Annotated in this window: 45 protein-coding genes, 1 tRNA gene and 2 rRNA genes (1 of these 48 running past the window's edge); 37 read left to right on the top strand and 11 right to left on the bottom strand. The window is 63.3% G+C overall.

Annotated elements, in window-relative coordinates; genetic code table 11:
* Together RTH46_RS05450 and rrf are read left to right on the top strand one after the other, a co-directional pair.
* A 23S ribosomal RNA gene (locus RTH46_RS05450) occupies nt 1-131 on the top strand; the annotation flags it as partial.
* Nucleotides 132-278: 147 nt separating this feature from the next.
* Nucleotides 279-394: ribosomal RNA gene (gene rrf / locus RTH46_RS05445) — 5S ribosomal RNA — on the top strand.
* 344 nt (nt 395-738) lie between these two features.
* On the opposite strand, the gene RTH46_RS05440 is transcribed toward rrf, so the two are convergent.
* Together RTH46_RS05440 and RTH46_RS05435 are read right to left on the bottom strand one after the other, a co-directional pair.
* Nucleotides 739-972: a hypothetical protein gene (locus RTH46_RS05440; RefSeq protein ID WP_316905170.1), complete on the bottom strand. Its 234-nt coding sequence runs from the start codon at nt 970-972 to the stop codon at nt 739-741.
* A 507-nt stretch (nt 973-1,479) separates the two neighbouring features.
* A tRNA-Leu gene (locus RTH46_RS05435) sits at nt 1,480-1,564 on the bottom strand.
* A 108-nt stretch (nt 1,565-1,672) separates the two neighbouring features.
* Between RTH46_RS05435 and queA the strand changes: the two genes are divergently transcribed.
* The 6 genes from queA to RTH46_RS05405 all read left to right on the top strand — a co-directional run bounded on the left by queA (nt 1,673) and on the right by RTH46_RS05405 (nt 7,746).
* The gene (gene queA, locus RTH46_RS05430) at nt 1,673-2,722 is read left to right on the top strand and encodes a tRNA preQ1(34) S-adenosylmethionine ribosyltransferase-isomerase QueA (protein WP_316905178.1); all 1,050 of its coding nucleotides are present in this window, start codon (nt 1,673-1,675) and stop codon (nt 2,720-2,722) included.
* A gap of 14 nt (nt 2,723-2,736) precedes the next feature.
* On the top strand, nt 2,737-3,852 hold the full coding sequence (gene tgt / locus RTH46_RS05425; RefSeq protein WP_167409821.1) for a tRNA guanosine(34) transglycosylase Tgt: 1,116 nt from the start codon (nt 2,737-2,739) through the stop codon (nt 3,850-3,852).
* Between the two features lie 43 nt (nt 3,853-3,895).
* On the top strand, nt 3,896-4,231 hold the full coding sequence (gene yajC / locus RTH46_RS05420; protein WP_008092587.1) for a preprotein translocase subunit YajC: 336 nt from the start codon (nt 3,896-3,898) through the stop codon (nt 4,229-4,231).
* Between the two features lie 64 nt (nt 4,232-4,295).
* Nucleotides 4,296-6,158, top strand: coding sequence for a protein translocase subunit SecD (gene secD / locus RTH46_RS05415; protein WP_153787462.1), 1,863 nt, complete (start codon nt 4,296-4,298; stop codon nt 6,156-6,158).
* 10 nt (nt 6,159-6,168) lie between these two features.
* A complete protein-coding gene (gene secF, locus RTH46_RS05410) occupies nt 6,169-7,077 on the top strand; it encodes a protein translocase subunit SecF (protein ID WP_153787461.1) in 909 nt (302 codons plus the stop codon).
* A 120-nt stretch (nt 7,078-7,197) separates the two neighbouring features.
* Nucleotides 7,198-7,746, top strand: coding sequence for a glycine zipper 2TM domain-containing protein (locus tag RTH46_RS05405; protein WP_125465407.1), 549 nt, complete (start codon nt 7,198-7,200; stop codon nt 7,744-7,746).
* A 195-nt stretch (nt 7,747-7,941) separates the two neighbouring features.
* Here RTH46_RS05405 and suhB read toward each other — a convergent pair whose 3' ends face one another.
* On the bottom strand, nt 7,942-8,760 hold the full coding sequence (gene suhB / locus RTH46_RS05400; RefSeq protein WP_110993505.1) for an inositol-phosphate phosphatase: 819 nt from the start codon (nt 8,758-8,760) through the stop codon (nt 7,942-7,944).
* A 151-nt stretch (nt 8,761-8,911) separates the two neighbouring features.
* Between suhB and trmJ the strand changes: the two genes are divergently transcribed.
* The 21 genes from trmJ to RTH46_RS05295 all read left to right on the top strand — a co-directional run bounded on the left by trmJ (nt 8,912) and on the right by RTH46_RS05295 (nt 27,641).
* Nucleotides 8,912-9,667 carry a tRNA (cytosine(32)/uridine(32)-2'-O)-methyltransferase TrmJ gene (trmJ, locus tag RTH46_RS05395; protein ID WP_316905169.1) on the top strand — a complete coding sequence of 252 codons (756 nt, stop codon included), beginning with the start codon at nt 8,912-8,914 and terminating at the stop codon, nt 9,665-9,667.
* A gap of 3 nt (nt 9,668-9,670) precedes the next feature.
* Nucleotides 9,671-10,459 (top strand): serine O-acetyltransferase, encoded by a 789-nt coding sequence (gene cysE / locus RTH46_RS05390; RefSeq protein WP_153787459.1) that lies wholly within the window; start codon nt 9,671-9,673, stop codon nt 10,457-10,459.
* 168 nt (nt 10,460-10,627) lie between these two features.
* Nucleotides 10,628-11,119, top strand: a complete 492-nt coding sequence (iscR, locus tag RTH46_RS05385; protein WP_110993503.1) for a Fe-S cluster assembly transcriptional regulator IscR — start codon at nt 10,628-10,630, stop codon at nt 11,117-11,119.
* Between the two features lie 43 nt (nt 11,120-11,162).
* Complete coding sequence (locus RTH46_RS05380; RefSeq protein ID WP_316905168.1) at nt 11,163-12,377, top strand: IscS subfamily cysteine desulfurase; 1,215 nt, start codon at nt 11,163-11,165, stop codon at nt 12,375-12,377.
* A gap of 46 nt (nt 12,378-12,423) precedes the next feature.
* Nucleotides 12,424-12,810, top strand: coding sequence for a Fe-S cluster assembly scaffold IscU (gene iscU, locus RTH46_RS05375; RefSeq protein WP_010452756.1), 387 nt, complete (start codon nt 12,424-12,426; stop codon nt 12,808-12,810).
* Nucleotides 12,811-12,838: 28 nt separating this feature from the next.
* On the top strand, nt 12,839-13,162 hold the full coding sequence (gene iscA / locus RTH46_RS05370; protein ID WP_011532338.1) for an iron-sulfur cluster assembly protein IscA: 324 nt from the start codon (nt 12,839-12,841) through the stop codon (nt 13,160-13,162).
* 8 nt (nt 13,163-13,170) lie between these two features.
* Nucleotides 13,171-13,692 (top strand): co-chaperone HscB, encoded by a 522-nt coding sequence (gene hscB / locus RTH46_RS05365; RefSeq protein ID WP_125465404.1) that lies wholly within the window; start codon nt 13,171-13,173, stop codon nt 13,690-13,692.
* A 43-nt stretch (nt 13,693-13,735) separates the two neighbouring features.
* Complete coding sequence (hscA, locus tag RTH46_RS05360; RefSeq protein ID WP_316905167.1) at nt 13,736-15,598, top strand: Fe-S protein assembly chaperone HscA; 1,863 nt, start codon at nt 13,736-13,738, stop codon at nt 15,596-15,598.
* A 3-nt stretch (nt 15,599-15,601) separates the two neighbouring features.
* On the top strand, nt 15,602-15,943 hold the full coding sequence (gene fdx / locus RTH46_RS05355; protein ID WP_153787457.1) for an ISC system 2Fe-2S type ferredoxin: 342 nt from the start codon (nt 15,602-15,604) through the stop codon (nt 15,941-15,943).
* Nucleotides 15,944-15,953: 10 nt separating this feature from the next.
* On the top strand, nt 15,954-16,154 hold the full coding sequence (gene iscX, locus RTH46_RS05350) for a Fe-S cluster assembly protein IscX (RefSeq protein WP_102682076.1): 201 nt from the start codon (nt 15,954-15,956) through the stop codon (nt 16,152-16,154).
* A gap of 89 nt (nt 16,155-16,243) precedes the next feature.
* A complete protein-coding gene (gene ndk, locus RTH46_RS05345; RefSeq protein ID WP_110735781.1) occupies nt 16,244-16,669 on the top strand; it encodes a nucleoside-diphosphate kinase in 426 nt (141 codons plus the stop codon).
* A 28-nt stretch (nt 16,670-16,697) separates the two neighbouring features.
* Nucleotides 16,698-17,840 (top strand): 23S rRNA (adenine(2503)-C(2))-methyltransferase RlmN, encoded by a 1,143-nt coding sequence (rlmN, locus tag RTH46_RS05340; RefSeq protein WP_110735779.1) that lies wholly within the window; start codon nt 16,698-16,700, stop codon nt 17,838-17,840.
* A 14-nt stretch (nt 17,841-17,854) separates the two neighbouring features.
* Nucleotides 17,855-18,616 carry a type IV pilus biogenesis/stability protein PilW gene (gene pilW / locus RTH46_RS05335; RefSeq protein WP_153787455.1) on the top strand — a complete coding sequence of 254 codons (762 nt, stop codon included), beginning with the start codon at nt 17,855-17,857 and terminating at the stop codon, nt 18,614-18,616.
* Nucleotides 18,613-19,641, top strand: a complete 1,029-nt coding sequence (locus RTH46_RS05330; protein WP_316905166.1) for a RodZ domain-containing protein — start codon at nt 18,613-18,615, stop codon at nt 19,639-19,641. Before pilW ends, RTH46_RS05330 begins: the two co-directional genes overlap by 4 nt.
* A gap of 3 nt (nt 19,642-19,644) precedes the next feature.
* A complete protein-coding gene (gene ispG, locus RTH46_RS05325; RefSeq protein WP_110993496.1) occupies nt 19,645-20,754 on the top strand; it encodes a flavodoxin-dependent (E)-4-hydroxy-3-methylbut-2-enyl-diphosphate synthase in 1,110 nt (369 codons plus the stop codon).
* 25 nt (nt 20,755-20,779) lie between these two features.
* Complete coding sequence (gene hisS, locus RTH46_RS05320; RefSeq protein ID WP_110993495.1) at nt 20,780-22,069, top strand: histidine--tRNA ligase; 1,290 nt, start codon at nt 20,780-20,782, stop codon at nt 22,067-22,069.
* Nucleotides 22,070-22,107: 38 nt separating this feature from the next.
* Nucleotides 22,108-22,749: a tetratricopeptide repeat protein gene (locus RTH46_RS05315; RefSeq protein ID WP_153787453.1), complete on the top strand. Its 642-nt coding sequence runs from the start codon at nt 22,108-22,110 to the stop codon at nt 22,747-22,749.
* Nucleotides 22,724-23,893, top strand: coding sequence for an outer membrane protein assembly factor BamB (gene bamB, locus RTH46_RS05310; RefSeq protein WP_153787452.1), 1,170 nt, complete (start codon nt 22,724-22,726; stop codon nt 23,891-23,893). The genes RTH46_RS05315 and bamB overlap by 26 nt, the downstream gene beginning before the upstream one ends.
* Before the next feature lie 116 nt (nt 23,894-24,009).
* The gene (gene der / locus RTH46_RS05305; RefSeq protein WP_153787451.1) at nt 24,010-25,473 is read left to right on the top strand and encodes a ribosome biogenesis GTPase Der; all 1,464 of its coding nucleotides are present in this window, start codon (nt 24,010-24,012) and stop codon (nt 25,471-25,473) included.
* Nucleotides 25,474-25,713: 240 nt separating this feature from the next.
* Nucleotides 25,714-26,862 carry a pyridoxal phosphate-dependent aminotransferase gene (locus RTH46_RS05300; RefSeq protein ID WP_153787450.1) on the top strand — a complete coding sequence of 383 codons (1,149 nt, stop codon included), beginning with the start codon at nt 25,714-25,716 and terminating at the stop codon, nt 26,860-26,862.
* Nucleotides 26,850-27,641 carry an amidohydrolase gene (locus tag RTH46_RS05295; protein ID WP_153787449.1) on the top strand — a complete coding sequence of 264 codons (792 nt, stop codon included), beginning with the start codon at nt 26,850-26,852 and terminating at the stop codon, nt 27,639-27,641. Before RTH46_RS05300 ends, RTH46_RS05295 begins: the two co-directional genes overlap by 13 nt.
* Before the next feature lie 73 nt (nt 27,642-27,714).
* On the opposite strand, the gene RTH46_RS05290 is transcribed toward RTH46_RS05295, so the two are convergent.
* Together RTH46_RS05290 and RTH46_RS05285 are read right to left on the bottom strand one after the other, a co-directional pair.
* The gene (locus tag RTH46_RS05290) at nt 27,715-30,270 is read right to left on the bottom strand and encodes a sulfite reductase flavoprotein subunit alpha (RefSeq protein WP_316905165.1); all 2,556 of its coding nucleotides are present in this window, start codon (nt 30,268-30,270) and stop codon (nt 27,715-27,717) included.
* 99 nt (nt 30,271-30,369) lie between these two features.
* Nucleotides 30,370-32,673 (bottom strand): TonB-dependent receptor, encoded by a 2,304-nt coding sequence (locus tag RTH46_RS05285; protein ID WP_153787447.1) that lies wholly within the window; start codon nt 32,671-32,673, stop codon nt 30,370-30,372.
* Nucleotides 32,674-32,895: 222 nt separating this feature from the next.
* Between RTH46_RS05285 and RTH46_RS05280 the strand changes: the two genes are divergently transcribed.
* Together RTH46_RS05280 and RTH46_RS05275 are read left to right on the top strand one after the other, a co-directional pair.
* Nucleotides 32,896-33,576 (top strand): Fe2+-dependent dioxygenase, encoded by a 681-nt coding sequence (locus tag RTH46_RS05280; RefSeq protein ID WP_316905164.1) that lies wholly within the window; start codon nt 32,896-32,898, stop codon nt 33,574-33,576.
* Between the two features lie 3 nt (nt 33,577-33,579).
* Complete coding sequence (locus tag RTH46_RS05275) at nt 33,580-34,329, top strand: tetratricopeptide repeat protein (protein WP_316905163.1); 750 nt, start codon at nt 33,580-33,582, stop codon at nt 34,327-34,329.
* A gap of 144 nt (nt 34,330-34,473) precedes the next feature.
* On the opposite strand, the gene RTH46_RS05270 is transcribed toward RTH46_RS05275, so the two are convergent.
* Entirely contained in the window at nt 34,474-35,637 is a 1,164-nt protein-coding gene (locus RTH46_RS05270; protein ID WP_110993485.1) for a type III PLP-dependent enzyme, read from the bottom strand.
* 585 nt (nt 35,638-36,222) lie between these two features.
* Here RTH46_RS05270 and RTH46_RS05265 point away from each other — a divergent pair.
* The 3 genes from RTH46_RS05265 to RTH46_RS05255 all read left to right on the top strand — a co-directional run bounded on the left by RTH46_RS05265 (nt 36,223) and on the right by RTH46_RS05255 (nt 40,217).
* On the top strand, nt 36,223-36,711 hold the full coding sequence (locus tag RTH46_RS05265; protein ID WP_153787445.1) for an RNA polymerase sigma factor: 489 nt from the start codon (nt 36,223-36,225) through the stop codon (nt 36,709-36,711).
* Nucleotides 36,712-36,728: 17 nt separating this feature from the next.
* Nucleotides 36,729-37,691 (top strand): FecR family protein, encoded by a 963-nt coding sequence (locus RTH46_RS05260; RefSeq protein ID WP_153787444.1) that lies wholly within the window; start codon nt 36,729-36,731, stop codon nt 37,689-37,691.
* 108 nt (nt 37,692-37,799) lie between these two features.
* Nucleotides 37,800-40,217: a TonB-dependent siderophore receptor gene (locus RTH46_RS05255; RefSeq protein ID WP_316905162.1), complete on the top strand. Its 2,418-nt coding sequence runs from the start codon at nt 37,800-37,802 to the stop codon at nt 40,215-40,217.
* A gap of 92 nt (nt 40,218-40,309) precedes the next feature.
* Here the strand turns inward: RTH46_RS05255 and RTH46_RS05250 are convergent, their stop codons facing one another.
* Genes RTH46_RS05250 through RTH46_RS05235 form a run of 4 tightly spaced genes read right to left on the bottom strand, consistent with a single transcriptional unit; the run spans nt 40,310 to nt 43,752 of the window.
* Nucleotides 40,310-41,467, bottom strand: a complete 1,158-nt coding sequence (locus tag RTH46_RS05250) for a betaine/proline/choline family ABC transporter ATP-binding protein (RefSeq protein WP_153787442.1) — start codon at nt 41,465-41,467, stop codon at nt 40,310-40,312.
* Nucleotides 41,464-42,117: an ABC transporter permease gene (locus tag RTH46_RS05245; protein WP_153787441.1), complete on the bottom strand. Its 654-nt coding sequence runs from the start codon at nt 42,115-42,117 to the stop codon at nt 41,464-41,466. Before RTH46_RS05245 ends, RTH46_RS05250 begins: the two co-directional genes overlap by 4 nt.
* The gene (locus RTH46_RS05240) at nt 42,114-43,025 is read right to left on the bottom strand and encodes a glycine betaine ABC transporter substrate-binding protein (protein WP_153787440.1); all 912 of its coding nucleotides are present in this window, start codon (nt 43,023-43,025) and stop codon (nt 42,114-42,116) included. The genes RTH46_RS05245 and RTH46_RS05240 overlap by 4 nt, the downstream gene beginning before the upstream one ends.
* 13 nt (nt 43,026-43,038) lie before the next feature.
* The gene (locus tag RTH46_RS05235) at nt 43,039-43,752 is read right to left on the bottom strand and encodes an ABC transporter permease (RefSeq protein WP_153787439.1); all 714 of its coding nucleotides are present in this window, start codon (nt 43,750-43,752) and stop codon (nt 43,039-43,041) included.
* Nucleotides 43,753-44,160: 408 nt separating this feature from the next.
* Here RTH46_RS05235 and RTH46_RS05230 point away from each other — a divergent pair, with 408 nt between their 5' ends.
* The 3 genes from RTH46_RS05230 to RTH46_RS05220 all read left to right on the top strand — a co-directional run bounded on the left by RTH46_RS05230 (nt 44,161) and on the right by RTH46_RS05220 (nt 46,518).
* The gene (locus RTH46_RS05230) at nt 44,161-44,421 is read left to right on the top strand and encodes a type II toxin-antitoxin system RelE/ParE family toxin (protein ID WP_316905161.1); all 261 of its coding nucleotides are present in this window, start codon (nt 44,161-44,163) and stop codon (nt 44,419-44,421) included.
* Nucleotides 44,422-44,493: 72 nt separating this feature from the next.
* Complete coding sequence (locus RTH46_RS05225) at nt 44,494-44,823, top strand: XRE family transcriptional regulator (protein ID WP_316905160.1); 330 nt, start codon at nt 44,494-44,496, stop codon at nt 44,821-44,823.
* A 111-nt stretch (nt 44,824-44,934) separates the two neighbouring features.
* Nucleotides 44,935-46,518, top strand: a complete 1,584-nt coding sequence (locus RTH46_RS05220) for a peptide chain release factor 3 (RefSeq protein ID WP_153787436.1) — start codon at nt 44,935-44,937, stop codon at nt 46,516-46,518.
* A gap of 116 nt (nt 46,519-46,634) precedes the next feature.
* On the opposite strand, the gene RTH46_RS05215 is transcribed toward RTH46_RS05220, so the two are convergent.
* Nucleotides 46,635-47,686, bottom strand: the 3' portion of a protein-coding gene (locus RTH46_RS05215; RefSeq protein WP_153787435.1) for a polyamine ABC transporter substrate-binding protein. The gene runs 28 nt beyond the window's last position; only the last 1,052 of its 1,080 coding nucleotides appear in the window; its start codon lies off the right edge, out of view; it ends in the stop codon at nt 46,635-46,637.

The raw sequence follows: 47,686 nt of genomic DNA, 5'->3' as shown, positions 1-47,686 counted from the left end.
AAGANTGAGATCTCACTGGGATCTTGAATCCCCTGAAGGGCCGTCGAAGACTACGACGTTGATAGGTTGGGTGTGTAAGCGCTGTGAGGCGTTGAGCTAACCAATACTAATTGCCCGTGAGGCTTGACCATATAACACCCAAGCAATTTGAGCGAACGTGCCAAATTGTGGTGGTGAAGACGAAAGACCCGAAAATTCGCACCTTTCACAAAAGCACCACAAATCGCATATCCGAATTGGCCAGGAGTGTTCACAAGACATTCTCGGCAACCGAATTTCTTGACGACCATAGAGCATTGGAACCACCTGATCCCATCCCGAACTCAGTAGTGAAACGATGCATCGCCGATGGTAGTGTGGGGTTTCCCCATGTGAGAGTAGGTCATCGTCAAGATTCATTTCGCAAAACCCCTATCTGCGCATGCAGGTAGGGGTTTTGTCTTTTCCGCGGCCACAGCAGGCTGGTGTGGAACACCTGTAGGAGCGGGCTTGCCCCGCGATAGCTCTGGAAAGGCAACACTCTGGCAGTGAGGCTGGCCGGGCGGGCCTCATCGCGGGGCAAGCCCGCTCCCACGCTCTATGTATGAGGTATTAGTGCTGCATAGACAGCTGTGGCCAACAAGGTGTCCAGGAGCCTCATACAGGGCCGTTTAGAGCCTAGCCACCCTGTGTGCAGCCATGTTGCCCTGATAGTCCAATCGCGGGGCAGTCTTGTCCTCCAGCGTGGTCTCTCCCAGTTCAGTGCCTGACCTGCAGTTTGCTCAATGCCAACTCCGCCAATTGACGGGCGGCTTCGATCTTGTGGGTGGACGTCAGGGACAGGCCTCGGCCTATGTTCGTGAAGTGGGCGGGGGTGTTCAGGTGGATGATGGAGAGCGCGCAGAACAGCCGCTCCGAGATCTGGACCAGGAGGTCTTCCAGGGAGTGGGATATTTCGGTGGAAAGCGGTGGGTCGGGGACAATCTTCAACATGGTGTAATCCTTACTGAAGAGCTATCCACCATTGCTGTCAAACAAGTGGGTGGCAGCGTACGTGGGTTGACAGACCGGTCAGTAAGGAAACCCGGCGCACTCGAAAGTGCCCCACGTACAGCCGCCATGAAAGGCGAAGCCATGCGAGTTTATTACTGAGTCAGCCTGTCAAAGCTGATCGTTGATTCTGCAACGACCGGCCGAGACTAAAACCCGACCCAGACCACCGCAATGGCTTGAAAGGGCTTTGGAGTATGTTTGGGAAATGGACTACAGGGAATGGGGAAAGTCTTAAAGACTTGGGGGCAAGATTGAATCAGTGAGGCGGGCGCCACTGTCGTGGCGCATCGCTGGCAAGCCAGCTCCCACAGTGGGCGGCGCAGGGGCCAGGCACGGCGCATACCTGTGGGAGCCGGCTTGCCGGCGATGAAGCCAGTACGGTCGCCCAGGTTTCCCCGATTTCCAGGCACAAAAAAACCGACCATAGGGTCGGTTTTTTCTGGATTTTGGTGCCCCGAGGGAGACTCGAACTCCCACTCCTTTCGAAAACGGATTTTGAATCCGCCGCGTCTACCAATTCCGCCATCAGGGCTTGTCGCGGCGCAGTATAGAGAGGCGCATGAGGTCGGTCAATCGTCTTTCATGGTCAATTTTCATGCATTGGGCTAAACTTCCCGGCCCTGTCGAACCGAACATCATCATGCGCGTCGCCGATTTTTCTTTCGAACTCCCAGACTCCCTCATCGCCCGCCACCCGTTGGCCGAGCGTCACGGCAGCCGCCTGCTCGTGCTCGACGGTCAAAGCGGCGCGCTGGCCCACCAGCAGTTCACCGACCTGCTCGACCACCTGCGCCCCGGCGACCTGATGGTGTTCAACAACACCCGGGTGATTCCGGCACGCCTGTTCGGCCAGAAAGCTTCCGGCGGCAAGCTGGAAGTGCTGGTCGAGCGGGTGCTGGACAGCCACCGCGTGCTGGCCCATGTGCGCGCCAGCAAGGCGCCGAAAGAAGGCGCGGTGATCCTCATCGATGGCGGTGGCGAGGCCGAAATGGTCGCGCGCCACGAGACGCTGTTCGAGCTGCGTTTCACCGAAGAGGTGCTGCCCCTGCTCGAACGTGTCGGTCATATGCCGCTGCCGCCCTACATCGACCGCCCGGACGAGGGCGCCGACCGTGAGCGCTATCAGACGGTCTATGCCGAGCGCGCAGGCGCCGTGGCTGCGCCTACCGCAGGGCTGCACTTCGACGAGGCGCTGCTGGAAAAGATCGCCGCCAAGGGCGTCGAGCGCGCCTTCGTCACCCTGCACGTGGGCGCCGGCACCTTCCAGCCGGTGCGGGTCGACAAGATCGAAGACCACCACATGCACAAGGAATGGCTCGAAGTGAGCCAGGATGTGGTCGACGCCGTCGAGGCCTGCCGTGCCCGTGGTGGCCGGGTGATCGCCGTGGGCACCACCAGCGTGCGTTCGCTGGAAAGCGCGGCGCGCGATGGCGTGCTCAAGGCGTTCAGCGGCGACACCGACATCTTCATTTTCCCAGGCCGGCCGTTCCATGTGGTCGACTGCCTGGTGACCAACTTCCACCTGCCGGAGTCCACGCTGCTGATGCTGGTCTCGGCCTTTGCCGGTTACCCCGAGACCATGGCTGCCTATGCGGCGGCCGTGGCCAACGGATACCGCTTCTTCAGTTACGGTGATGCCATGTTCATCACCCGCAATCCGGCGCCACGCGGCCCAGAGGATCAAGCATGAGTCGCACCTGTCGAATGTCGTTCGAACTGCTGGCCACCGACGGCAAGGCCCGTCGCGGTCGGCTGACCTTCCCCCGTGGCACCGTGGAAACCCCGGCGTTCATGCCGGTGGGTACCTATGGCACGGTCAAGGGCATGCTGCCGCGTGACATCGAGGCCATCGGCGCCGAGATCATCCTTGGCAACACCTTCCACCTGTGGCTGCGCCCAGGCACCGAGGTGATCAAGAAGCACAACGGCCTGCACGATTTCATGCAATGGAAAGGCCCCATCCTCACCGACTCCGGTGGTTTCCAGGTGTTCAGCCTGGGCGCCATGCGCAAGATCAAAGAGGAGGGCGTCACGTTCGCCTCGCCCGTGGATGGCTCGAAAGTGTTCATGGGCCCGGAAGAGTCCATGCAGGTGCAACGCGACCTGGGCTCGGACATCGTGATGATCTTCGACGAGTGCACGCCGTACCCGGCCGAGCACGACGTGGCGCGCACCTCGATGGAGCTGTCGCTGCGTTGGGCCCAGCGCTCGAAGAACGCCCACGCCGACAACACCGCGGCGCTGTTCGGCATCGTCCAGGGCGGCATGTATCAGGACCTGCGCATGCGTTCGCTGGAAGGCCTGGACAACATCGGCTTCGACGGCCTGGCCATCGGTGGTCTGTCGGTGGGTGAGCCCAAGCACGAGATGATCAAGGTGCTGGACTACCTGCCAGGCCAGATGCCGGCTGACAAACCTCGTTACCTTATGGGGGTAGGCAAGCCGGAGGATCTTGTAGAGGGTGTGCGCCGCGGCGTCGACATGTTCGACTGCGTGATGCCCACGCGCAATGCGCGCAACGGCCATCTGTTCATCGACACTGGGGTGATCAAGATCCGCAATGCGTTCCATCGTCATGATGAATCGCCGCTGGATCCGACCTGCGATTGCTACACCTGCACCAACTTCTCGCGCGCCTACCTGCACCACCTGGACAAGTGCGGCGAAATGTTGAGCAGCATGCTGAATACCATCCACAACTTGCGCCACTACCAGCGCTTGATGGCCGGTTTACGCGAGGCTATTCAACAGGGTAAATTGGCCGCCTTTGTCGACGCCTTCTACGCCAAACGCGGGCTCCCTGTGCCGCCTTTGGACTGACTGTTTGCATCCATTATTAGAAAATTTGCATTAGGAGTGCACAATGAGCTTCTTGATTCCCGCCGCCTACGCGGACGCTGCAGCCCCTGCCGCCGGTCCAGCCGGTACCGGCTTCGAGTGGATCTTTCTGGTCGGCTTCCTGGTCATCTTCTACCTGATGATCTGGCGTCCACAGGCCAAGCGCGCCAAAGAGCAGAAGAACCTGCTGAGCAACTTGCAGAAAGGTGACGAAGTTGTCACCAACGGCGGCATCGCCGGCAAGATCGTCAAGGTTTCCGATGATTTCGTGGTTCTGGAAGTGTCCGACACCGTCGAGCTGAAGTTCCAGAAGGGCGCGATTGCCGCGACCCTGCCAAAAGGTACGCTCAAGGCTATCTGAGTTACCGGTTTCATTTTTCCAGTCGGGGCGCGCAAAGCGCCCCGCGTCTTGAACGGGCGGCGTGATGCTGAACAAATACCCTCTGTGGAAATACCTGCTGATCGTGGTGGTACTGGCGATCGGTTTTATTTATTCCGCACCCAACCTCTACCCGGATGATCCGGCGGTGCAGATCAGCGGCGCCAGTTCCGCGCTGCATGTCAGCCAGGCTGACCTCGATCGCGTCACCAAGGCGCTGACCGATGCCGGCATCGCGGTAAAAGGCGGCAACCTGGGCGAGAAGGGCAGTGCGCTGGTGCGCCTGACCAACCAGGAAGACCAGCTGCCAGCCAAGGATGTGGCGCGCAAGGCCCTCGGCGATGACTATGTCGTGGCCCTGAACCTGGCCCAGACCACCCCGCAGTGGCTGCGCAACCTGGGTGCCAGCCCGATGAAGCTGGGCCTGGACCTGTCCGGTGGTGTGCACTTCCTGCTGGAAGTGGACATGGACAAGGCCATGACTGCCCGCATGAAAGTCTACGAAGGCGAGGTCAAGACCTTGCTGCGCAAAGAGCGCGTCCGCTACCGCAGCCTGCCTCAGCAGGATGGCGGCATCATGCTGGGCTTCGCCGACGACGCTACCCGCGAACAGGCTCGCAGCCTGATCCGCAAGAATTTCAATGATTTCGAACTGACCACCACCGAGCGCAACGAGCTCGCCGTGCTGCGCCTGGCGCTGACCCAGGCCAAGGTCGCCGAAATCCGCGAATACTCCATCAAGCAGAACCTGACCACCGTTCGCAACCGTGTGAACGAGCTGGGCGTGGCCGAGCCGCTGGTACAGCGCCAGGGCGCCAACCGCATCGTGGTCGAGCTGCCGGGTGTGCAGGACACCGCCGAAGCCAAGCGTATCCTCGGCAAGACCGCCAACCTGGAGTTCCGCTTCGGCGCCGAGCCGGGTGCGTCCAAAGCCACCACCGAGGTGTTCGAGTTCCGCGAAGGCGGCCGCTCCGCCCCGGTCGAGCGCGGCCTGATCATCACTGGTGACCAGGTCACCGACGCCCAGGCCAGCTTCGACGAGCACGGTCGCCCGCAAGTGAACATCCGCCTCGACGGCCACGGCGGCGAGCTGATGAGCCGCGCCACCCGCTCCAACGTCGGGCGCAGCATGGCGGTGATCTTCATCGAGCAGAAGCCGGTCACCCACTACGAGAAGCAAACGGTCAACGGCGTCGAGAAAGACGTTGCGGTCCAGAGCTTCAAGGAAGAGAAGAAGATCATCAGCCTGGCGACCATCCAGTCGCCGCTGGGCAGCCAGTTCCGCATCACCGGCCTGAACGGCCAGGGTGAGTCGTCCGAGCTGGCCCTGCTGCTGCGTGCCGGTGGTCTGGCTGCGCCGATGTACTTCGCCGAAGAACGTACCATTGGCCCGAGCCTGGGTGCCGACAACATCACCAAGGGTATCGATGCATCCCTGTGGGGCATGCTGTTCGTCTCGCTGTTCATCATCGCCATCTACCGCGGTTTCGGTGTGCTGGCCACTATCGCGTTGGCGGGCAACATGGTCCTGCTGCTGGCGTTGATGTCGCTGCTGGGCGCCACGCTGACCTTGCCGGGTATTGCCGGTATCGTCTTGACCATGGGTATGGCGGTCGACGCCAACGTGCTCATCTTCTCGCGTATCCGCGAAGAGATCGCCGCCGGCATGTCGGTGCAGCGCGCCATCCATGAAGGCTTCAACCGCGCCTACTCGGCAATCGTCGACGCCAACCTGACCACCTTGCTGGTCGGCGGCATCCTGTTCGCCATGGGTACCGGCCCGGTCAAAGGCTTCGCGGTCACCATGTCCCTCGGGATTTTCACCTCGATGTTCACCGCTGTAATGGTGACTCGTGCGCTGGTCAACCTGACTTGCGGCGGGCGTGACATCAAGAAGCTGTGGGTTTGAGGGAGCTGCGATGAAAACCATCAACTTCATGGGCGTGCGCAATGTCGCGTTCGCCATTACCGTGCTCCTCACCGTGTTGGCCCTGTTCAGCTGGTGGCACAAGGGGCTGAACTTTGGCCTGGACTTCACCGGCGGTACGCTGATCGAGCTCACTTACGAGCGCCCGGCGGACCTTGAGAAGGTGCGTACCGAGCTGGTCAGCTCCGGCTTCCACGAGGCCGTGGTGCAGAGCTTCGGCGCCACCACCGACCTGCTGGTGCGGATGCCGGGTGACGACCCGCAACTGGGCAATCGCGTAGCCGAAGCCTTGCAGAAGGTCGGTGGCGACAACCCGGCCACGGTCAAGCGCGTCGAGTTCGTCGGCCCGCAGGTGGGTGAAGAGCTGCGCGACCAGGGGGGCATGGGTATGCTCCTGGCCCTGGGCGGCATCCTCATCTACCTGGCGTTCCGCTTCCAGTGGAAGTTCGCCGTGGGCGCCATCGTTTCGCTGATCCACGACGTGGTGGTGACTCTGGGTATCCTGTCGTTCTTCCAGATCACCTTCGACCTGACGGTGCTGGCGGCGGTACTGGCGATCATCGGTTACTCGCTCAACGACACCATCGTCGTGTTCGACCGGGTGCGTGAGAACTTCCGTGTGCTGCGCAAGGCGTCGCTGATCGACAACATCAACATCTCGACCACCCAGACCCTGCTGCGTACCGTGGCGACCTCGGTTTCCACTTTGCTGGCCATCGCCGCGCTGCTGTTCTTCGGTGGCGACAACCTGTTCGGCTTCTCCCTGGCGCTGTTCATCGGCGTCATGGCGGGTACCTACTCGTCGATCTACATCGCCAACGTGGTGCTGATCTGGCTGAACCTGAGCAGCGAAGACCTGATCCCGCCGGCCAAGAACGAGGGCGTGGACGAGCGTCCGTAAGCCATCGTTCAGCGCCGTTCGGCGTAATGTAAGGCGCGAGTGTTGAACTCGCGCCTTTTTTTTTGCTCCAAGGCAGGGAGAAGGCGGGCTGGAACCCGCAAGGAAGATCAGGAGGTTCAGGTGAATAAATCAATGCTGGTGGGTGCGGTACTGGGTGCTGTCGGTGTGACTGCCGGAGGTGCTGTGGCGACCTACAGCTTGGTGAACAAAGGGCCTGAATACGCCCAGGTCACCGACGTGCAGCCAATCAAGCAGCAGGTGAAGACACCGCGTGAAGTGTGCAAGGAGGTCGCTGTGACCCGCCAGGCACCGGTCAAGGATCAGCATCAGATTGCCGGTACCGTGGTCGGAGCCATTGCCGGTGGTCTGCTGGGTAACCAGATCGGCGGCGGTACCGGCAAGAAGATCGCCACGGTCGCCGGCGCGGTAGGTGGTGGTTACGCGGGCAACAAGACCCAGGAATACATGCAGGAGCGTGACACCACCACGACCATGCAAACCCGATGCAGTACGGTCAACGACATCAGCGAGAAGGTGGTGGGGTACAACGTCACCTATTCCCTCGGTGACCAGGTGGGCAAGGTGAAGATGAATCACGAGCCGGGCTCGACCATCCCTGTGGACAAGAATGGCAAGTTGATCCTCAGCGAGAACCAGGCGGGGCAATGAGCCGTTTGCGTGGAATCAATCGGAGCTTGCTGATTTAACGGGAGCAGCGTGGAAGCGGGCTTGCCCCGCGATCACCGGCGAAGCCGGTGCCATGCATCGCATCGGGGGGCAAGCCCGCTCCCACGCGATTTTCTATAAAAGCCGAGCACAAAAAAACGCCCCGAAGGGCGTTTTTTTGTGCTCGGCAATCGGCGCTTAGCGCTTCATGCTCTCCGGCAGGTGCGGCTGGATGGCAGTCAGCACGGCCTTGAAGCACTTGATGTTGCCGGCAACGATATGGCCCTTCTCGAGGAAGTCATGGCCACCGTTGAAGTCGCTCACCAGACCACCTGCTTCCTGGATCAGCAGCACGCCTGCAGCCATGTCCCACTCGGACAGGCCCGACTCCCAGAAGGCGTCGAAGCGGCCGGCGGCCACATAGGCCAGATCCAGGCTGGCGGAGCCGGCGCGGCGGATGCCGGCGGTCTGGCCAGTCAGGGCGCGGAACATGCCCAGGTAGTTGTCCAGGTCGGCCAGCTGGTTGTCACGGAACGGGAAGCCGGTGCCCAGCAGGGCGCCTTCCAGGCTGGTGCGCGAGCTGACGCGCAGGCGGCGGCCATTGATCTGGGCGCCACGGCCACGGCTGGCAGTGAATTCTTCCTGGCGAACCGGGTCGAGGACCACGGCGTGCTCCAGGCGGCCGCGGTATTTGCAGGCGATGCTGACGGCGAAGTGCGGAATGCCGCGCAGGAAGTTGGTGGTGCCGTCCAGTGGATCGATGATCCACAGGTAGTCCTTGCCCTCTTCGCCGGTGCCGGCGTGCAGGCCGGTCTCTTCGCCCTGGATCGAGTGGTTCGGGTAGGCTTTGCGCAGGGCTTCGACGATGACCTTCTCGGCGGCACGGTCAACCTCGGACACATAGTCCTTGGCCTGTTTTTCGTCGACTTTGATGCTGTCCAGGCGTTCGATGGAGCGGAAAATCAGTTCACTGGCGCTGCGAGCGGCGCGCAGGGCGATATTCAGCATAGGCTGCATGGGAAGGTCACCTGGAGATGTTAAAGAAGAAAGCCGCACATTCTAGCAGAAATCTTTGACGGAAGAAGTGTCACATTTGCTTTCATAGCGTTACGCTGGTCGGTTCTGTAAGATCGAAACCCTCTTCATCCGCGTCTGTGAGCACAACACCTTGCTGCAAAATATTCGTGTTGTTCTGGTCAATACCAGCCACCCCGGCAACATCGGCGGCGCTGCGCGTGCCATGAAAAACATGGGCCTGGCGCGTCTGGTGCTGGTGCAGCCAAAAGAATTCCCCGCCGCCGAAGCCTCGGCGCGTGCCTCGGGTGCCGACGATGTGCTCGACAACGCCCTGGTGGTCGACAGCCTCGAGCAGGCACTGGTCGGTTGCAGCCTGGTGATGGGCACCAGCGCCCGCGAGCGCAGCATCCCCTGGCCGTTGATCGGCCCACGGGAGTGCGGCACCAAGGCGGTGGAGCATGCCCTGGCCGGCGAGGAGATCGCCCTGGTGTTCGGTCGCGAGCACGCCGGGCTGACCAACGAAGAACTGCAGCGATGTCACTTCCACGTGCACATTCCCTCCAATCCCGACTTCAGCTCGCTGAATCTGGCCGCCGCCGTCCAGGTGCTCTCCTACGAGGTGCGCATGGCCTCGTTGGTGGTGCAGGGCGTGGCGCCCAAGGTCGAGAAAACCGACGCCAACGAGCTGGCGACCATGGACGAAATGGAGCTGTTCTATGACCACCTGGAAAAAACCCTGGTGGACATCGGCTTCCTCGACCCCGCCAAGCCCAAGCACCTGATGCCGCGCCTGCGCCGGCTGTATGGGCGCAGCTCGGTCGAGCGTACGGAAATGAGCATTTTGCGCGGCATCCTCACCGAGACCCAGAAAGTCGTCCGGGGCGAGCCGCATAAACGGAAGGACTGAACGATGTTCGAGCGTCTGCGTGAAGATATTCAAAGTGTTTTCCATCGTGACCCGGCGGCGCGCAACGCCTTCGAGGTCCTGACCTGCTACCCGGGCATGCATGCCATCTGGCTGCACCGTCTGGGCAATGCCCTGTGGAAGCGCGATTTCAAATGGCTGGCACGCCTGGTGTCGAACTTCGGGCGCTGGATGACCGGTATCGAGATCCACCCGGGTGCGACCATCGGCCGGCGTTTCTTCATCGACCACGGCATGGGCATCGTCATTGGCGAGACCGCCGAGATCGGCGACGACGTGACGCTGTACCAGGGCGTGACCCTGGGCGGCACCAGCTGGAACAAAGGCAAGCGCCACCCGACCCTGGAAAACGGCGTGGTGGTGGGGGCGGGCGCCAAGGTTCTGGGGCCGTTCACGGTCGGTGCCGGGGCCAAGATCGGCTCCAACGCCGTGGTCACCAAGGCGGTGCCGGCCGGCGCCACGGCGGTGGGCATCCCGGGGCGCATCATCGTCAAGAGCGAGGACGATGCCGTCGAAGCCAAGCGCAAGGCCATGGCCGAGAAGATCGGTTTCGACGCCTATGGTGTCAGCGGCGACATGCCAGACCCGGTGGCCAGGGCCATCGGCCAGATGCTCGACCACCTGCAGGCAGTCGACGAGCGCCTGGAGGGGATGTGTGGCGCCCTGACCAGGATGGGCAGTGATTATTGTGCCAAGGAGCTGCCGGCGTTGCCCGACGATGACTTCGCCGCTGCGTGCGCGGAGCTGAAGCAGGGCGACACTCAGCCGCATTGATTCCGCCAGCCCGACACAAGGGGCGTGTGCTCGCGCCCCTCGTCTGCTACACTCGCGCCCGCCTCCCGCATGCATACCCGACTAAAGCACTAGGTCTAATAGTTGACTTAAATGCTCGGGAATCGCATACTCGCACACATTCTGTAACTCCCGTGGTAACCATACGCCATGCGACTGACTACCAAAGGCCGATACGCCGTGACCGCCATGCTTGACCTGGCGTTGCACGCGCAGCATGGGCCGGTGTCACTGGCCGATATTTCCGAGCGCCAGGGCATTTCCCTTTCTTATCTGGAGCAGCTGTTCGCCAAGCTGCGCCGCAGCAGCCTGGTATCCAGCGTTCGCGGCCCGGGCGGCGGCTACCAGCTGTCGCGCGGCATGGAAACCATCCAGGTGGCCCAGGTCATCGACGCGGTCAATGAATCGGTCGATGCCACCCGCTGCCAGGGCCTGGGCGACTGCCATGCCGGTGATACCTGCCTGACTCACCACCTGTGGTGCGACCTGAGCCAGCAGATCCATGAATTCCTCAGTGGCATCAGCCTGGCCGACCTCGTCAAGCGCCGTGAGGTGCAAGAAGTCGCCCAGCGCCAGGACCTGCGCCGTGTTGCAGGCCGTACCGCCATGCTGGACAAGATTGAGACGTCCGCCGTCGACTGAAATTCAGCGCCGAGCGACGCCAACGCCTGATAGGAGATACTCAATGAAGTTGCCGATCTACCTCGATTACTCCGCGACCACGCCGGTCGATCCACGTGTGGCCCAGAAAATGGCCGAATGCCTGCTGGTCGACGGGAACTTCGGTAACCCGGCCTCGCGCTCCCACGTGTTTGGCTGGAAAGCCGAAGAAGCGGTCGAGAATGGCCGTCGCCAGGTGGCCGAGCTGATCAACGCCGACCCGCGCGAGATCGTCTGGACCAGCGGTGCCACCGAGTCCGACAACCTCGCCCTCAAAGGCGTGGCGCACTTCTATCAGACCAAGGGCAAGCACATCATCACCTCCAAGATCGAGCACAAGGCGGTCCTGGACACCGCTCGCCAGCTCGAGCGTGAAGGTTTCGAAGTCACCTACCTCGAGCCAGGTGAAGACGGCATCGTCACCCCGACCATGGTCGAGGCTGCCCTGCGTGACGACACCATCCTGGTTTCGCTGATGCACGTGAACAACGAAGTCGGCTCGATCAACGACATCGCCGCCATCGGTGAACTGACCCGCTCGCGCGGCGTGCTGTTCCATGTCGATGCCGCGCAGTCGGCCGGCAAGGTCGAGATCGACGTGCAGAAGCTGAAAGTCGACCTGATGTCGTTCTCGGCGCACAAGGTCTACGGCCCCAAAGGCATCGGCGCGCTGTACGTCAGCCGCAAGCCGCGTGTCCGCCTGGAAGCCATCATCCACGGTGGTGGCCATGAACGTGGCATGCGTTCGGGTACCTTGCCGACCCACCAGATCGTCGGCATGGGCGAAGCCTTCGCCATTGCCAAGCAGGAAATGGCCAGCGAGAACGCGCGCATCAAGGCCCTGAGCGACCGCTTCTTCAAGCAGGTCTCGGACCTCGAAGAGCTGTACGTCAACGGCAGCCAGACCGCCCGCGTACCGCACAACCTGAACCTGAGCTTCAACTACGTCGAAGGCGAGTCGCTGCTGATGTCGCTCAAGGACATCGCTGTTTCGTCCGGTTCGGCCTGCACCTCCGCTTCGCTCGAGCCGTCCTACGTCCTGCGCGCCCTGGGCCGCAACGACGAACTGGCGCACAGCTCGATCCGCTTCTCTTTCGGCCGCTTCACCAGCGAAGAAGAAGTCGACTACGCCGCGCAGAAAGTCTGCGAGGCCGTCAACAAACTGCGTGAGCTGTCGCCCCTTTGGGACATGTACAAAGACGGCGTCGACATCTCCAAGATCGAGTGGGCCGCCCACTAAGCAGTCGCCGGCAAGAGCGGCTCCCTGATGAGGAAGGAATTGCACCATGGCATACAGTGAAAAGGTCATCGACCACTACGAAAACCCACGCAACGTCGGCAAGATGAATGCCGAGGATCCGGATGTCGGTACCGGCATGGTCGGCGCTCCAGCGTGCGGCGACGTGATGCGTCTGCAGATCAAGGTCAACGAGCAAGGCATCATCGAAGACGCCAAGTTCAAGACCTATGGCTGCGGTTCGGCCATCGCCTCCAGCTCCCTCGCCACCGAGTGGATGAAGGGCAAGACCCTGGACGAAGCCGAAACCATCAAGAACACCCAGCTGGCTGAAGAGCTGGCACTGCCACCGGTCAAGATCCACTGCTCCGTGCTCGCCGAAGATGCCATCAAGGCAGCCGTTCGCGATTACAAGCAGAAGAAAGGCCTGGTCTAAGTCGCCTGTTGCAAGCTAAGGAGTTCCGATGGCCATCAGCATGACAGAAGCCGCCGCCAACCACATTCGCCGCTCCCTCGACGGGCGCGGCAAAGGTGAAGGCATTCGCCTGGGCGTGCGCACCACCGGTTGCTCGGGCCTGGCCTACGTGCTGGAGTTCGTTGACGAACTGGCCGAAGAAGACCAGGTGTTCGAGAACCACGGCGTGAAGGTCATCATCGACCCGAAAAGCCTGGTGTACCTCGACGGCACCGAGCTGGACTTCGTCAAGGAAGGGTTGAACGAAGGCTTCAAGTTCAACAACCCCAACGTGCGCGGTGAATGTGGCTGCGGCGAAAGCTTCAACGTTTGAGGCTGGCCGTGGGTACTCCTTGTCATTACGCACTGTTTGACCTGCAACCGAGCTTTCGCCTGGACCTCGACAAGCTGGCCACTCGCTACCGCGAGCTGGCCCGCGAGGTCCATCCGGACCGCTTCGCCGATGCCTCCGAGCGCGAACAGCGCGTTGCCCTGGAAAAGTCGGCGGCCCTGAACGACGCCTACCAGACCTTGCGCAGCGCACCGCGCCGTGCCCGTTACCTGCTGGCCATCGGTGGCCATGAAGTGCCCCAGGAAGTCACCGTGCACGACCCGGCCTTCCTGTTGCAGCAGATGCAGTGGCGCGAAGAGCTCGAAGAGCTGCAGGACGAAGCCGACCTCGATGGCGTGGCCGTGTTCAAGAAGCGGCTCAAGGCCGCCCAGGACACGCTGAACGAGGATTTCGCCGCCTGCTGGGATGTTGCTGCCGAGCGTGACCAGGCCGAACGCCTGATGCGCCGCATGCAGTTCCTCGACAAGCTCGCCCAAGAAGTGCGCCAACTCGAAGAGCGCCTCGACGATTAACCCCGGCGTTACCCGTGATGACGCCTAAGGTACTCAGATAAGCATGGCCCTACTGCAGATCGCCGAACCCGGTCAGAGCCCTCAGCCGCACCAGCGCCGCCTGGCGGTGGGCATCGACCTGGGCACCACCAATTCTCTCGTCGCCGCCGTGCGCAGCGGGCGCAGCGAGCCGCTGCCCGATGCCCAGGGCCGGGTCATCCTGCCCTCCGCGGTGCGCTACCTGGATAACGGCGTCGACGTTGGCCTGAGCGCGCGCGAGGCGGCGCCCAGCGACCCGCTCAACACCATCGTCTCGGTCAAGCGCCTGATGGGGCGCGGCCTGGCCGACGTCAAGCAGCTCGGCGAGCAACTGCCGTACCGTTTTGTCGGTGGTGAGTCGCACATGCCGTTCATCGACACCGTCCAGGGGCCGAAGAGCCCGGTGGAAGTGTCGGCCGACATCCTCAAGGTGCTGCGTGCGCGTGCCGAAGAGACGCTCGGCGGTGAGCTGGTAGGTGCGGTGATCACCGTCCCTGCGTATTTCGACGACGCCCAGCGCCAGGCCACCAAGGACGCCGCCAAGCTGGCCGGCCTCAACGTGCTGCGCCTGCTCAATGAACCGACCGCAGCCGCCGTGGCCTATGGCCTGGACCAGAATGCCGAAGGCGTGGTGGCGATCTACGACCTGGGCGGCGGTACCTTCGATATTTCCATCCTGCGCCTGACCGCTGGCGTCTTTGAAGTGCTGGCCACCGGCGGCGACACCGCCCTGGGCGGCGATGACTTCGACCACGCCATTGCCGGCTGGATCATCGAGCAGGCCGGCCTGTCCGCTGATCTCGACCCGGCTACCCAGCGCCTGCTGCTGCAGACCGCCTGCGCGGCCAAGGAAGCCTTGACCGATGCCGACGTGGTCAGCGTGCAGCACGCTGCCTGGCAGGGCGAACTGACCCGCGCTGCCTTCGACGCCATGATCGAGCCGATGATTGCCCGCAGCCTCAAGGCCTGCCGCCGCGCTGTGCGCGACAGCGGTATCGAGCTGGAGGAGGTGGGTGCGGTGGTGATGGTTGGCGGCTCTACCCGCGTGCCGCGTGTGCGCGACGCCGTGGGTACGCTGTTTGGCCGTACCCCGCTGACCTCCATCGACCCTGACCAGGTGGTCGCCATTGGCGCCGCCATCCAGGCCGACACCCTGGCCGGTAACCGTCGCGAAGGCGGCGAACTGCTGCTGCTCGACGTCATCCCGCTGTCGCTGGGCCTTGAGACCATGGGCGGGCTGATGGAAAAGGTGATTCCGCGCAACACCACCATTCCGGTGGCCCGTGCCCAAGAGTTCACCACTTATAAAGACGGCCAGTCGGCCATGATGATCCACGTGCTGCAGGGCGAGCGCGAGCTGATCAGCGACTGCCGCTCGCTGGCGCGCTTCGAGCTGCGCGGCATCCCGGCCATGGTTGCCGGTGCCGCGAAGATCCGCGTCACTTTCCAGGTCGACGCCGATGGCCTGCTCAGTGTCGCCGCGCGCGAGCTGGGTTCGGGCGTGGAGTCGAGCATCCAGGTCAAGCCATCCTACGGCCTGACCGACGGCGAAATCGCCCGCATGCTCAAGGACTCGTTCGAGCACGCCGGCTCCGACAAGCAGGCGCGCCAGCTGCGCGAGCACCAGGTCGACGGCGAGCGTCTGCTCGAAGCGGTACAGGGCGCCCTGGACGCCGATGGCGAGCGCCTGCTCAGCAGCGACGAGCGCGATGCCATTGAATTCCAGATGCAGGAACTACGTGATTTGCTGAGCGGCACCGATGGCGCCGCCATCGAGCAACAGACCAAGCGTCTGTCGCAGGTGACCGATGCATTTGCCGCCCGTCGCCTTGATTCGACGGTCAAAGCCGCACTGGCCGGGCGCAACCTGAATGAGATCGAGGAGTAATCGATGCCGCTGGTGACATTCCTGCCGCATGAAAAATTCTGCCCCGAGGGGCTGACCGTGGAAGTGCCCGTCGGGACAAATATCCTGGAGCTGGCCCACGATCATCACATCGAGATGGAAAGCGCCTGCGGCGGCGTCAAGGCCTGCACCACTTGCCACTGCATCGTGCGCAAGGGTTTCGACTCGCTTGAAGAAGCCGACGAGCTCGAAGAAGACATGCTGGACAAGGCGTGGGGCCTGGAAGCGCAATCGCGCCTGGGTTGCCAGGTGGTAGTGGCCGATGAAGACCTCACCATCGAAATCCCCAAATACTCGCTCAACCACGCCGCTGAAGCGCCGCACTGAGGATCTGTACATGAGTCTGAAATGGGTTGATGTACTTGAGATCGCTATCCAGCTTGCGGAAAGCAAGCCCGAGGTCGATCCTCATTACGTGAATTTCGTCGATCTGCGCGCTTGGGTCATGGCTTTGCCGGAATTCGATGACGATCCGTCGCGTTGCGGCGAGAAGGTTCTCGAGGCCATCCAGGCGGCCTGGATTGAAGAAGCCGACTGAGCGCACGCTGCAGGTTAGGCAATCCCCTGGAACCCGCGTATAATTCGCGGGTTTAATTTTTCGCAACACTCATATTTCTGGAGTTCTCCATGGCTGTTCAACGTACTTTCTCGATCATCAAGCCTGACGCCGTCGCCAAAAACGTCATCGGCAAGATCACCACTCGCTTCGAAGAAGCCGGCCTGAAAATCGTTGCCTCGAAAATCAAGCAACTGTCCAAAGCCGAAGCCGAAGGCTTCTACGCCGAGCACAGCGCTCGTGGCTTCTTCGGTGACCTGGTTGCCTTCATGACTTCCGGCCCAGTCGTTGTTCAGGTTCTGGAAGGCGAAAACGCCATCGCTCGCAACCGTGAGCTGATGGGCGCTACCAACCCTAAAGAAGCTGCTCCAGGCACCATCCGTGCTGACTTCGCCGAGTCGATCGACGCCAACGCCGTTCACGGTTCGGACTCCGAAGCTGCTGCTGCTCGCGAAATCGCTTACTTCTTCGCTGCTACCGAGGTAACCACTCGCTAAGCGAAAGCTTAAGGGTGAAGGTGAATCCATGACGACATCTACCGGCAAAATCAACCTGTTGGGGCTGACCCTGCAGGAAATGGAACAGTTCTTCGACTCGATCGGGGAGAAGCGCTTTCGCGCTGGCCAGGTGATGAAGTGGATTCACCATTTTGGCGTCGACGATTTCGCCGCCATGACCAATGTCGGCAAGGTCCTGCGCGAAAAGCTCGAGGCCGTTGCCGAGATTCGGGGCCCGGAAGTGGTCAGTGAAGACATTTCCGCCGACGGTACCCGCAAGTGGGTGGTCCGCGTTGCCTCTGGCAGCTGCGTCGAGACCGTCTACATCCCTACCGACGATCGCGGTACGCTCTGCGTGTCGTCGCAAGCCGGCTGTGCCCTGGACTGCAGCTTCTGCTCCACCGGCAAGCAAGGCTTCAACAGCAACCTCACCGCCGCCGAAGTGATCGGCCAGGTGTGGCTTGCGAACAAATCCTTTGGGACCGTTCCTGCCAAGATCGACCGCGCGATTACCAACGTGGTGATGATGGGCATGGGCGAACCCCTGCTGAATTTCGACAATGTCATCGCCGCCATGAAGATCATGATGGAAGATCTGGGCTATGGCATTTCCAAGCGTCGCGTCACCCTGTCCACCTCGGGCGTGGTGCCGATGATCGACGAACTGGCCAAGCACATCGACGTGTCGCTGGCCCTGTCGCTGCACGCACCGAATGACGAGCTGCGCAACCAGCTGGTACCGATCAACAAGAAGTACCCGCTGAAGATGCTGCTGGAATCCTGCATGGGCTACATGTCCACGCTCGGTGGCAAGCGCGTGCTGACCATCGAGTACACCCTGCTCAAGGACGTCAACGACCAGCCTGAGCACGCGGCACAGATGATCGAGCTGCTGCGCGACGTGCCGTGCAAGATCAACCTGATCCCGTTCAACCCGTTCCCGCACTCGGGCTACGAGCGGCCGAGCAACAATGCCATTCGCCGCTTCCAGGACCTGTTGCACCACGGTGGTTTCAACGTCACCACCCGCACCACCCGCGGTGACGACATCGATGCCGCTTGCGGGCAGCTGGTCGGCCAGGTCAACGACCGCACCCGCCGCAGCGAGCGCTACATCGCCGTGCGCCAGCTGGCTGCCGACGAGCCGCAAGACAGCGCCGCGCGCCCCTGACGAGCACCCGCCCCATGACCTTGCGCGCCGCGCTGTCGATCCTCACGCTTGCGCTGCTGGCTGGCTGCGTTTCCAGCGGTGGGGGCGACCCGCTGGCCAGCCGCCAGGGGCGTGACGAGGCTGTGCGGGCTTATGTGCAGTTGGGGCTGGGGTATTTGCAACAAGGTTTGACCGGGCAGGCCAAGGCTCCGTTGGCCAAGGCACTGGCCTTGGACAGTACCGATGCCGACGCCAATGCGGCACTGGCGCTGGTGTTCCAGGCCGAGGCTGAGCCGCAATTGGCAGGCCAGCACTTCCGTAAAGCACTGGCTGCACGCCCGGATGACACGCGAATCCGCAACAACTACGGCAGTTTCCTATATGCTCAGGGCCGCTTTTCTGATGCTGAAGCGACGTTTCGCCAGGCGGCCGCCGATACCTTGTACCCTGAGCGTTCGCGGGTGTACGAGAACCTCGGCCTGACCGCGCGCAAGCTGGGGCAGGACGAGCAGGCCCGCGAATACCTGGAAAAGGCCCTGCGCCTCGATCAGCGGCAACCGAAAGCGTTGCTTGAAATGGCTGAGTTGTCCTACGAAAACAGGCATTATGTGCCGGCCCGGGACTACTACGATCGTTTCAGCCAGCTGAGCGAACAGAACGCCCGCAGCCTGTTGCTGGGCAGCCGCCTGGCCCGCGCCCTTGAGCAACAGGGTGATGAGGCCCGGCTGGGCCAGCAATTACAACGACTTTATCCCGGTACGCCGGAATATCAGCAATACCTGTCGGAGCAACGATGAAAGCCGCGCAAACAGAAGTAGCAGCGACTCGCCAGAACCCCGGTGACGTCTTGCGCCAGGCCCGTGAACAGCGGGAATGGAGCCAGGCCGAAGTCGCGCAAAAGCTCAACCTCACGGTATCTTCGCTGAACAACCTGGAAACCGGCGCCTTCGACAAGCTGCCCGGGCACACCTTCGCCCGTGGTTACATCCGCGCCTACGCCAAACTGTTGGGCATGGACCAGGCGCCGCTGGTGCAGGCGTTCGACAACATCACCGGCACCCACGCCCAAGGCAGCGACGTGCATGCACTCGGTCGCATCGAGGAGCCGGTCCGCCTGTCGCACAACATCATGCGCGTGGTCAGCCTGCTGTTGCTGGTGGCCGTGGTGGGTGGTGGCTTCTTCTGGTGGCAGGACCAGGGCAGCCTGCGCGGCAAGGACCTGGCCAAGATCGCCCTGGAGCACGTCGAGGTCGAGAGCGCCGACGGCACCACCCAGATTCACCCGCTGGACGAGCCGGAAGACCAGGCTGTCAGCGAAGCCCAGCAACCAGCCAGCGAAGCGCTGCCATTGGAACCTGTGGCCAGCGAACAAGCTCCGGCAGTGGCCGTTGAACCCCCGGCACCGGTAGTGGCTGTGGCACCTTCCAATAGCGTGCCGGCGCCAGCGCCAAGCACTGCTCCTGCTCCTGCACCGGCTGCGCCAGCTACCGTCGCCCCGGTCGTCCAGCCTGCGCCAGCCAGCCCCGTGGCCGTCGCTCCTGTCGCCCCGGCTGCCACGGCTGCGGCGCCAGTACCGGCCGGCAGCGGTAGCGTACACATCCAGTTCACCGCCGATTGCTGGACCCAGGTCTCCGACGGCAACGGCAAGGTGCTGTTCAGCGCCATCAAGCGCAAGGGCGACAGCCTGGAACTGACCGGCAAGCCACCGTTCGCGGTACGCCTCGGGTTCGCCCGCGGCGCCCAGGTGAGCTACAACGGCCAGGCGGTCGATGTCGCCCCGTTCACCAGTGGCGAAACCGCTCGCCTGAAGTTGGGACAGTAAGTCATGCACGGCGAATCTCCGATCAAACGTCGCGAATCCCGCAAAATCTGGGTCGGCAATGTACCGGTGGGCGGCGATGCGCCCATCGCGGTGCAGAGCATGACCAATACCGACACCAATGACGTCGCCGCCACCGTGGGGCAGATCCAGCGCCTGGTCGATGCCGGCGTCGATATCGTGCGTGTCTCGGTACCGGACATGGACGCCGCCGAGGCGTTCGGCAAGATCAAGAAGCTGGTCAGCGTGCCGCTGGTCGCCGACATCCACTTCGACTACAAGATCGCCCTGCGCGTGGCCGAACTGGGCGTCGACTGCCTGCGCATCAACCCGGGCAACATCGGCCGTGAAGACCGTGTGCGCGCGGTGGTCGATGCCGCCCGTGACCGCGGCATCCCGATCCGCATCGGCGTTAACGCCGGCTCCCTCGAGAAAGACCTGCAGAAGAAGTACGGCGAACCGACCCCGGCCGCATTGGTCGAGTCGGCGCTGCGCCATGTCGAGCACCTCGACCGCCTGGATTTCCAGGACTTCAAGGTCAGCGTCAAGGCCTCCGACGTGTTCATGGCCGTCGAAGCCTACCGCCTGCTGGCCAAGCAGATCATCCAGCCGCTGCACTTGGGCATCACCGAAGCCGGTGGCCTGCGTTCGGGGACAGTGAAATCCGCCGTCGGCCTCGGTATGCTGCTGGCCGAAGGTATCGGCGACACCATCCGCATTTCCCTGGCCGCAGACCCGGTCGAAGAAGTGAAGGTCGGCTACGACATCCTCAAGTCGCTGCACCTGCGTTCCCGTGGCATCAACTTCATCGCCTGCCCGAGCTGCTCGCGGCAGAACTTCGATGTGGTCAAGACCATGAACGAGCTGGAAGGGCGCCTGGAAGACCTGCTGGTACCGCTGGACGTGGCAGTGATCGGGTGCGTGGTCAACGGCCCGGGTGAAGCCAAGGAGGCGCATGTCGGCCTCACCGGCGGCACACCGAACCTGATCTACATCGATGGCAAGCCATCGCAGAAGCTGAACAACGACAACCTGGTCGATGAGCTGGAAAAACTCATCCGCCAGAAAGCGGCCGAGAAGGCCGAGGCCGACGCGGCGCTGATCGCCCGTGGCTGATACACAGAATTCGTAAGGACTACTCGTGAGCAAATCGCTGCAAGCCATCCGTGGCATGAACGACATCCTGCCCGACCAGTCGCCGCTGTGGCGCTACTTCGAGGGCACCGTGGCTGGCCTGCTGGACAGCTACGGCTACAGCCAGATCCGCACGCCGATCGTCGAGTTCACCGAGCTGTTCAAGCGCTCGATCGGTGAAGTCACCGATATCGTCGAAAAAGAGATGTACACCTTCGACGACCGCAACGGCGATTCGCTCACCCTGCGCCCTGAAGGCACCGCCGCCTGCGTGCGTGCGGTACTCGAGCACGGCATCACCGGCAACGGCCAGGTGCAGAAGCTCTGGTACATCGGCCAGATGTTCCGCCACGAGCGCCCACAGAAGGGCCGCTATCGCCAGTTCCACCAGATCGGCGTGGAGGTGTTCAACCTCGACGGTCCGGACGTCGATGCCGAGCTGATCATGCTGACCTGGCGCCTGTGGGGCCTGCTGGGCATCCAGGATGCCGTGGAGCTGCAGCTCAACAGCCTGGGCACCAGCGAAGCCCGCGCGCGCTACCGCGATGCGCTGGTCGAGTTCCTGTCCGCGCGCCTCGAGCAGCTGGACGAAGACAGCCAGCGTCGCCTCAAGAGCAACCCGCTGCGCATCCTCGACAGCAAGGACGCCAACACCCAGGCGGTGCTGGTCGGCGCGCCGAAGCTGGAAGACTACCTGGACGAAGAATCCCGCGTGCACTTCGAGGGCCTCAAGGCTCGCCTCGACGCTGCCGGCATTCCGTTCGTGATCAACACCAAGCTGGTGCGTGGCCTCGATTACTACAGCAAGACCGTGTTCGAGTGGGTCACCGACAAGCTCGGCGCCCAGGGCACCGTGTGCGCCGGTGGCCGCTATGACGGCCTGGTCGAGCAGATGGGCGGCAAGCCGACCCCGGGCGTTGGTTTCGCCATGGGCATCGAACGCCTGATCCTGCTGCTGGAGACCCTGGGCAAGGTGCCCGAGTCGATCAGCCGCACCATTGACGTCTACCTGTGCGCCTTCGGTGAGCAGGCGGAGCTGGCCGGCCTGCGCCTGAGCGAAAGCCTGCGCGACCGTCTGCCGGGCCTGCGCCTGGCGGTCAACGCCGGTGCCGGCAGCTTCAAGAGCCAGTTCAAGAAGGCCGACAAGAGCGGCGCGCTGTTCGCCCTGATCCTCGGCGACGACGAGCTGGCCAAGCAAGAGATCGGTCTGAAGCCCCTGCGTGGCCAGGGCGAACAACAGAACATTGCCTGGGATGCTCTTGCCGAGCACCTGGAAACCGCGATCGCCCAGGCGTAACGCGGTTCAACAACGAATAGGCGAAAAGGAGTATTGGGGTGTCGAGTACCGATGATGACGATCTGGCTGGGATCAAGGACTGGTGGAACCGCAACGGCAAGCCGCTGCTGACCGGCGCGCTGCTGGCCGGTGTGGTGGTGATGGGCTGGCAGACCTGGCACAAGTACCAGGCCAACCAGTCGCAAGGCGCCTCGGCGCTGTACCAGGCCCTGCTGGAAACCTCGCTGACGCCGTCTGGCCAGCCTGATGCCAGCAAGGTCGCCGAGCTGTCCGGCAAGCTCAAGAGCGAGTTTGGCGGTAGCGCCTACGCCCAGTACGGCAGCCTGTTCGTGGCCAAGGTTGCGGTCGACAGCGGCAAGCTGGACGACGCCGCCGCCGAGCTCAAGGCCGTGCTGGACAAGCCGGCCGACGCCACCCTGGGTGAAATCGCCCGTCAGCGCCTGGCCCGCGTGCTCGCGGCACAGGACAAGGCCGATGAGGCCCTGAAGCTGCTCGACGGCGATGCCGACAAAGCCTTCCTGGCCAGCCGTGAGGAGCTCAAGGGCGACCTGCTGCTGCAGCTGGGCCGTGCCGACGACGCGCACGGCGCCTACGAAAAAGCCAAGGCCGCGCTGTCCGACGACGCCGCGATCGGTGGCCTGCAACTGAAGCTGGATGACCTGGCCAAAGGGGACGCCTGAAGTGAAGGGTTGGAAACAAGCAGCAGTGCTCACCCTCGCCGTACTGGCAGCGGGTTGCAGCAGCAACAGCAAGAAGGAACTGCCCCCGGCCGAGCTGACCAAGTTCACCGAGGAAGTGGTGCTGAAGAAGCAGTGGAGCCGTTCGATCGGTGACGGCCAGGGCGAGACGTACAACACCCTGGTACCGGCCATCGAGAACGACCGCATTTACGCTGCCGACGTCACCGGTGAAGTCTTCGCACTCGACCGCCTCAACGGCGATGTAGTGTGGAAAAAAGACCTCGAGCTGCCGGTTTCCGGCGCGGTTGGCGTGGGCTACGGCCTGGTCATGCTGGGCACGCTCAAGGGCGAGGTGATTGCCCTGGATTCGAGCACCGGCGAAGAGCGCTGGCGTTCGCGCGTCACCAGCGAAGTACTGGCACCGCCCGCCAACAACGGCGACGTTGTGGTGGTGCAGACCCAGGATGACCGCCTGATCGGCCTCGACGCCGCCACTGGCGACCGTCGCTGGATCTACGAAAACACCCCGGCGGTGCTCACCCTGCGTGGTACCGGCGCGCCGATCGTCACCAACCGCCTGGCTGTCGCCGGCCTGTCCACCGGCAAGGTGGTGGCGGTGGACATCAGCAACGGCGTACCGGTGTGGGAAAGCCGCGTGGCCATCCCGCAAGGCCGCTCCGAGCTGGACCGTGTGGTGGACATCGACGGCGGCCTGCTGCTGTCCGGTGGCACCCTGTACGTCAGCACCTACCAGGGCCGCGTCGCCGGCCTGGACCTGGAAAGCGGCCGTGTGCTGTGGCAGCGTGATGCCTCCAGCTACGTGGGTGTCGCCCAGGGCTTCGGCAACGTCTACGTGAGCCTGGCTTCGGGCACCGTCGAAGGTGTCGACGAGCGTTCCTCCAGCGCCTTGTGGAGCAACGACAGCATGGCCCGTCGCCAGCTGTCGGCGCCGGAAGTGTTCTCCAGCTACGTGGCGGTGGGTGACTTCGAAGGTTACCTGCACCTGCTGAGCCAGGTCGATGGCCGCTTCGTCGGCCGTGAGCGTATCGACAGCGATGGCCTGCGTGCCCGCCCACTCGTGGTCGGCGACACCATCTACGTCTTCGGCAACAGCGGCAAGCTCGAGGCACTGACCATCCGCTGAAGCTATGCTTGAGCCCGTTCGCGGGCTCAGGTAGCGGCGCAGGAGCGCCGCCCGAACTCCGGCCGCTGCCTTGCAGCGGCCTTTGCATTTTCAAGAATTCAAGAGTGGAGAGCCGCATGGTTCCCGTAATCGCCCTGGTGGGCCGCCCGAACGTCGGCAAATCCACCATGTTCAACCGCCTGACCAAGACCCGCGATGCCATCGTCGGTGACCTGTCGGGCCTGACCCGTGACCGCCAGTACGGCGATGCCACCTGGCAGGGTCGTTCCTTCATCCTGATCGACACCGGCGGTATCACCGGTGACGAAGTGGGCATGGACGAGAAGATGGCCGAGCAGTCGCTGATGGCCATCGAAGAAGCCGACTACGTGCTGTTCCTGGTGGATGCCCGCGCCGGCATGACCGCCGCCGACCAGATGATCGCCGACCACCTGCGCAAGCGGAACAAGTCGGCCATCCTGGTGGCCAACAAGATCGACAACATAGACCCGGACATCGCCCGCGCCGAGTTCTCGCCGCTGGGCATGGGCAACGCCATCCCGGTGGCTGGCTCCCAGGGCCGTGGTATCAACGCCCTGATGGAATCGCTGCTCGGCCACATCCCGCGTGATGCCGAGGAAGAAGCCCTCGACCTGAACGTCGCCGAAGGCGAAGAGGCCGTGCGCATTCCAGGCCCGAGCGAGAAAGACGGCATCAAGATCGCCATCATCGGCCGCCCGAACGTGGGCAAGTCGACCCTGGTCAACCGCATGCTCGGCGAAGAGCGCGTGGTGGTGTACGACCAGCCGGGTACCACCCGCGACAGTATCTACATCCCGTTCGAGCGTGATGGCGAGAAGTACACCTTCATCGACACTGCCGGCGTGCGCAAGCGCGGCAAGATCCACGAGGAAGTCGAAAAGTTCTCGGTGGTGAAGACCCTGCAGGCGATCAAGGACGCCAACGTGGTGGTCTTCGTCATGGACGCCCGCGAAGGCGTGGTCGACCACGACCTCAACCTGCTCGGCTTCGCCCTTGAAGCCGGCCGGGCCATCGTCATCGCGCTGAACAAGTGGGATGGCATGGAAGCGGGCGAGCGCGACTACGTGAAGACCGAGCTGGAGCGCCGGCTGTTCTTCGTCGACTTCTGCGACATCCACTTCATCTCCGCCCTGCACGGCACTGGCGTTGGCCACCTGTACAAGTCGGTGCAGGCCGCGTTCAAGTCGGCGGTCACCCGCTGGCCGACCAGCCGCCTGACGCAGATCCTCGAAGACGCCATCAGCGTGCACCAGCCGCCACTGGTCAACGGCCGTCGCATCAAACTGCGCTACGCCCACCTCGGTGGCGCCAACCCGCCGCTGATCGTGATCCACGGCAACCAGACCGAGAAGGTGCCCAACTCCTACTCGCGTTACCTGGAGAACACCTACCGCCGCGTGCTCAAGCTGGTCGGTACGCCGATCCGCATCGAGTACAAGGGCGGTGAGAACCCGTACGAGGGCAACAAGAACACCCTCACCGATCGCCAGGTCAACAAGAAGCGCCGCTTGATGTCGCACCACAAGAAGGCCGAGAAGAAGCGCCGCGACAAGCGCTAGTCACTGGGCTGCGTTACGCTTCGTGGGAGCGGGCTTGCCCCGCGATGGTTTCAGGCAGAGAGGTTTTGCTGCCTGGTCAATTGCCATCGCGGGGCAAGTCGCATCGGCGCACCGCCGCTCCCACGGTTGGTGACTTGATCCACCGCAATCCCCCTATTGTTTCAACCTTTTTCCTGACTGCTTGATCCGCTATGCTCGGACACCACCCCGTGCCGGACAAACCCCAGGAAAGAGGGCTCCATGATCCGCAGCAAACTGCCGAATGTCGGCACGACCATCTTCACCACCATGTCGCAGCTCGCCATGCAGACCGGTGCGCTCAACCTGTCCCAGGGCTTCCCTGACTTCAACGGCCCCCAGGCCCTGCTCGATGCCGTTGGCCGCCATGTGGCCGCCGGGCACAACCAGTATTCGCCGATGACCGGCCTGCCAGCCCTGCGCCAGCAAGTGGCGGCCAAGATCGCCCGGCTGTATGGCGTGGCGGTGGACGCGGACCAGGAAGTGACCATCACCCCCGGCGCCACCGAAGCGATCTTCTGTGCCATCCAGGCGGTAATCCACCCCGGCGATGAAGTGATCGTCTTCGACCCGTGCTACGACAGCTACGAACCCTCGGTGGAGCTGGCCGGTGGCCGCTGCGTGCACGTGCCGCTCGCGGACGGCAGCTTCAGCATCGACTGGCAGAAGTTCAGCGATGCCCTCAGCCCGCGCACGCGCATGGTCATCCTCAACTCGCCGCACAACCCCAGCGGTGCGCTGATCAGCCGCGACGACCTGGACCAGCTGGCCGCGCTGATCGCCAACCGCGACATCTACCTGGTCAGCGACGAAGTCTACGAGCACTTGATCTACGACGGTGTGCGCCACGCCAGCGTGCTGGCCCACGAGCAGCTGTACAGCAGAGCCTTCGTCATCAGCTCGTTCGGCAAGACCTACCACGTCACTGGCTGGAAGACCGGTTACGTGGTCGCGCCACCGGCGCTCAGCGCCGAACTGCGCAAGGTTCACCAGTACGTCAACTTCTGCGGTGTCACACCCTTGCAGTGTGCCTTGGCCGACTTCATGGCCGAACACCCGGAGCACATCGACGAACTGCCGGCCTTCTACCAGGCCAAGCGTGACCTGTTCTGCGACCTGTTGCAGGCCTCGCGGTTCAGCTTTACCCGTACCCCGGGCACCTATTTCCAACTGGTGGACTATTCGCAGATCCGCCCCGACCTGAACGACGTCGACATGGCCCTGTGGCTGACCCGCGAACACGGCGTGGCCAGCATCCCGGTGTCGGTGTTCTACCAGCAACCCATCCCCGAGCAACGCCTGGTGCGCCTGTGCTTTGCCAAACGCGAGGAGACGCTGCGACAGGCGGCGGAGAGACTATGCGCGATCTGAGTGAACTGCCGAACCTGAAAATCGCCCTGGTGCAGACCACCCTGGCCTGGCACGACCGCGAAGCCAACTATGCCCATTTCGAGGAGCTGATCGGCCAGGCCGGTGAAGTCGACCTGGTGATCCTGCCAGAGATGTTCACCACCGGTTTCTCGATGGAATCGGAAAGCCTGGCGGAGCCGGAGAACGGCCCGACTTACAAATGGCTCAAGGCCCAGGCGAAGAAGCGCAATGCGGTGATCACCGGCAGCGTGATCATCCAGGCCGCCGATGGCAGCCACCGCAACCGCCTGCTGTGGGCGCGGCCCGATGGCGAGATCCTGCACTACGACAAGCGCCACCTGTTCCGCATGGCCGGCGAACACAAGCACTACACCCCCGGTGAGCGCCAGGTGCAGTTCGAACTCAAGGGCTGGCGCATTCGCCCGCTGATCTGCTACGACCTGCGCTTCCCGGTATGGAGCCGCGACGCCCAGGACACCGACCTGCTGCTGTACACCGCCAACTGGCCGGCAGCGCGGCGCACCCATTGGAACCGGCTGCTGCCGGCGCGGGGCATCGAGAACCTGTGCTTCGTGGCGGCGGTGAACCGGGTGGGCACCGATGGCAAGGGCTTTGCCTATTCCGGCGACAGCCAGGTGCTGGATTTCCAGGGCGAGAGCCTGTTGAGCGCGGGGGAGGCCGACGGGGTGTTCACCGTGGTGCTGCGTGCCGCGGAACTGGCGGCGTACCGGGCGCGCTTCCCGGCCAATCTGGATGCCGATACCTTCGAGCTGCATTGAGGGCCAATCGCGGGGCAAGCCCGCTCCCACGCGATCACGTGGGAGCGGGCTTGCCCCGCGATGGTTTCAGGCTTCAGTACACATCCCGCCGATAGCGCCCATCCTCGATCAGCTGCTGCACCTGCGCTTCACCGAGCATCCCCCGCAGCGCCGCATCCACCCCCGCAGCCATCCCGTGCAAACTGCCGCACACATACACACAGGCGCCGTCGTCGATCCAGCGCTTGAACTCGACGGCCTGCTGCAGCAGCACATCCTGCACATAGACCTTCTCGGCCTGGTCGCGTGAAAACGCCAGGTCCAGCCGTTGCAGATCGCCCTTGGCCAACCAGCCCTGCAGCTCCTCGCCACACAGTAGGTCGTGGGCACGGTTGCGCTCGCCGAACAGCAGCCAGTTGCGCTGCTCACCTGCGCCAATGCGTGCCTTCAAGAGGCTGCGCAAGCCAGCCAGGCCGGTGCCATTGCCGATCAGTACCATCGGCGCCGCCGCGTCGGGCAAGTGGAAGCCGCTGTTACGGCGCAGACGCGCGCTGAGCGTGCCGTCCAGCGCCAGGTACTCGGTCAGCCAGCCGGAACCCAGGCCCAGGTTGCCATCGGGGTGGCGTTCCTGGCGCACGATCAACTCCAGCTCGCCATCGCTGGCAATGGAGGCGATCGAGTATTCACGGGCACTCAGCGGGATCAGCGCATCGACCAGCGCCTGGGCATGCAGCCCCACCAGGTGCTCACGGCTCTGCGGCAGTTGGCGGCCGCCCAGGGCCTGGGCGAGGGTTTCCTGCAGGCCGTCCACTTGCACCGGGCTGTGTGGGTCCATGCCCAGGCCGGCCAGCAATGCATCGATGCGCTGTTGGCCATTGCGTGGCACTACTTCAATCAGGTCGCCGGCCTCCCAGTTCGCCGCTACCTCGGGTTGCAGGCCCAGCAGGAACACCGGGGCGCCCTGGCTGCCCGGGTTGAGCAGTTCACGGCGGGCCAGGCGCCAATTGCCGAAGCTGGCGGGCTGCCACGCGGCTACCGGCTGCGCGCCGGTCAGTCGTGCCAGCTCTTGTTGCCACAGTTGCAGCGCGGCGGGGTCGGCGTTGTCCACTTCGACTGCGCTGAATGCGCTGCTGGCGCCACGCTCGCTGAGCCAGGCCTGCAGCCGTCGGGCAAAACCGCAGAAGTGCGGATACTGGCGGTCGCCCAGGGCCAGCACGGCATAGTCCAGGTGTTCCAGTGCCCAAGGCTTGCCGATGACTTTGCGTTCGAAGGCCCGAGCGCTGTCCGGCGCTTCACCGTCGCCGAAGGTGCTCACCACGAACAGCGCGCGGTTGGCCTGGCGCAGTTCGGCCTCGCCCAACTGCGCCAGCGGGCGCACCTGCACCGGCAAGCCGGCGGCCTGCAGCTGCCCGGCGCTCTGCCAGGCCAGTTGCTCGGCGAAGCCGCTCTGGCTGGCGAAACCGATCAGCCAGCTGTCGCCGTTGCCGGCACTGGCCGACACCGCGCCGCGGGCGGCACGCACCTGGCGCTTCTTGCGCCGGCGGTCTAGGTACAGCAGCCAGCCGGTGACGAAGAACAGCGGCATGGTCAGGCTGGCCAGGGTAACGATGATTCGCCCCGGCAAGCCAAAGTAGCTGCCCACGTGCAGGGCGTAGACGCTCTGCAGCAGCTGGGCCTTGAACGAGCTGTCGCTGTAGCGCTGGTGGCGCTTGATCTGGCCGGTGGCCGGGTCGAGGGTGAGGGTGTTGAAGGCGCGCTCGTGGTCGGCGTCCTGCAACAGGTAGAACAGCGTAGCCGGCTGACCGCCGGCTGGCGGCAGGCGCAGGTTGTAGGTGGACAGGCCAGGGCCCGCCGCGTCCTTGAGATTGGCCCAGATGGCGTCGTAGTCGACCACCAGTGGCGGGGCGTTCTTGTCGACCTTTGGCGGGCCATGGCGGCCACCGCGGCCTTCACCGCGCTTCTGCTCGCCGGCCGCCGGTGGGTCGGCCAGCAGCTTGTTCAGGCCCGCGCGGTACCACTCGTACGACCAGAACAGCCCGGTCAGGGCGAACAGCAGGTAGAACAGCAGGCACCAGGTGCCGAACACCGCATGCAGGTCCCAGTTGAACGCGCGGCCTTTCTTGGCCCAGTCCAGGGTCAGCCAGGTCCGCCAGTTCAGGGCCTTGCGCGGCCAGCGCAGGTACAGGCCGGACAGGCAGAAGAAGATCAGCATCAGGGTGCAGGCACCGGTGATCTGCCGGCCGGTGTCGCCCACGGCGAGGAAGCGGTGCAGCTGCAACACGAAGTTGAAGAAGCCCAGCCCGCTCACTTCGCCCTTGAGCTCGCCGGTGTAGGGGTCGGCATAGCGCAACTCGCCGCGGCGCTCACCGGGCGCGGGGGTGAAGAAAATCCGCGCGGCATTACCCTCGCGGGTGTCTACCCACAGCATCGAGACCTTGTCGCCTTGCGCGGTTTCGACCCGGCGCACGAGCTCGGCCGGCGGCAACACGCCCTCCTGGCGAACCTCGACCCTGAGCACCTCGGCGTTGAACGCGCGCAGCAGCTCCTCCTGGAACGACCAGATCGCCCCGGTGATGCCCATCAGCGCCAGCACCAGGCCAGCGGTGATGCCAAACAACCAGTGCAGCTGGAACAGCGTCTTCTTCAACACATCGATCACCTTGTCTGGCCGCCTACCGCGCGGCGTGCATTATGCCTTGATACGCAAAAGCCCCGTTCAAGCAAATGAACGGGGCTTGGGCTGCATCCTTTAGAAGTGGACGCTGGTGGTCAGCAATGCGGTCCGGCCCGCCGCCTGGTTGGCGAAGTGGGTAGAGAACGCCTTGTCGTAGTAGACCTCGTTGGTGAGGTTCTGCACGTTCAGCTGCAGGTCGACGTTCTTGGTCAGCTTGTAGGCGGCCATGGCGTCGTAACGTACGTAGCTGTCGACCATGGTGGTGTTGGCCACGTTGCCGAACACGTCATCGACGTAGAAGGCGCCGCCGCCGACGGTGAACTTAGGCGTGACCTGGTAGGTGGTCCACAGGCTGGCGCTGTTGTTCGGGGTGTTCGGCAGCTGGTTGCCGTCGTTGGCCTTGCCCAGCGGGCCGCCGTCGATCTGGCGGGCCTGCATGTAGGTGTAGCCGGCGAATACCTGCCACTTGTTGGTCAGCTTGCCGCTGGCCGACAGCTCGATGCCCTGCACGCGGGTTTCGCCGACGTTCTCGTAGCTGGTGGTACCCACCTGCACACGGGCATTTTCTTTCTCGGTGCGGAACAGCGCGGCGGTGAGGGACAGACGCTCTTCGAGCAGGTCCCACTTGGTGCCGATCTCGTAGTTGGTGGTTTCTTCCGGTTCCATGTCGCTGGCGAGCAGGTTGCCGGAGCGGTCGGTGGTGTTGCCCAGCGGGTTGCCTTCCATGCCTTCGCCCAGCTGCGCGCCCGGCGGGGTGGCGGAGGTGGCGTAGGACACATAGATGCTGCCATTGTCGGCCGGTTTCCACACCAGGCCCAGCTGGCCAGTGATGAACTCGCTGGTGTCCTCGCCCTTGGCGGCGATGCCCTTGGCGTTGACCGTGGTGCTGCCGTTGGCGTTATGGGTACGGTACTGGGTGTCGAAGTGGTCGTAGCGCAGGCCCATGTTCAGCAGCCAGGCCGGGGTCAGCTCAAGGGTGTCGAACACATACAGCGCTCGGGTGTTGCTCTTGGTGTTGGTGCCGGCGTAGTTGCGCGAGATGGCGCCGTTCCACGGATCGTCCGGGTTCGGGTTGCTCAGCGAGGTGCAGTTGTAGGACGGCGCGCCGATGCCGTTGCATTGGCGCAGGTTGTTGACCACGGTGGTGCCGGCGGTGGTAGCGACATCGTAGGAGGTCCGGTCGGACTCCTCGCGGCTCAGCTCGATACCGGTGGAGAAGCTGTTCTTCAGGCCGCCCAGGTAGAACTCACCGAACAGGTCGGTCTGGTTGGTGGTGGTGGAGGTATTGCTGACACGGGTGTTGGCCCGGCGCCAGACGCTGCCACGGTTGACGTTGCCCTGGCTGTCGTCCGGCTGGGTCAGGATATAGTCCTGCATGCTGCTGCCGTGGCGCAGGGTGTTCTTGATGGTCAGCGCATCGGTCAGGTCGTGCTCGATGGCGAAGGTGGCGATGTCTACCCGCGACTTGCGGAAGTCACGGTCGGTCAGGCCATAGAAGTTGTCGCTGTCGCCACCGTCCTGAGGCTTGCTCGGGTGCGCCGAGGTACGCGCGGCACTGCCACGTACAGGAATGCTGTACGGGATGCCCGAATCCGGCAGGTCGTCGCTTTCCAGGTGGTAGTAATCGAGGTTGACGCGGGTCGGCGTACCCAGGCCGAAGGCCAGCGACGGGGCGATGCCCCAACGGTCGTAGTTGACCTTGTCGCGGCCGGCGACGTTGCTTTCGTGGGTCATCAGGTTCAGGCGCCCGGCAATGGTATCGCTGAACTGGTAGTTGCCGTCGAAGGTGTAGCGCTGGGTCTGGTCGCTGCCCCAGGTCCAGGCGCCGTCCAGCGAGTTGCCCAGGTGCGCGCGCTTGCTCACCAGGTTGATGGTGCCGCCCGCCGCGCCGCGGCCACCGATGGCCGAGTTCGGGCCCTTGGCCACTTCCACCGATTCGATGGCGAAGATCTCACGGGTTTGCGCGCCAGTGTCACGCACGCCGTCCAGGTAGGTATCGCCCTGGGCGTCGAAGCCACGGATGAACGGGCGGTCGCCTTGCGGGTTGCCGCCTTCGCCGGCGCCGAAGGTTATGCCGGGCACGGTGCGCAGGGCATCCTGCAGGTTCAGGGCATTGGTGTCCTTGATCACTTGCTGCGGGATCACGGTGACTGAACGCGGCGTGTCCACCAAGGGGGCGGTGTACTTCTGCGAGGAGGCTTTCTCGACCTTGTACTCGGTGTTCGCCTGTTCGGCCTTGCCGTTGACGCTGGTGGCGTCGAGGGTGATGGCGTTATTGGCGGCCGGGTCGGCAGCGTAAGCGGAAGTGGCGGTGATCGCCAGGCCGATGGCGGAGGCGAGCAGACGTGGTGAACTGACGGCGGTTGGCACGTGACGCATTGTTATTGACCTTCCCCAAGGTATCGAAGGCCGCGGATGTTAATGTAAGCGAATGTAAGGAACAATTGAGAAGCGTTACCATTCGCCAGGAATTTACATTCTTTACATTTTCACCTTACGGTTTTTATGGGTTCGTGCGTCGATTGGTCCGAAAGGGGCTTGTGAAGGGTAAAAGGGAATCAATATCATTGGCGCCCCTTACCTGTGCCAGGTGCCACCGCCATGCTGCTTCACATTCCCGGGCTGTTCGACGCCGATGAAATCTCGCGTATCCGCCAGGCCCTGGAGCAGGCCGACTGGGCCGACGGCAAGGTCACGGCGGGCTACCAGTCGGCCAAGGCCAAGCACAACCTGCAGTTGGCCGAAGGCCATCCGCTGGCCAAGGAGATCGGCAGCGCGCTGATCGAGCGGCTGTGGCGCAACCCGCTGTTCATGTCGGCGGCGCTGCCGCACAAGGTGTTCCCGCCGCTGGTCAACTGTTACCAGGAGGGGGGCAATTTCGATTTCCATATCGACAACGCCCTGCGCCAACCCAAGGGCAGCCCGGAGCGGGTGCGCACCGACCTGTCTTCGACCCTGTTCCTCAGTGACCCGGACAGTTATGACGGCGGCGAACTGGTGATCCAGGACACCTATGGCGTACAGCAGGTCAAGCTGGCGACCGGCGACATGGTGCTGTACCCCGGCACCAGCCTGCACAAGGTCAACCCGGTCACCCGCGGCGCCCGTTATGCGGCGTTCTTCTGGACCCAGAGCCTGGTGCGCGATGACGGTCAGCGCACGCTATTGTTCGAGATGGACAACGCCATCCGCCAGCTCACCGCCGACATGCCGGATCACCCATCGCTGCTGCAACTGACCGGCACCTACCACAACCTGCTGCGCCGCTGGGCCGAGGTCTGAGCCGTGTCCTATCAGTTGCGTCGTGAACAGGTGGTGGACCTGGCAGGGCTCAAGGCCATGCTCGAACATAGCCCGGGCCAGGCCGCCCAGGCCATCCTCGCGGCAGCGGGGCAGGGCGCGGTCGAGGCGCAGTTGCTGCTGGGGCAGATCCTGCTCGACGGGCGCGGCATCGAGCAGGATGCCGAGGTCGCCCGGCGCTGGTTCCAGATTGCCGCCCAAGGGGGCAATGGCATGGCGCACAACATGCTAGGGCGCTGCCTGGAGCATGGCTGGGGCGGTGCGGTGGACCTGGCCCAGGCGGCCATTCACTACGCGCGTGCGGCCGACACCGGATTGGACTGGGGCATGTACAACCTGGGTAACCTGCTGGCCACCGGGCGTGGGCTGCCTCAGAACCAGGCCCAGGCATTGGCGTGCTACGAGAAGGCTGCTCAGCTGGGCCACGCCAAGTCGATGAACTTGTACGGCCGTTATCTGGAGCAAGGTATTGCCACCGCCGCCAGCCCGGCCCGTGCCGTACGTTGGTATCGCCGTTCGGCCGAGGCGGGGGATTTTCGCGGCATGTTCAGCCTGGCGATGGTGTTGGTCGAGCGGGGGCAGGTCGGCGAAGCAGGGCCTTGGCTTGAGCGAGCCAGGGTTGAGGGCAACCTGAATTTCCTGCGCAGTGCACGGGTGACGCTGCAGGGCGGCGGGCCTTTGCTGGCAGGCTACGCGGCTGCGTATGCCGGGGAGATCGAACAACGCGGGATTTGATGGCGCATGTCCGGGCCTCTTCGCGGGTAAACCCGCTCCCACAAGTACAGCGCTCGATTCGGACCTGGCGCGATCCTGTGGGAGCGGGCTTGCCCCGCGATAGGGGCGCACATACAAAACGGGGCCTTGCGGCCCCGTTTTCAGTTACAGGTAGTAAGCCTTCAGCGGCGGGAAGCCGTTGAATTCCACCGCGCTGTAGCTGGTGGTGTAGGCACCGGTGGACAACCAGTACAGACGGTCGCCGATGGCCAGGTTCAGTGGCAGGCCGTACTTGTAGTTCTCGTACATGATGTCGGCGCTGTCGCAGGTCGGGCCGGCGATCACCACTTCTTCGGTCTCGCCTTTCTTTTCGGTCCAGATCGGGAACTTGATGGCTTCGTCCATGGTTTCGATCAGGCCGGAGAACTTGCCCACGTCGGTGTAGATCCAGCGCTCGACCGCGGTGCGCGACTTGCGTGCCACCAGCACCACTTCGCTGACCAGGATGCCGGCGTTGGCGATCAGCGAGCGGCCTGGCTCGAGGATGATTTCCGGCAGGTCGTCACCGAAATCTTCCTTGAGGAAGCGAATGATCTCTTCGGCGTAGGTCTCGAGGCTGTTGGTGCGGGTGATGTAGTTGGCCGGGAAGCCGCCACCCATGTTGATCAGCTTCAGCTCGATGCCGTCTTCTTCCTTCAGGCGCTCGAAGATCACCTTCACCTTGGCGATGGCGGCGTCCCACACGCTGATGTCGCGCTGTTGCGAACCAACGTGGAAGGAGATGCCGTACGGCACCAGGCCCAGGTCGCGGGCGAGGATCAGCAGGTCCATGGCCATGTCGGTCTGGCAGCCGAACTTGCGCGACAGCGGCCAGTCGGCAGTGGTGGAGCCTTCGGTGAGGATACGCACGTAGACTTTCGAGCCCGGCGCGGCCTTGGCGATGTTGCGCAGGTCGGCTTCGGAGTCGGTGGCGAACAGGCGCACGCCTTTATCGAAGAAGTAGCGGATGTCCTTGGACTTCTTGATGGTGTTGCCGTAGCTGATGCGGTCAGGGCTGACGCCGCGGCCAAGCACCTTGTCCAGCTCGTAGATCGAGGCGATGTCGAAGCTCGAACCTTTCTCTTTGAGCAGGTCGATGATTTCGACGGCCGGGTTGGCCTTGACCGCGTAGTAGACCTTGGCGAATTCGAACCCGGCGCGCAGGTCGTCGTAGGCCTGGCTGATCATCTGGGTGTCGATGAGTACGAACGGGGTTTCCTGCTTGTCGGCGAACGCCTTCATTTTCTGGAAGGTGTCACGCGCGAAATAGTCTTCGACCTGGATCGACATGCTCAAGGGCTCCATGGGCAAACTGAAAAAATAAGTGGCTGCAAACTGAACGTCCTCCGTATCCCCACTTTGGTTCGCCTACTTCCCAAGGCATGTCGCCGAAAGCAAAAAGGTCAACCGTGCCAGGTGTGTGGCTGCGGGTGACCTTGCTGTCTCGTCGTCAGTACTTGAGCCGGATGGATCGTTTCCAGCATGGACGTTCGGCGCGCACTTTAGGGCGTGATTCCAGCAAGATCAACAGGCAATCCCGGTGGGTTCGCCGTGGATCGACGAGCAGTTACCTGAATAACCGACTCGTGTGACCGGCAGATGTTCCCCGGGATCTTTGAAGCGTTAAATATTGTGGAATAGACCTGATTGGCCCCGTCGCGGGTTAACCCGCCCCCACAGGGATTGCGTGATTCCTGTGGGAGCGGGTTTACCCGCGAAGGGGGGGCAGGTGTTCATATTTATGGCCACGTATCTCTGGTACGTCGGTGCATGAAACTCGTCATAAATTTTTTGTTACCGACTGGCGGAATTGCTGGTTTTGATGAGAAACATTACTATTCGCACCCTTATCTGCCTGCCTGATGACCCCCTACCGTGTCCGGACACAAAGGCTTCCTCGACCACTATCACGAGCTGATCGGCACCTGGACGCGCAAATTGCGCAGTCGTCAGCAGGCCGAGGACCTCACCCATGATGCCTTCGTGCGGGTTCTGGAAAATCCGCGCGATCGGGTCGAGCAGCCACGCGCCTACCTTCACCAGACCGCACGCAACATCGCTGTCGATGGCTTTCGTCGCGAAGACCGGCGCCAGGCCCTGGTGCTGGAAGGATTCGACGACGAAGCGGCGCCGGCTGATGACCCGGAAGCCTACGTGCATGCCCTGGAACTGGCCGACAGCGTCGAGCGGGCGCTGGCCGAACTGCCACTCAACTGCCGGCAGGTGTTCGTCTGGCAGAAGCTCGAAGGCCTGAGCCAGGCCGAGATCGCCGAGCGCATGGGCTTGAGCAAGAACATGGTCGAAAAGTATATGATCCGCACGCTCCGACATCTGCGTGAGCACCTGGATGTGTCGGCCAGATGAGTCAGGAGACCCCATTGATGAAACAGCACGTTCTCGACCCCGTGCGCGAGCAGGCCGCGGCATGGTTTGCCCGCGTCCAGGATGCGCCGGGCGATGGCGAGATGCTGGCGGCCCTGGGTGCGTGGCTCGAGCAGGACGCCCGGCACCGCGAGGAATACCAGCTGCTTGTGCGGCTATGGGGCGCGGCCGACTTCATTCCCCGTCAGCGCCTTGAAGCGTTGTGCTCTGCCGAGCCGGTGCGTCAGCTGCCGCGCCGCCGTGTGCTGCGCCAGGCGTTGGCGGCAGGCGTGGCGATCGCCGCCCTGGGCCTGGGTTGGAGCGGCTGGCAGTATCAGCAGCTCAATCATCACGAAAGCTTGCAGACCAACATGGGCGAGCGACGTCAGTTCGAATTGCCGGATGGTTCGCATCTTGAGCTCAACAGCGCGACCCGGGTGGACGTGGCCTTCAGTTCAGGCCGGCGACAGGTGCGGCTGAGCCAGGGCGAGGCGATGTTCATCGTCGCCCACGACAGCAACCGACCTTTCGTGGTCGGTACGGCCCAGGGAGAGGTGACCGTAACCGGTACCCGTTTCGACGTGCGTCAGGATCCGGGCAGCACTCGGGTGGCGGTGGAGCAGGGCTCGGTGCGGGTTCAGGGCACAGGCGGTTCGCTGGCGCAGTTGGGCGCAGGCCAGGGTTCGCACATCGACACCCAGGGTAATGTCGCCGCGCCCTACACCATCGACGCCAATGCGCTCACCGCCTGGCGGCAGGGCAAGCTGGTATTCGACAACGCCCCGCTCAGTGAGGTGGTCAAGGAAGTCTCGCGCTACCGGGCTCAGCCCTTGAAGGTTGCGCCGGGGAAAGTGGCCGGCCTGCGCCTGTCCAGCACCTTCAGCATCGACGATCCGGACGCCCTGCTGCGCGCCTTGCCGAGCATCTTGCCGGTGGCGGTCAAACAGCACCCGGACGGCTCCAGCGAAATAATTTCAAAATAGATTCAGGTTTTTTTTCGCCCGTTCGTCTTCCCCGCCAGCTGCAACTGCCAAGCATTTACATTTGCATGCGGTTAGCGTTTATCCGACCTTTCAGGATTTCTCGAAGACGTGAACAACAACAAGCCCCTTCTCCAGCTGCGCCGCCTGGCGCTGGCCCTGGCGGTCAGCGCTGCCGCCGCCAACAGCTACGCCGAAAGCATCCAGATCCCTGCCCAGTCGTTGGCCGCCGCCCTCAAGCAACTGGGCCAGCAGACCAACCTGCAGCTGTTCTTCAGCCCCGAACTGGTGGCGGGCAAAGAGGCCCCGGCGGTGTCCGGCGAGCTGGCCCCGGAACAAGCGCTGCAGCAACTGCTGCAAGGCAGCGGGCTGACCTTCGAGCAGTCGGCCGATACCGTGGTGGTCAAGCCGGCGGCAGTCGCCGGGACGCTGACAACCGGCAGCCTGGAGCTGGCGCCCACCGATGTGAAAGTGGTCGGTGACTGGCTGGGCGATGCCCAGCAGAGCGTGGTGCAGAACCACCCCGGCGCACGCACCGTGGTACGCCGCGAGGCAATGGTGGAGCAGGGCACCATGAACGTGCGCGATGCCCTGCGTGGCATCCCCGGGGTACAGGTGCAGGATTCCAACGGCACCGGCGGCAGCGACCTGTCGCTGAACGTTGGCGTGCGTGGCCTGACCTCGCGCCTGTCGCCGCGCTCGACCGTGCTGATCGACGGTATCCCGGCCGCCTTCGCGCCCTATGGCCAGCCACAGTTGTCGATGGCGCCGATCTCCTCGGGCAACCTCGACAGCATTGATGTGGTGCGCGGCGCAGGCTCGGTGCGCTATGGCCCGCAGAACGTCGGTGGGGTGATCAACTTCGTTACCCGGGCGATCCCCGAGAAGGCCACCGGCGAGCTGGCGACCACCCTTGAAACGTCGCGTTATGGCGGATGGAAACACACCGAGTCGGCCTTCGTCGGCGGCACCGCCGACAACGGCATCGGCGTGGCGCTGTTGTACAGCGGCGTCAACGGCAATGGTTACCGGCGCAGCAACAACGACAACGACATCGACGATGTGCTGCTCAAGACCCATTGGGCGCCGACCGACGTCGACGAGTTCTGGCTGAACTTCCACTACTACGATGGCCGCGCCGACATGCCCGGCGGCCTCACCCAGGCCCAGTACGACCAGGACCCCTACCAGTCGCTGCGTGACTACGACTACTTCGCCGGCCGGCGCAAGGACGTGTCGTTCAAGTGGCAGCGCCAGCTCGACGACGCCACCCAGTTCGAGGTGCTGACCTACTACACCGACAGTTTCCGCGGCAGCACCATCGCCTCCAGCGACATGACGACCTTGTCGTCGTACCCGCGCAACTACCACACCTTTGCCATCGAGCCGCGCTTGTCGCGGGTGTTCTTCGTCGGCCCGACCACCCAGGAGGTCAGCGTTGGCTACCGCTACCTGAAGGAGGCCATGCGCGAGCAGTCGACCCGGTTGTCGTTGATCAACAATGTGCCGACCCAGACGGCCAAGTCCGACGGCCATGTGTTCCAGGACCGCAGCGGTGGTACCGAGGCCAGCGCCTACTACATCGATGACAAGATCGATGTGGGCAACTGGACCATCACTCCAGGTATCCGCTTCGAGCACATCAACACCGACTGGCGCGACCGCCCGGTGCTGGACGACAGCCGCAAGCCGGTGGCAGAGAAGAACCGCAGCATCACCAGCAACGAGCCGCTGCCGGCGCTGAGCGTGATGTACCACCTGTCCGATGCGTGGAAGCTGTTCGCCAACTACGAGACCTCGTTCGGCAGCCTGCAGTACTTCCAGCTGGGTCAGGGTGGTACCGGCGACAGCACTGCCAATGGCCTGGAGCCGGAGAAGGCCAAGACCTACGAGCTTGGCACGCGCTATGACGATGGCCATTTTGCCGGTGAGCTGACGGCGTTCTACATCGACTTCGATGACGAGCTGCAGTACATCAGCAACACGGTGGGCTGGACCAACCTCGGCGCCACCACGCACCAGGGTATCGAGGCGTCGGCGCGCTATGACCTGGCCGGGCTGGACCCGCGCCTGCAAGGGCTGTCGGTGAATGCCGGGTACACCTACACCCGGGCCACCTACGAGGGTGATATCCCCGGCTTCGAAGGCCGCGACCTGCCGTTCTACTCGCGCCAGGTGGCGACTGCCGGCCTGCGTTACCAGGTCAACCGCTGGACCTGGAACCTCGATGCGTTCGCCCAGTCCGGGCAACGCGCACCGGGTACCGGCATGACCAAGACCGGTCAGTTCACCGGCAATTACATTACCGAACCGAGTGCCGATGGCCAGTACGGCGATATCCCGGGCTACGTGACCTGGCATGCCCGGGGTGGCTATGACTTCGGGCCGCAACTGTCCAACCTGAAGCTGGCAGCCGGGGTGAAGAACCTGTTCGACAAGCAGTACTTCACCCGCTCCAGCGACAACAACTCGGGGATCTACGTGGGTGAGCCGCGCACCTTCTATGTGCAGGCCAGTGTAGGGTTCTGATCCGACGTTGCCTTCATCGCGGGGCAAGCCCGCTCCCACGCCAGATACCAACCTGTGGGCTGGCGTGGGAGCGGGCTTGCCCCGCGATGCATTTACGAGGCCACCGCCTCGGCCGGCGACACGATACTGGTCTTGCCACCCCGCGAGCGCCCGGAACTCAGGTACGCCGCAATCGACTCCTGCGTCACTTCCCCGAGGAACACCTGCCCTGCATCCAGCACCGGCAGCCACGCCCGGTTGAACTCGTACATCCGCGACAGCAGGATGCGCAGGTGTTCATCGTGCGACGCCGTGGCATTGAACGGCCGCAGGAAGTCCCCGCAAGTGCCCTGTTGGCGATGCATGTCGCGCCGGCGCACATAGCCCAGCGCCTTGTTCTGCCCGTCGGTCACCACCACATAGCGGCGGTCGTGCTCATCCAGCAGCTCGAGCGCATCGGCCACCGGCGTTTGCGGGCTCACCGACGGCGCGTTGTCCGCCGCATCTTCGGCGCGCACCAGCAGCAGGCGCTTGAGCGTGCTGTCCTGGCCGACGAAGTTGCTGACGAAGTCATCCACCGGGTGCGCCAGCAGGGTGTCCGGGTGATCCAGCTGCAACAGCTTGCCGGCGCGGAAGATGGCGATCTTGTCACCCAGCTTGATCGCTTCGTCGATGTCGTGGCTGACCATGATCACGGTCTTGTTCAGCGCCCGCTGCATCTCGAAGAACTCATGCTGGATCAGCTCGCGGTTGATCGGGTCGACCGCGCCGAACGGCTCATCCATCAAGAGCACCGGCGCCTCGGCGGCCAGTGCGCGAATCACCCCGATGCGCTGTTGCTGCCCACCGGATAGCTCACGCGGGTAGCGCTGCAGATACTGCTTGGGCTCCAGCTTGATCATGCTCATCAGTTCGCGGGCGCGGTCGTGGCATTTCTGCTTGTCCCAGCCGAGCAGGCGCGGCACGACGGTGATGTTTTCCTCGATGGTCATGTTGGGGAACAGGCCGATCTGCTGGATCACGTAGCCGATATGGCGGCGCAGGGTCACTTCGTCCAGCCCGCTGGTGTCCTCGCCATTGATGAACACCTGGCCCGAGGTGGGGGTGATCAGGCGGTTGATCATTTTCAGCGTGGTGCTCTTGCCGCAGCCTGAGGGGCCGAGGAACACGCAGATCTCGCCTTCGTTGACGGTAAGGCTCACGGCATCGACGGCTTTGACCTCCTTGCCGTTGGCGTGGAAGGTCTTGCTGAGGTTCTTCAGTTCGATCATGGGCGCAGTCCTTCTGGAGTCAGGGCACGTTGCAGGGTTTGCAGGAGCAGGTCGGCGATGATCGCCAGCAGGCTGACCAGCACGGCGCCGACCAGCAGCATCGACATGTCGCTGCGGCTGATGGAGGTGAGGATGAGCACGCCCAGGCCGCCGGCGCCGATGGTGGCGGCGATGGTCATCACGCCGATGTTCATCACCACGGCGGTGCGCACGCCAGCGAGGATCACCGGCACGGCGATGGGCAGCTCGACCATGCGCAGGCGCTGGCCGAAGGTCATGCCGATGCCGCGTGCGGCCTCACGAATGCCCGGCTCGACATTGGTCAGGGCCAGGTAGGTGTTGCGCAGGATCGGCAGCAGTGAATAAAGGAACACCGCGGTGATGGCCGGCAGCGGGCCGAGGCCTTGGCCGAATTTCGAGTAGAACGGCAGCAGCAGGCCGAACAGGGCGATCGACGGAATGGTCAACAGCACCGTGGCGCTGGCCTGCAGCGGGCCGGCCAGTGACGGGAAGCGGGTCATCAGGATGCCCAGCGGCACGCCGACCAGGATCGCCAGGCCCACCGCGATACCGACCAGGGTGATGTGCTGCCCGGTCAGTTGCAGGACCTGGGCCCAGTCCAGGTGGGCGAAGGTGTCGAGCAGGTTCATGGTTTCACCTCGCTGAGTGGGTGCGCTTGCAAGAAGGCTGCGGCGACCACGGTCGGGCTCTGGTGCTCGACATCGACCTTGGCGTTGAGCTGGCGCATGGTCTCGTCATCGAGCTGTTCGGCCAGCGGCTTGAGCAGCGTGGCCAGTTGCGGGTGGGCGTCGAGCACGGCCTGGCGCACCACTGGGGCGGCGGTGTAGTCGGGGAAGTAGTGCTTGTCGTCTTCGAGCAGCTTGAGGTTGAACGCGTTCAGGCGCCCGTCGGTGGTGTAGACCAGGCCGGCGAACACCTGGTCGTTGCGCATCGCGGTGTACACCAGGCCGCCGTCCATCTGGCGGATGTTGCGCCGATCCAGCGGCAAGCCATACAGCTCGCGCAGGCCGACCAGGCCATCGGGGCGGTTGGCGAACTCGGTGTCCAGCGCTACCAGGTGCAGGCGTTGCTGCTCGTCGTGCAGTACCTGGTTGAGGTCGCTGATGGTGTTGATCTGCGGATAGGCCTCGGCAACCTGCCTCGGCAGGCCCAGGGCATAGGTGTTGCTGAATTTCGACGGGGTCAACCAGACCAGGCCCTTTTTTGCGTCGAGGGCTTTGACCCGGGCGTAGGTGGCGTCTGCGTTGGGCATGCGCTCGTCGACATGGTTGTAGGACACCAGCGACACGCCGGTGTATTCCCACATCAGGTCGAGCTGGCCGGTCTCCTGCGCCTGGCGCGCGATGTTGCTGCCAAGGCCGGTGGTCACGCGGACCTCGAAGCCGTTGGCACGCAGGTACTGGGCGGTGATTTCGGCGAGCACGGTCTGTTCGGTGAACATCCGCGCGCCGACGTGGATCAGCGGTTTTTCCGCTGCCTGGGCAAATCCTGCGTACAGCAGGGCCGCGCCCAGCAGCATGGCGATTGTCTTCTTCATGGGTTCCCTTTTTTCAGTGGGCCAGGCCACGTTCCAGCCAGCGCTTGCTGGAGGCACTCACCAGCGCGTCGAGCGCCAGGGCCAGCAGTGCCGTGCACGCGGCGCCGAGCAACAGCTGCGGCTGGTTGTTCAGGGCGATGCCGGGGAAGATCAGGCTGCCCAGGCTGTTGGCGCCGATCAGGAACGCCAGGGGCGCGGTGCCCACGTTCAAGGCCAGGGCCACCCGCACGCCGCCGACGATGATCGGCACGGCGTTGGGTAGTTCGACCTGCCACAGCTGCTGGCGCGGGGTCATGCCGATGCCGGTGGCGGCTTCCTTGAGCGAGGCAGGGACGTTTTTCAGGCCCTCGTAGGTATTGCGCACGATGGGCAGCAGGGAGGCGAGGAACAGCGCGAAGATCGCAGGGCCTGCGCCGATGCCCAGAACGCTCAGGGCGATGGCCAGGACGGCCAGGGGAGGAATGGTGTTGCCAATGTTGAAAAACTGCATGAAGCGTTCGGCTTTGTCGACCCGTTGCGGTCGACTCAGGGCAATGCCGGCGGGGATGCCCACGGCCAACGCCGCCGCCATCGAAGCCAGCACCAGGACCAGGTGCGCTTGCAGGTAGAAAGCCAGATCGTCGCGGTAGCGGGCGATCGTATCGATGCCGATCCAGTGGACCAGCAGGGCCAGGATGACGAGCACGGCGGCCCATCCCAACAGCCCTTTTCCGTAGCGTGCAGCCACAGGCGGACTCCTTCTTGTAGTCGGCGCTCACCCTCCCGTGTGGCCGGCCATTCCTGGCGGCGGGAGGAGTGCTCGCGAGTAGCAGCCTGATGCGTGGCAACAGGCCATGAGCCGAACCCCGTCGGGTTCGAAATGCAGGTGAAACCAGCCCTGAAGCGAAGCGGCTTGCAGGGGAGTGGACGTCTCCGTGGGCGTAAAGGTTCCCATCTGAGGCGGCATTTGGCCAGTGTTAATCACTGGCGCTAGGGAAATTTCACGCGATAAAAAATCGTGAATATGACGTGGAGGCGTTGAAGTAGCTGCTATCTAGGCCCCCTGTCGATCTTCATAGTCATTTACCGATTTATTTCGATATGTTCTTGAGGGAATATTCCCTGGGGGGGTATTTTTACGGTGTGGTCGATTGCAATGTGCCAAGCGTTCGATATTGAGTTTCGGGCGTTGAGCGAGGTTGTGCAGGACGAGTTGTTGGCTCAGCTCCATTTGCTCCGGCGCCTTGGCCCTGCCTTGGGGCGCCCGCATGTGGATACGCTGAAGGGCTCCAGGCACTCGAACATGAAAGAGTTGCGGTTCACTGCGGATGGCGGGGTATGGCGCGTCGCTTTCGCATTTGATCGTTCTCGCTGCGCGCTGTTGCTCGTTGCGGGTGACAAGGCAGGTATCAGTTAACGCAGGTTTTACGAGCGCCTGATTGACCGCGCCGATGATAGGTTTGACCAGCATTTGTCCGGAGATTGAGAAATGTACAAGACGCTTGATGAGGTGATGAACGAGCTGTCCCCTGAACGCAGGGCCAGGGTCGAGGAGCGTGGTCGCCAACTGATTCGTGAGCAACTGACGCTACAGACTTTGCGCAAACAGTTGGAGATCACTCAGGAAAGCATGGCGGAGCGCCTGGACATCCGTCAGGGCAATGTTTCGAAATTTGAGAATCGTAGCGATATGTTGATTTCAACATTGCGTGATTACCTCGAGGCCATGGGGGGGCGGTTGGAGCTGGTCGCTCATCTGCCAGGTCGCGCGCCCATTACCATCGACGGGCTTGGCGATGATTCGTCGGCTCAGGGCTAGCCGTTGCGCGAAGAGTGGAGTCACAGTCATGAATGGGGCCTGTTTTGGCCTCTTGCCCAACTTCAGGTATGATACGGCCCCTTTTTTAATCCCCCAGTCAGGCGATTTCCCATGACCAACCAGGCCGCCGAAGTCGCGAAGCGCCGCACTTTCGCCATTATTTCCCACCCCGACGCCGGTAAGACCACCATCACCGAGAAGCTCCTGCTGATGGGCAAGGCAATCTCTGTCGCGGGTACCGTGAAGTCGCGCAAGTCCGACCGCCACGCCACCTCCGACTGGATGGAAATGGAGAAGCAGCGCGGCATCTCCATCACCACCTCGGTGATGCAGTTCCCTTACCGCGAGCACATGATCAACCTGCTCGACACCCCCGGCCACGAAGACTTCTCGGAAGACACCTACCGCACCCTGACCGCGGTGGACTCGGCGCTGATGGTGCTCGACGGCGGTAAGGGTGTAGAGCCGCGTACCATTGCCCTGATGGATGTCTGCCGCCTGCGCGACACGCCCATCGTCAGCTTCATCAACAAACTCGACCGTGATATCCGCGACCCGATCGAACTGCTCGACGAAATCGAGGCAGTACTGAAGATCAAGGCCGCGCCGATCACCTGGCCGATCGGTTGCTACCGCGACTTCAAGGGTGTTTACCACCTGGCGGGCGACTACATCATCGTCTACACCCCGGGCCACGGTCACGAGCGTACTGCGGTAAAGATCATCGAGAAGCTCGACTCCGATGAAGCCCGCGCGCACCTGGGTGACGAATACGAGCGTTTCCTCGAGCAACTGGAGCTGGTGCAGGGCGCCTGCCACGAGTTCGACCAGGACGAGTTCATCAACGGCCAGCTCACCCCGGTGTTCTTCGGTACCGCATTGGGCAACTTCGGTGTCGACCATGTGCTCGACGCGGTGGTCGACTGGGCGCCGCGCCCGCTGGCACGTGCGGCCCACGAGCGTACCGTGGAGCCGGTGGAAGAGAAGTTCTCGGGCTTCGTGTTCAAGATCCAGGCGAACATGGACCCGAAACACCGCGACCGTATCGCCTTCATGCGCATCTGCTCGGGCAAGTACGAGAAGGGTATGAAGATGCGCCACGTGCGCACCGGCAAGGACCTGCGCATCGGCGATGCGCTGACCTTCTTCTCTTCCGAGCGTGAACAGCTCGACGAAGCCTTCGCCGGCGACATCATCGGCCTGCACAACCACGGCACCATCCAGATCGGCGACACCTTCACCGAAGGCGAGGCGCTGGGCTTCACCGGTATCCCGCACTTCGCCCCGGAGCTGTTCCGCCGCGTGCGCCTGAAGGACCCGCTGAAATCCAAGCAGCTGCGCCAAGGTCTGCAGCAGTTGGCCGAAGAGGGTGCGACCCAGGTGTTCTTCCCCGAGCGCAGCAACGACATCATCCTCGGTGCGGTCGGTGTGCTGCAGTTCGACGTGGTCGCCAGCCGTTTGAAGGAAGAGTACAAGGTCGAGTGTGCCTACGAGCCCATCACCGTGTGGTCGGCGCGCTGGATCAGCTGCGATGACAAGAAGAAGCTCGAGGACTTCCAGAACAAGGCCATGGAGAACCTGGCCATCGACGGCGGCGGTCACCTGACCTACCTGGCGCCGACCCGGGTCAACCTGTCGCTGATGGAAGAGCGCTGGCCGGATGTGAAGTTCCGCGCGACCCGCGAGCATCACTGATTCCAAAAGCCTGCACCCAACCCTGTGGGAGCGGGTTCACCCGCGAATGCGATGTTGAATTAACCGACGCATTCGCGGGTAAACCCGCTCCCACAGGGGTCGAGTAATGCCCGCAATCAATTGCCTGCTTTTATGCTGGTCCAGATCCGCGTCCTGATGCGGTCGATCTTCGCCGGCATCGCCTCCAGGGCATACAGCTTGCCCATCACATCCTCGCTCGGGTAGATCATCGTGTTGGCTTTCATGGCCGGGTCCACCTTCGCGTCGGCCTGCTGGTTGCCATTGGCGTACTGCACGAAATTGCTGATGCCCGCCATCACCTCAGGTTGCAGCAGGTAGTTCATGTAGGCGTAGCCCGCCTTCTCGTCCGGTGCATCGGCCGGCATGGCGACCATGTCGAACCACATCGGCGCGCCTTCCTTGGGGATCGAATACCCCACCTTCACCCCGTTCTTCGCCTCTTCGGCGCGGTTCTTGGCCTGCAGCACGTCGCCCGAGAAGCCCACCACCACGCACACATCGCCATTGGCCAGGTCGCCCGTGTACTTCGACGAATGGAAGTAGCTGATGTATGGGCGCACCTTCATCAGCAGCGCCTTGGCCTTGTCGTAGTCGGCGGGGTCCTGGCTGTGTTGCGGCAAGCCCAGGTAATGCAGGGCGATCGGCAGCAGTTCGGGGCCGTTGTCCAGCACCGCCACGCCGCAGCTTTTCAGCTTGCCGATGTACTCGGGCTTGAAGATCAGGTCCCAGGAATCCACCGGAGCGTTGTCGCCCAGTACCGCCTTGACCTTGTCGATGTTGTAGCCGATGCCGGTGCTGCCCCACAGGTACGGGAAGCCGTACTGGTTGCCCGGGTCGTTGACCTCCAGGGCCTTGAGCAGCACCGGGTTGAGGTTCTTCCAGTTGGGCAGCTGCGACTTGTCGAGCTTCTTCAGGGCCTTGCCCTGAATCTGCCGGGCCATGAAGTGGTTGGAGGGGAACACCACGTCGTAGCCGGAGTTGCCGGTCATCAGCTTGCCGTCGAGGGTCTCGTTGCTGTCGAACACGTCGTAGGTCGGCACGATGCCAGTGGCTTGCTGGAAGTTCTTCAAGGTGTCGGGTGCGATGTAGCTCGACCAGTTGTAGATCTTCACCGAGTCGGCGGCGCTGGCCACGCTGGCGGCCAGCA

The sequence above is a fragment of the Pseudomonas sp. zfem004 genome (assembly GCF_032621715.1).
Taxonomy (GTDB): Bacteria; Pseudomonadota; Gammaproteobacteria; order Pseudomonadales; family Pseudomonadaceae; genus Aquipseudomonas; species Aquipseudomonas sichuanensis.
The sequence above is the reverse complement of the archived record's forward strand: the minus strand, read 5'-3'. Positions and strand labels throughout refer to the sequence as shown.

Bases quoted from the DNA above. Each gene is read 5' to 3' on its own strand.
- RTH46_RS05440 (WP_316905170.1), bottom strand. From the start codon at position 972: ATGTTGAAGATTGTCCCCGACCCACCGCTTTCCACCGAAATATCCCAC.
- queA (WP_316905178.1), top strand. From the start codon at position 1,673: ATGCGCGTCGCCGATTTTTCTTTCGAACTCCCAGACTCCCTCATCGCC.
- tgt (WP_167409821.1), top strand. From the start codon at position 2,737: ATGTCGTTCGAACTGCTGGCCACCGACGGCAAGGCCCGTCGCGGTCGG.
- yajC (WP_008092587.1), top strand. From the start codon at position 3,896: ATGAGCTTCTTGATTCCCGCCGCCTACGCGGACGCTGCAGCCCCTGCC.
- secD (WP_153787462.1), top strand. From the start codon at position 4,296: ATGCTGAACAAATACCCTCTGTGGAAATACCTGCTGATCGTGGTGGTA.
- secF (WP_153787461.1), top strand. From the start codon at position 6,169: ATGAAAACCATCAACTTCATGGGCGTGCGCAATGTCGCGTTCGCCATT.
- suhB (WP_110993505.1), bottom strand. From the start codon at position 8,760: ATGCAGCCTATGCTGAATATCGCCCTGCGCGCCGCTCGCAGCGCCAGT.
- cysE (WP_153787459.1), top strand. From the start codon at position 9,671: ATGTTCGAGCGTCTGCGTGAAGATATTCAAAGTGTTTTCCATCGTGAC.
- iscR (WP_110993503.1), top strand. From the start codon at position 10,628: ATGCGACTGACTACCAAAGGCCGATACGCCGTGACCGCCATGCTTGAC.
- RTH46_RS05380 (WP_316905168.1), top strand. From the start codon at position 11,163: ATGAAGTTGCCGATCTACCTCGATTACTCCGCGACCACGCCGGTCGAT.
- iscU (WP_010452756.1), top strand. From the start codon at position 12,424: ATGGCATACAGTGAAAAGGTCATCGACCACTACGAAAACCCACGCAAC.
- iscA (WP_011532338.1), top strand. From the start codon at position 12,839: ATGGCCATCAGCATGACAGAAGCCGCCGCCAACCACATTCGCCGCTCC.
- hscA (WP_316905167.1), top strand. From the start codon at position 13,736: ATGGCCCTACTGCAGATCGCCGAACCCGGTCAGAGCCCTCAGCCGCAC.
- fdx (WP_153787457.1), top strand. From the start codon at position 15,602: ATGCCGCTGGTGACATTCCTGCCGCATGAAAAATTCTGCCCCGAGGGG.
- iscX (WP_102682076.1), top strand. From the start codon at position 15,954: ATGAGTCTGAAATGGGTTGATGTACTTGAGATCGCTATCCAGCTTGCG.
- ndk (WP_110735781.1), top strand. From the start codon at position 16,244: ATGGCTGTTCAACGTACTTTCTCGATCATCAAGCCTGACGCCGTCGCC.
- rlmN (WP_110735779.1), top strand. From the start codon at position 16,698: ATGACGACATCTACCGGCAAAATCAACCTGTTGGGGCTGACCCTGCAG.
- pilW (WP_153787455.1), top strand. From the start codon at position 17,855: ATGACCTTGCGCGCCGCGCTGTCGATCCTCACGCTTGCGCTGCTGGCT.
- RTH46_RS05330 (WP_316905166.1), top strand. From the start codon at position 18,613: ATGAAAGCCGCGCAAACAGAAGTAGCAGCGACTCGCCAGAACCCCGGT.
- ispG (WP_110993496.1), top strand. From the start codon at position 19,645: ATGCACGGCGAATCTCCGATCAAACGTCGCGAATCCCGCAAAATCTGG.
- bamB (WP_153787452.1), top strand. From the start codon at position 22,724: ATGACCTGGCCAAAGGGGACGCCTGAAGTGAAGGGTTGGAAACAAGCA.
- der (WP_153787451.1), top strand. From the start codon at position 24,010: ATGGTTCCCGTAATCGCCCTGGTGGGCCGCCCGAACGTCGGCAAATCC.
- RTH46_RS05300 (WP_153787450.1), top strand. From the start codon at position 25,714: ATGATCCGCAGCAAACTGCCGAATGTCGGCACGACCATCTTCACCACC.
- RTH46_RS05295 (WP_153787449.1), top strand. From the start codon at position 26,850: ATGCGCGATCTGAGTGAACTGCCGAACCTGAAAATCGCCCTGGTGCAG.
- RTH46_RS05285 (WP_153787447.1), bottom strand. From the start codon at position 32,673: ATGCGTCACGTGCCAACCGCCGTCAGTTCACCACGTCTGCTCGCCTCC.
- RTH46_RS05280 (WP_316905164.1), top strand. From the start codon at position 32,896: ATGCTGCTTCACATTCCCGGGCTGTTCGACGCCGATGAAATCTCGCGT.
- RTH46_RS05270 (WP_110993485.1), bottom strand. From the start codon at position 35,637: ATGTCGATCCAGGTCGAAGACTATTTCGCGCGTGACACCTTCCAGAAA.
- RTH46_RS05260 (WP_153787444.1), top strand. From the start codon at position 36,729: ATGAAACAGCACGTTCTCGACCCCGTGCGCGAGCAGGCCGCGGCATGG.
- RTH46_RS05250 (WP_153787442.1), bottom strand. From the start codon at position 41,467: ATGATCGAACTGAAGAACCTCAGCAAGACCTTCCACGCCAACGGCAAG.
- RTH46_RS05245 (WP_153787441.1), bottom strand. From the start codon at position 42,117: ATGAACCTGCTCGACACCTTCGCCCACCTGGACTGGGCCCAGGTCCTG.
- RTH46_RS05240 (WP_153787440.1), bottom strand. From the start codon at position 43,025: ATGAAGAAGACAATCGCCATGCTGCTGGGCGCGGCCCTGCTGTACGCA.
- RTH46_RS05230 (WP_316905161.1), top strand. From the start codon at position 44,161: ATGTGCCAAGCGTTCGATATTGAGTTTCGGGCGTTGAGCGAGGTTGTG.
- RTH46_RS05225 (WP_316905160.1), top strand. From the start codon at position 44,494: ATGTACAAGACGCTTGATGAGGTGATGAACGAGCTGTCCCCTGAACGC.
- RTH46_RS05220 (WP_153787436.1), top strand. From the start codon at position 44,935: ATGACCAACCAGGCCGCCGAAGTCGCGAAGCGCCGCACTTTCGCCATT.